Raw genomic sequence first — 57,671 nt, 5'->3', positions numbered from 1 at the left:
TAATTCCTACCGGGACACGGCCGCAGCGCAGCAAAAATGTAATGACAGGATCCTTTAATTCTCCCGTTATAATTGATGCTAAATATTGCTCCGGTGTCATGTTATCAGCTACTCTATAAAAACCTGGCATTCTACCCCCGCCTAGTAAGCGCTCTAAACCTCTCTCAATAACAACATGGTACATAGCATGCATCATCAATTTTCCTAGCCCTAGTTTACGGTACCTGGGTCGGACACTGATATCAACGATGTACAAGGTATTCCCCCTTGGATTATGGTTTCGGATGTATCCATGGTCAGTGATTTCTTCCCACGTATGGTTTTTATCGCTGGGATCAAAATCGATAATTAAGGCGGTTAACGAACCGGCTAATTCACCATCAACCTCAATACATAATGCACCTTCTGGAAACAGGTCCACATGATTGGTTAGTTGCTCTTTATTCCACCATAATTCTGATGGAAAAGGAGGTGGGAAGCACTCGGATTGAATCTTGATAAGATCGGCAAAATCCTGTTTGGTATAATTGCGAATGATAACCGGAACAGGCCGCTCTTGGTCAAAAACGTAAAATTCACTTCGATACATACTAAACCCACCCCTTCTGTTTACTTTTCCCAGTCTGTGTATAAATCAGTTCTGCGATCACGCCAGGTTGTAACAGATCCTCGTTCTCTTACTTCATATAACAAATTTAAATCCAGATCACCCGTTACAATCATGTCATTATTAATTTCACCTTCAACCAATATGCCCTTAGGAGGAAATGGAATATCATTTGGAGTAATAATGACAGCTTGACCAAAATTAGCACGCATAAAGTCAACCGTCGGCAGTGAACCCACTGTTCCTGTTAAAACCACATATACTTGATTCTCAATTGCCCGTGCATGACTGGTATAGCGAACACGATGAAACCCATGACGATCATCTGTACACGATGGACAGAAAATGACATCAGCACCCTTAGCCTTTGCCATCCGCACGATCTCTGGGAATTCAATATCATAACAAGTAAGCAGGGCGATTTTCCCTTTTTCTGTTTCAAAAATCTGAAAGGAATCCCCTGGTGCCATATTCCATTCATTGACTTCGGTCGGTGTAATATGAAGTTTGGCCTGCTCGCCAATCCTGCCATCTGGATAAAATAAATGAGCGGTATTATACAGCTTGCCATCCTTTTCAATCACATGCGTTCCAGCAATAATATGCATGTTTGTATTTTTTGCAAAATTAGAAAATAGTTCTCTATATTGTTCAGTAAATCTCGGGAGATCGTTGATGCTTAGACTTTGCCCTTGTCCATTCCCAATCGATAATAGCTGGGTAGTAAAGAACTCTGGAAAAAGGACAAACTCTGCCCCAAATTCTTCTGCAGTTTTTATGTAGTGTTCACATTGTGACGCAAACTCTTCAAAGGATTGAATCGTATGTAACTGGTATTGCACGACAGATACACGAATTTTCATTATTTTCCTCCACTCAATTGTAAAAATTTCTCATAAGGAGATTATCTAATATTTTCGTTATTATTACAATTTTTTCAAACTAAAAGCCTGCCAAATGGCAGGCTTCTAGAATTTCATCTTTATCGCTGCAGTTTTCCCTCTGCAAGCTTGATTTGTTTCTCGACTTGCTCTGGTGATGTTCCACCAAAGCTATTTCTTACACTAACCACATGCTCTGGAGCCAATACCACATAAATATCTTCCTCAAATAAAGAACTGAAGCCTTGATATTCTTCAAAGCTCAAATCGAGCAAAAATTTATTATTCTGAATCGCATATAAAACAATTTTTCCAATTACTTCATGAGCATCACGGAAAGGCAGACCTTTTCTTACCAAATAATCAGCAATATCTGTAGCATTAGAAAAATCATTGTTGATCGCCTTACGCATGATATCTTTATTAACGGTCATGGTTTCAATCATCGGTGCTAATAACATTAATGAACCTTCCAGCGTTTCAACGGTATCAAACATACCTTCCTTATCCTCTTGTAAATCCTTGTTATAAGCTAGAGGTAAGCCTTTAAGAACGGTCAGCAAGCCGATTAAATTGCCATAGGTACGGCCTGTTTTACCGCGGAGAAGCTCAGGTACATCTGGATTTTTCTTTTGCGGCATAATACTTGATCCTGTGCAGAACGAATCGTCCAGTTCAACAAACTGAAACTCCTGACTTGACCAAATGACAAGTTCTTCTGATAATCTGGAAATATGAGTCATAATAATCGAACCGATGGATAAAAATTCAAGAATAAAATCACGATCACTAACAGCATCCATACTGTTTGGATAAACCGTTTCAAACCCCAATAACTCAGCGACACGTTCACGGTTTATCGGAAAGGTTGTTCCTGCCAATGCCCCTGAACCAAGCGGGAGCCAATTGATGCGCTTCAAACTATCAATCAATCGCTCTTTATCACGTTCAAACATCCAAAAATACGCCATTAAATGATGAGCGAAGGAGACAGGCTGAGCTCTCTGCAGGTGTGTATATCCAGGTATTAAGGTTTGGACATTCTCTTTCGCTTGCTTAATTAATGCCTGTTGAACATCTTCAACTAACTTAATAAGTTCCGTCGTTTTTGTTCTTAAGTACAGATGCATGTCGGTAGCCACCTGATCATTACGGCTGCGCCCTGTATGAAGCTTCCCACCGACCGGACCAATTTTTTCAATTAATAGTTTTTCAATATTCATATGGATATCTTCGTCTTCTACTAAAAACTCAACCTCATGATTATCTACCAGGTTTTTTATCGAGAGAAGACCATCCTTAATTTTCTCGGCATCCTCTACGGGAATGATACCGCACTCTCCCAGCATTTGCACATGAGCGAGACTTCCTGCGATATCCTCCTTAGCTAGCTTTTGATCAAAAGATATTGAGGCTGTAAATTCCTCTACTAGCTTATTGGTTTCTTTTGTAAAACGGCCGCCCCATAACTTCGACATGTAATGTTCCTCCCTACCCTAATAACAGAGCCCTCGAAAAGGACTCGAGGGCAATCCGAATTATTTTAAAATAGATTCCTTTTTATTCACTTCTGAATAGACTTTCGTCGGTAAGCCCCAAATCTTAATGAATCCTACGGCTGCATTATGATCAAACGCATCGCCTTTAGAATATGTTGCAAGTTCCTCATTGTATAAGCTGAATGGAGACTTTCTGCCAACAACTGTATGATTCCCTTTATGAAGCTTGACGCGAATGGTACCTGTCACTGTCTTTTGCGTTTCATTTATAAATGCATCAAGGGCTGGCTTAATAGGAGAATACCAAAGTCCTTCATAAATGATTTTAGCCATTTGCTGTTCCACTTGGGCCTTAAATTGAGATACCTCACGAGTTAATGTTAAAAACTCTAATTCTTTATGAGCATTGATTAAAATGAGTGCAGCAGGGTTTTCATAGACTTCACGAGATTTGATCCCTACTAATCTATTTTCAATATGGTCGATACGGCCAACACCATGTTTGCCGCCAAGCGCATTTAGCGTTTCAATTAATTGTACAAGCGGAAGTTTTTCACCGTTAAGAGCAACCGGTACCCCCTGTTCAAATTCGATTTCAACATATTCTGCTGTATCAGGAGTTAATTCAACTGGATTCGTCCAATCGAAAGCTGCTTCTGGTGCCTCAGCCCATGGATCTTCCAACACGCCTGCCTCACATGCACGGCCCCAAATATTGGCATCAATTGAGAATGGATTATCTAAATCAACGGGAATTGGAATACCGTTTTCCTCTGCATATTTGATTTCTTCGTCACGAGTCATTCCCCATTCACGAACTGGTGCAACGACCTTTAGGCTTGGGTTTAAAGCTTGAATAGAAACTTCAAAACGAACCTGGTCATTTCCTTTCCCTGTGCAGCCATGGGCTACAGCAGTTGCTCCCTCTTTTTCTGCTATCTCCACTAATAATTTAGAGATTAATGGACGAGAAAGAGCAGATGATAATGGATACTTTCCTTCATATAAGCAATTAGCTTTTAAGGCTGGTAAAATATATTCCTTCGCTAATAATTCTTTCGCATCGATCATGTAGGCTTTTACTGCACCAACATTAAGTGCTTTATTTTTAATTGCTTCTAGGTCTTTTCCTTCTCCAACATCCAGACCTAATGCAATCACATCGTAACCATATTTTTCTTGAATCCACTTTACTGATACGGATGTATCTAAACCGCCTGAATAGGCTAGAACGATTTTTTCTTTTGTCATTTTATAATTCTCCTCTTACTAAGTCTGTATTTTTATCCAACTGATAGAATTATTATACAACAAGTTTCATAGAAAAAGAAACTATTATTCTAGTAAAAGTTTTAAAATTGCTTTTTGAGCATGCAGGCGGTTCTCTGCTTCATCAAAAACAACTGAATGCGGACCATCAATAACCTCTGCTGTTACTTCTTCACCACGGTGTGCAGGCAAACAATGTAAAAAGATAAAATCATCTTTTGCAAACTTGCACAGTTCATTATTTACTTGGAATCCTTTGAATGCCTTCAATCTCTTTTCTGTTTCTTCTTCCTGACCCATGCTGGTCCACACATCTGTGACTACCACATCAGCGCCTTTAATCGCTTCTTGGGGATCATTTGTAATGTTCAGTGAACATCCCGTTTGTTTCCCCACTTTGATGGCGTCCTCGGTTATTTTACCATTAGGCAAATAGCCTGGTGGACTAGCAATGCTAATATCCATGCCGACTTTCATGGCACCCTCCATTAACGAGTGGGCCATATTGTTATTACCGTCCCCGATATAACATAGCTTTAAGCCAGCTAATTTCCCTTTATGTTCTAGTATTGTTAATAGATCTGCCAACACTTGAGTTGGGTGTTGAAGATCGGTTAAGCCATTAATGACCGGTACTGTTGCATGTTCAGCTAATTCCTCCACTGAATCATGTGAAAATGTTCGAATCATTAATCCATCCACATAACGGGATAACACTTTAGCCGTATCTGATATGCTTTCTCCTCTTCCTAATTGGATATCCTTTGAACTAAGGAATATCGCATGTCCTCCGAGCTGCAACATTCCTACTTCAAATGATACTCTTGTACGGGTTGAGGATTTTTCAAAAATCATTCCTAAAACCTTACCGGCTAAATACGGATGTGGTTTGCCTTGTTTTTGGAGTTTCTTCATCTCTACCGCTTCATTTAATAGATAAAGGATTTGATCTGTACTGAAATCAGAAAGCTGTAGGAAGTCTTTTCCTTTCAGCTTCTGAACAGTTTTTTTACTAGTTTCAAATAAATTAATCGCCTCACCCATGAATAGCACCTCTCTCTTCTAACTTATAATATTCATTCACAGATCGTACCCCAAAATCGGATCGTGGACCTTTTTCAAGATCGATAATCGCCTCAATTGTATCTAAGTGTGTAAATACAGGTACCTTGTAGCGAACAGCATGCTCGCGAATCTGGAATCCAAATTTAATTTTATTTCGACCTTGATTCGGTATGTTAATAACAGCCTTCATGGACTGGTTTCGGAAAAGATCGAGGACCTCATCATCGCCCTTAATTACTTTTTCAACAGGAATTCCATTGTCTTGAAAATAGGCAGCTGTTCCTTCCGTTGCAGCAATCTTGTATTGTTTTTTTACAAGTTGTTGCATGATTGGAAGTGACGATTGCTTATCCCGATCGGCAATAGAACAAAAAAGATAATTTTCCTCAGATTGACCACCTAGGGATGGAATAGATTTTTCAAGAGCCTCTTGATAGGTTACTCCCATACCAAGTGCCTCACCTGTAGATTTCATCTCAGGCCCGAGTACATGGTCTACACCTTTAAGTTTACTAGATGAAAACACCGGTGATTTAACCGAAAAATAATCAGGTTCGTCCATTAGTCCCTTTGTTGAACATAAATCGGTAAGGGTTTCTCCTAATTGAACACGTGTTGCCCATTCAATCATCGGTATTCCTGTCACCTTGCTCATAATTGGGACCGTTCTGGATGAACGAGGATTGACTTCAAGTACATACACCTGTTCTTGATAGATGACAAATTGAATGTTCATGATTCCAATTACCGGTGCTGAGTTAGCTATTTTCCCAGCGTAATCAATTAATGTTTCTTTCACTTTTTCTGAAAGTGACACTGGCGGGAACACTGAGATACTGTCGCCAGAATGAACACCAGCTTTTTCTATATGTTCAAAAATCCCTGGTACGACGATATTTTTCCCATCACAGATGGCATCGATCTCACATTCTAGTCCAGGTATATATTTATCTACTAATAAAGGCCACATGGAGGCTTGCGAATTTTTCTCAAGCTGCGCTATATATTGGTTCAATTCCGCTTCTGAAAATATCGTAAACATCGATTGGCCGCCTATGACATAGGATGGTCTTACTAAAACTGGATATTCTAACGCAGCCGCTGCTCTTTTCAGTTCTTCGGGGTGTGTTACGGTCTGCCCTTCAATATGTGGAATATTTAAATCCTCCAACAGCTGATAGAATTCTTTCCTATCTTCTAAACGATCGACATTTTCCACGGTCGTGCCTAAGATATTTACTCCCTCTTCTTTTAATGCATGGGCTATGTTAATTGCTGTTTGCCCCCCAAACTGGATCAATACACCATCGACCTTTTCTTTATCGATGACATGAAGCACATCCTCAGCGGCGAGTGGTTCAAAATAAAGGCGGTCCGCAACAGAATAATCGGTACTAACTGTCTCAGGGTTATTATTAATAACCACTGCCTCGTATCCTTTTTTCTTAATTGCTTTTGCTGCATGTACCGAGCAGTAATCAAATTCAATTCCTTGCCCGATTCGAATCGGACCTGAACCAATAACAAGAATCTTTTTCTTGCTTGTTACCTCAACCTCGTCAAATCCATGCCAGGTAGAATAATAGTAAGGAGTGACGGCATCAAATTCTGCTGAACAAGTATCAACCATCTTATAGCCTGGTTTCCAGTTCAGTTCTTTCCATTTGCTTCTTACTTGTTTCTCTGGAATGGCATATATTTGAGATATTAGCTTATCGGCGATATTATTTCGTTTTGCCTGTTTAAGCAAGGAAACAGGCACATCACTCCAGTTATAGGACGCCAATTCCACTTCTAACGTAACGATTGAGCTAATTTTGTGTAAAAACCATGAATCAATCTCGGTGATTTGTTGAACTTTTTCAAAAGAAATTCCTCTTCTAAAGGATTCTGCAATGATGAAAAGTCTCTGGTCATTTGCTTGTTCAAGAAGTCCAATTAAGTTCTTTTCATCCATTGTTTTATTTCCCTCAAGACAAAGCCCATAAACATTCATTTCCATCGAGCGAATTGCCTTGTTTAAGGCTCCTTCAAAGGTCCGATCAATCGCCATTACTTCCCCAGTCGCCTTCATTTGCGTTCCTAAAGTTCGATCTGCTTCAGGAAATTTGTCAAAAGGGAAGCGAGGTAGTTTCACCACAATATAATCAATCGCTGGCTCAAATGAGGCAAACGTATTACCTGTTATTGGGTTCACAATCTCATCCAAATGATACCCAATCGCACATTTCGCTGCCATCCGGGCAATTGGATAACCAGTTGCTTTAGATGCAAGTGCTGATGAACGGCTCACCCGTGGATTTACTTCGATAATGTAATACTGATTCGATGCTGGATGCAGTGCAAACTGGATGTTACAGCCGCCGATAATCTTTAATTCTTTAATTACTTTTATTGAAGAATCACGAAGCATTTGATACTGGACATCTGTTAATGTTTGCGATGGAGCGACGACAATCGAGTCACCTGTATGAACGCCAACTGGGTCCATATTTTCCATATTGCAAACAATGATGCACGTATCATTGGCATCTCTCATGACCTCATATTCAACTTCTTTCCAGCCTTTAATACTTCTTTCTACTAATACTTGATGAATAGGACTAGCTGCTAAGCCTTTTTTTAGAACAGTTTCAAATTCTTCTTCATTGTAAGCAAAGCCGCCGCCATCGCCTCCAAGTGTATATGCGGGACGAATAATGACTGGATATCCAATTTCTTTAACGAAAGATACCCCTTCCTCGAAGCTGTGAATAATAGCTGATTCAGGAATGGGCTCTCCAATTTCAAGCATCAAACTACGGAATTTCTCTCTATCCTCGCCATTTTTGATGGACTCGACAGATGTTCCTAATAATTCCACATTGTATTTACTTAAAATGTTTTGTTCGTAAAGTTCAACGGTTAGATTCAAGCCAGTCTGGCCGCCTAAGGTGCCAATAATTCCGTCTGGTTTTTCTTTCTTGATGATTTTTTCAATGGTCTCCACATTAAGCGGTTCAATATATACCTTATCGGCAACTGCTTCATCCGTCATGATGGTTGCCGGGTTATTATTAATTAAAACAACTTCTATTCCTTCTTCTTTCAAGGCAATACATGCTTGTGTGCCTGCATAATCAAATTCTGCGGCCTGCCCAATGACAATGGGGCCTGATCCAATCACTAATACTTTTTTTAAGGATTTATTTAATGGCATATACTGTCTCTCCCATTGATGCTATCTGACTTACGAAATCTTTTAAGATATACTCTGTATCACTTGGCCCCGGATGGGCTTCTGGGTGAAATTGTACAGTTTGAATTGGAAAATTCTTATGCTTCAAACCTTCAATCGTACGATCATTAACGTTTCTGTAGCTGATATCAAATACTTTGCTGTCAATACTTTCATCAACTACAACATATCCATGGTTTTGAGCAGTGATTTTCACTTTTCCAGTCATTAATTCCTTTACTGGATGATTGCCGCCGCGATGTCCATAGGCTAATTTAGTTGTTTTAGCCCCATATGCAAGGGCTATTAATTGATGCCCTAGACAAATTCCGAGTGTAGGATAATTTTGGCTTACCTTTTTTATTTCAGGAAACCACTTTTTCAATTCCATCGGGTCCCCAGGGCCGTTACTCAATAGGACACCATCTGGATTTAAGGCTTGGATTTTTTCATAAGGTGTATTGTATGGAACAATGGTAACCGCACAGTTTTCATCCAGCAGGGCGTTAAGAATTGACTTTTTGTATCCAAAATCCATTAGCACCACATGCGGACCGCTGTTTTTGAAAAATTGAATTTTTTTGGTTGATACCTTCTCAACCCAAAATGAGTTAGTATCTGATTCTAAATTTTCATTATTCTTTGTTTTGCTTAAATAACCTTTAACCGTCCCGCGGCTGCGAATGGTTTTTACTAAAAGTCGAGTATCAACTCCCGCAATCCCAGGAACTCCTGCTTCTTTAAGAGTTTCAGAAAATTTATTGATGGATTGATAATGGCTTGGTGTTTCACATAAATCACCAATGATAACCCCAGACAAAGCTGGTGTGACACTTTCATTGTCCATTGCATTTATTCCATAATTTCCGATGATTGGATAACAGAATGTAATGATTTGTCCAGCGTATGATGGATCGGTGATAATCTCTTGATACCCAGTCATGCTAGTATTAAAAACCACTTCTCCGAGAGAGTCTTTTTCGGCACCAATTAATATTCCTTCAAAGACTTCGCCCGTTTCCAAAGTAAGGTATCCATTCTGCAAATTACTCACACGCCTTTCTCAATACTTTGGAAAGTTTTTTCCAATGCTTTAATAAATTCATTTATTTCTTCCGATGTAACAGTTAACGGTGGTAAAATCCTTACCACATTTGGACCGGCTGTAAGAATCAGAAGGTTGTTTTCGAGTGCTTTTTGAACAATTTCTAGAGCATTCGATTCAACAACAATTCCTTTTAACAGACCGAGTCCTCGGATGTCTTTTATCAATGAATACTGTTCCTTCAAGACATGCAGTTGTTTATCTAAGTATGTTGCCATTTCGTTTGCTTGAATTAATAGGTTCGTGTCATGTATATGTGTAACCGTTGCGACTCCAGCAGCTGTGGCTAATGGGTTCCCTCCGAAAGTACTGCCATGACTGCCTGGGTCGAAACCTTTGGCTGCTTCCTCATTAGCGATAATCGCTCCAATCGGAAAACCTGAGCCAAGACCTTTGGCAATACTAATGATGTCGGGTTCAATTCCGTATTGTTCATAAGCAAAGAGGGTACCAGTTCTTCCAATCCCTGTTTGAATTTCATCAACCATTAGGAGTATTTCTCTTTCCTTACAAATCTTCGCTAATTTTTTGACCCATTCTTGGTTTGCCGGGATGACTCCACCTTCACCTTGAACAAGTTCTAGGAGAACAGCTGCAGGCTCAATCGTATAGAGCAGCTCCAACGCTTCTTCATCATTAAATGGCAGATAACTAAACCCCGATACTAATGGAAAAAATCCCTGCTGAATTTTTTCTTGTCCTGTAGCCGATAAGGTTGCTAGGGTTCTTCCATGAAAGGATTGCTGAAAGGTGACAATTTCAGGTGCTTCTTTTCCCTTCACTTTGTGGGCATATCTTCTAGCTAATTTAATCGCTGCCTCATTAGCTTCGGCTCCACTATTACAAAAGAAAACTTGGTCACCGCAGCTTTTACCCGTAAGAAGCGCTGCCAGCTTCTCCTGATTTGGAATATTATAGAGGTTTGAACAATGCCACAAGTTTTGCAATTGCTCCTCAAGTGCAGCTTTTACAACATCTGGGACATGCCCTAGGTTACAGGTTGCTATACCGGAAGTGAAATCTAGATATTGTGCTCCCTGTTCATCCCATACATAGCTCCCTTTCCCTTTAACTAGAGTGACAGGGAAGCGGCTGTATGTTGCCATCACTGGCGAGGTCAGGGAGGTGGAATTATTGATAGACATTACGCGATCCCCTCTTCTAAGACAATTTTTGTGCCGGTCATTTTACCGTTCGTATAATCTATTAAGCTGCTTTTTTCCGATCCATTGATAATACTAACTTCAGGAATTTTGTGGACAAGGCCATCAATGGCGGCTTTTACTTTAGGTATCATTCCACCATAAATGGTCTTATTATCGATCAGTTCCTCGATGGTTGCCTTTGAAACTTTATCAAGTTTTGTCTTGGCACCATTTTTTTCAACCAAGATTCCAGGTATATCACTAATGAAGCAAAGATTTGCACCCAATGCTTTGGCAATCGCTGAAGCAGCAATATCGCCATTAATGTTATATCGCTGCCCGCCAGCATCGATGCCGACCGGAGAAATGACTGGAACATTACCTTGGGCAATGATTCCTTTGATTACTTTATGGTTCACACCAATTACTTCACCAACGAATCCTAATGTATCTGCATTTTCAGTTGGTTCAGCTTGTAATAGTGAACCATCTACACCACTAATGCCAATCGCCTGGCCCCCAACTTCGATAAGGTTACGGACAACTTGTTTGTTGACAGAGCCGCTCAATACCATTTCAACAATATCTAATACTTCGTGATTGGTTACTCTTAGACCATTCACAAAAGTGGTGTCAACGTTTAGATTTTTTAATAATGATGTAATTAGTGGACCCCCGCCATGGACGATGATGGGCGTCCATTCGCCTCCTTTATGAAGTGCGACAATATCTTCATAAAAGGACCTTGGGAGATTATCTAACACACTTCCGCCGCACTTAATGACTATATATTTCATTCTTTCGTCCCCCTCTTATGTGCGGTAGGATGCGTTGATCTTCACATAATCATAAGTTAAGTCGCATCCATAAGCTGTAGCGCTATATTCACCTTGGTTTAATTCAACACTCAATTTAACAATTTCGGATTCTAAGTATTCTTTTACTTCTTCTTCAACAAAGTGGCTTGGCAAACCATTTTCAAATACTGTGAAAGGTCCAATCGCCACTTTTACTTTGTTAGGTTCAACCGCTACACCACTGTAGCCAATAGCAGTAACTATTCTCCCCCAGTTTGGATCTGTTCCATAAATAGCAGTTTTAACAAGGTTTGAAGATATAATTGCTTTGCCGACTGCACTTGCTGCGTTTTGACTGTATGCGCCATTCACTTGAACTTCTACTAGTTTTGTAGCACCTTCACCATCTCTTGCAATTTTTTTAGCAAGTGACTCACAAACAATTTTTAATCCTTGTTTGAAAATTTGCCATTCTGGGTGATCTTTTGTTAGTTGAGAATTCTCAGCTAATCCATTCGCCATAACGAGAACCATGTCATTTGTACTTGTATCACCATCAACGGTAATCATATTGAATGTTTGATTCGTTACATCTCGAAGTGCTGCAAGCAGATCTTCTTGTGCAATGTTTGCATCTGTTGTAACAAATCCAAGCATGGTGGCCATGTTTGGATGGATCATTCCAGAACCTTTAGATGCTCCCCCAATGGAAACAGTTTTTCCATCAATTTTAAATTGAACTCCGATATGTTTGACACATGTGTCTGTTGTTAAGATCGCATTTTTAAAGTGATTTTCATCTTGATTCTCTGGATTTAAGAGTTGTTTTATTCCTGTTAACACTTTTTCCATCGGTAAAAGTTCTCCGATAACACCTGTTGAAGTAACAGCTACGAGATGGTCTTGTAATCCCAACTCGTTTGCAAAACTTTTTTGCATCGCGAATGCATCCATTAATCCTTGTTCCCCCGTACATGCATTGGCATTTCCAGAGTTCACGATAATGGCTTGAACCTTGTTTTCCTTCGCGATACTTTCTTGGGTGACTAATAATGGAGCGGCTTGAAAGATGTTGGTTGTATATACTCCTGCAGCTGTGGCAGGAACCTCTGACACGATGTATCCTAAATCAAGTCGTTTTCTTTTAATTCCACAGTGCATTCCGCCCGCTTTGTATCCCTTTGGTAAGGTTACACTACCTTCTTCTATAACAACGATTTCGTTTGTAGATGTTGCTTGTGTCAATTTAATTTCCCCCTTCAAAATTCCCTTCGTTCTCCAATTTAACAAGGTAGTATTTTCTTATGGATACATCGGAATGTCAGTGAGCCCCGTTCGCTCATCCCAGCCATTCATCAAATTCACATTCTGGATGGCCTGCCCGGCGGCCCCTTTAACCAAATTATCGATAACTGATATGATTGTAAGTCGGTTCGTTCTTTCGTCAACATGAAGACCAATATCGCAATAATTTGAACCGGATACTTCTTTTGTCGAAGGGATATTCCCTTCAGGCCGCACTCTTATAAAATGGGACTCTTGATAAAAATGTTTATATAAATCTATAACTTTTTTCGTTGAAATTTTTTCTTTAAGATTCACATACATCGTGCACATAATTCCCCTGGTCATTGGTACAAGATGTGTAGTGAATGAAATCGTTAGTGGATTTCCACTTTCATCTGAAAGTACTTGCTCTATTTCAGGAATATGTTGATGTGCACCTAGTTTATACGCTTTTAAGTTTTCATTGATTTCGGAGTAATGAGCTGGTAAGGAAAGTCCTCTTCCTGCTCCGGATACTCCCGATTTTGCATCAACGATGATTGATTTTTCATCTATTAAATTTGTTTGTAATGCTGGTATAAGGCCTAGAGTTGTGGCAGTTGGATAACAGCCAGGATTAGCTATTAAGTTAGCAGTCTTTATTTTTTCTGCATAAATTTCACTTAATCCGTAGGTTGCTTGTTGCAAATATTTATCTTCTGCTGGTGAATGCTTATACCATGATTCATATATATCACCCGACCTGAGCCGGAAATCTCCAGATAAATCAATACATTTAATTCCAGTCTCTAAAAGCTGTGGAACATACCTGCTGCTGACTCCCGAAGGTGTAGCCAAAAATACAATTTCGTTCTTTTCAGACAATCTATCAACATCAAATTTTTCAAGTGGTTGATCATTAACTTCAGATAGGTGAGGATAAATTTCACTAAAGCTAGACCCTGATTGTGAGTTGGAAACAATTGAACCAATCTCCAAAAAAGGATGTTTATTGATTAACCTCACTAATTCAATTGCTCCATAACCAGTACCACCGATAATTGCAGCCTTCAATTTATCCAACTCCTAAGTTGCTTTTATAATGAATTATTATACATATTTACATATAAATATTCAATGAAAAAATAGCTTAATTTTCTGTTTTAATTGAAAATTACCCTCTTTATTTTTGTAAACGCTTTCATTAATGGGAGTAAAATTATACATTTTTTATGCATTCTTATGTATATTAAAAAGACAGTGAACGGTTAAGTTCACTGTCCTACTAAAACTGCATTAAAAATTAGCATTTATTTTAATTGAGACATTTTCCGTCGATGTTTATATTGGTTCCATTGGAAGTGGATGAAACATCCAACACAAAAACCTAAAATGGCTACAAACGCCGCAACAGTAACAAGAATAGTGACCACGTAACCTAGGGCAGTCCAACCAAGTAAGAAACTGATAAAGCCTATTCCAAGGCACGATACGGCCAACTTCTGATTAAATTGCTGCTGCTCCCAATCTTCTGGGATATAGGACTTCGAGTCTTTTCTTAAGAATAATTTAGCAACATACATTACCGGATTAAATCCAACTAGCAACCCAAGTAAACCCGAAATTAATGGTATCAATAATAACCACTTACTACCTGACAACCAAGTTAACACAACACTTATGACAATAACCCACTGGTTTGTTCTTACAAGTGGACGAGGTATAGAACGAGTATTTTCTGTCATGACCTTTTAATCCCCACTTTTCCTATTGGCTTTATATACTTAGAGTCATACTAACCTGAATGAATTCAATTGTAAAGTAATTTTTTCTCTCAAATCTAAAAAAACACTCAACAGAGTGTTTTTTTTAGATTTATAGACTTTCATGCAGAAGATTTAATACGCTTCTTAATTCCTTAACTCCTACTTGTCCAGGGGCAGATGCTTTTTTCACTGCTCCAAAAGTTAGAGCTGACCCAAATACTTCGCCGGCCAATCGACTAATGACTCCCTTACCTGCCATAGACATCGTTATAAACGGACGATTCGCATATTGCTCCTTCATTGTATTGGTTGCATCTAGGAGAGTGAGCACATCAGCCGTACAATTGGGCATCACAGCAATTTTCGGTAAATCACCACCTAATTCTTGCGCTTTCCTTAACCGAGAGATAATTTCTTCTTTTGATGGCGTTTTATGAAAATCGTGGTTTGAAATAATCACCAGGACATTTTTGGCATGAGCCTTACCAATTAAGTCTTTTACTGTCTTTTCATCATTGAATAATTCAACATCTATGATATCAACCAGGCCAGTTTCTACAATAATCTTGTTTAATTCAAAGTAGAAAGAAGTCGAAATTTCCTTATTGCCGCCTTCCTTATGACTTCGAAAAGTAAAGAGGAGTGGTGTATTAGGAAGGATTGAGCGAATATCAATCAGTGCCTCTTTCACTTTCTCGGTATCTTCTACATACTCAAAAAAGTCGACACGCCACTCGACTAGATCTAAGTCGATATCTTTAAGAAAATTTGCTTCTTCCTTTAATTGTGCAGCGGTCTCTGCCACCAAGGGCACACAGATTTTTGGGATTCCCTCCCCAATTGTGAGGTCTCTTACAGTAACAGTTTTAGGCATTTTCTCCGCTCCTTATTGATCTTTTGAACTAGTTTAGTCCACATAAGAAATTAATTCATTTACAATTAAGTCGGCAATTTCTTCCGAAGTTTTGTAATTGGTGGAAATCCTTAAATGATGGTTCTTATAAATATCTTGTCTTTTATAATAAAGCTCTTCCATTTCTTTCATTGACTTTCCTTGTAAAACAGGGCGGCTGTCGATAATCAGCTCAATTCTATCTTTCCAGGCTTCCAATGATAGTTCGAGAAAAATCACAATACAAGAAGCTAAGCAAGTTTCTCTTATCTCTGTTTGGAGAAAGGCCCCTCCACCAACAGAAATAACTTTTTGCTTTTGTTCCGCTAGACTCACAATTAAGCTTTTTTCTCTATCTCTAAATTCAGTCTCACCAAATTCAGTAAAAATCTGGGATACCGGCATGTTATACTCTTTTTCGATTTGTTCATCAATATCAATAAATTCACGATTGAGTTTTGTAGCAACCTTCTTGCCAATCGTAGTTTTCCCAACACCCATAAACCCAATAAACACAATACTCTTGTCACTCATCTCCAAATTACTCCAGACCTCCCGTTGCTTAAAACAAATTATTAAGCATAATTATAATGCTATTTTGAGATTTTAGACAATTTTTTAGGATTAATTTATCGGTGCCTGACACCAAAAGAAAGAGACCCGCACAGGAGTCTCTATATCTATTGTTTCATTTTCGGGTCTAGGATATCCCTTAGTCCATCACCCATTAGGTTAAAGCCAAGGACTGTCAGCATAATGGCTACCCCTGGGAAGAATAATGTCCAAGGTGCCTGCGTGATATAGTTTTTGGAATCAGCAAGCATTTTTCCCCATTCAGGCGTCGGAGCCTGTGCCCCCATTCCAAGGAAACCAAGGGCTGCTGCCTCTATAATAGCGGTGGCAATCGCCAAAGTAGCTTGGACGATTACTGGTGATATACTATTTGGTAAAATATGACGAAGTAGAATTCGTGTATCCTTCATTCCTACTGCACGGGCCGCCATAATATATTCTTCCTGTTTAACACTTAATACTTTAGAGCGAACGAGTCGTCCAAAGTTTGGGATATTAATAACCGCAATTGCGATCAGTGCATTTTGTAAGGATGGTCCCAAAATTGAAACAACCGCAATCGCCAAAAGAATACTTGGAAAGGCTAGCATAATATCAAAAATGCGGGAGATAATTGCATCTACCCAGCGGCCGTAGTAACCAGCAACAATTCCAAGGGATGTCCCTGCCACAACAGACCCTAAGACGGAGAAAAAGCCCACCCACAAAGATATCCTAGCACCATAAACAATCCGAGAAAAAATATCACGTCCAAAGTCGTCGGTCCCAAACCAGTGATCACTAGAAGGAGGGAGCATTCGATCAGTTAAGACTTGAGCTTTATAGCTATATGGAGCAATAATCGGGGCAATTATTGCAATAATGATAAAAAAGACAACAATCCCTAACCCTATTAAGGCTAATCGGTTTTTATAAAATGAAATCCATGCTTCCTTCCAGGGAGGTGTCAGCTTTTCTTCAACAATTACCGTCGTTATATTTGCCGGTTTTTTTGCAAGTTCCGCCACTCTTCATTCCCCTCCTCTATTTCGTATATTTAATTCGTGGGTCAACAAATACATACAATAAATCCACGATTAAATTAATAAGAACAAAAATTGCCGCAATAATTAATATCCCTGACTGAATAACCGGATAATCACGGTAGCCGATAGCATCATATAGATATCTTCCAATTCCTGGCCAACCGAAGATGGTTTCCGTTAGAATTGCTCCTCCAAGTAAAAGGCCCGTTTGCAGCCCAATAATCGTAAGAACAGGGATGACAGCATTTTTTAAGGAGTGCTTATATACGACCCAAAACATGCTCAGTCCTTTTGCTCTCGCTGTACGGACATAATCCGACTTCATCACCTCAAGCATGGTCGCCCGTGTCATTCTTGCGATAATCGCCATTGGAATGGTGGCAAGTGCAATGCTTGGCAAGACCAAATGCTTTAGGACCGTGATAAATTGATCGGTTCTTCCTTGTATTAAAGTATCTATTAAATAGAAATTAGTAATGGCTGAAACAGGGTCTCTTACATTCTCTCTTCCCGTCGTTGGCAGCCATCCTAATTCAATGGAAAATACCCATTGTTCCATTAAACCAAGCCAAAAAATCGGCAGTGACACTCCTATCAGTGCAAGCACCATAGCAACATAATCAAACCATGATTTTGAGAACCAGGCACTGACGATCCCTGCATTGACCCCAACAACGATGGCAATCAACATAGCTACAACAGTTAGCTCTGCTGTTGCTGCTAAGTAAGGCCATATTTCTTCGTTGATTGGCCCCCTTGTCCGTAGTGACTCACCTAAATCCCCATGAAGAAGGGCATTAATATAATCTACGTATTGTATGTACCAAGGCCTGTCTAGCCCTAATTCCTTCGTTAACGTGGCAATTGATTCTGCCGTTGCTCTTTGACCAAGAATTACCTGAGCGGGATTTCCTGGAATAGCATGGATAATAGCAAATACAACAAGCGTCATCCCTATTAATACAGGTATTAATGAAAACACCCGGCGAACTGTATATGTTAACAATTTATTTCACCTCACTGTATAGCATAAGCGCCTGGCTAGACGCTGCCACTCAACCCTTTTCTTCATTAATTATGAATATGCATAGCTAACAAAAGGGGAGGCTAAAATTCCTCCCCTTTCAGCCATGATTATTTAAATTCAACTTTAGTTAATGCTTCTGATCCAGTTGGGTGCGGTAAGTAATTGGCCACATCTTTCCCTGCTGCTAACAGCGGTGTAGAGTGAACAAGTGGTACCCATGGAGCATCATCGTGGATAATCACTTGTGCTTCTTCGTAAAGTGCATTACGCTTAGCTTGATCTATTTCTGTTTGTGCTTTAATTAAGACGTCATGTAACTTGTCATTGCTGTATTGGGAATAGTTGTTACTTCCAATACTATCTTTATCAAGCAATGTGTATAAGAAGTTATCAGGGTCTCCATTATCACCTGTCCAGCCGAGCATGAACATATCAAATTCACCTTTTGCTGCTTTATCTAGGTAAGTAGCCCAGTCCACAGATTGGATTTTGGCTTTGACGTTGATTTTGCTTAGGCTCTCTTGAATAACTTCAGCCACTTTTTGTGCTTCTGGCATATAAGGACGAGCAACAGGCATTGCCCATAAGTCGATTTCAAATCCTTTTTCATATCCAGCTTCTTTCAACAATGCTTTAGCTTTCTCTAGATCATATGGATATGGCTCAACTGATTTATTGTAGCCTTCGATGGAAGGAGGCATTGGATTAACAGCCTCTAGAGCCTTCCCGCCATAAAATGCATCAATAATTGATTTTTTATCGACAGCATAGTTAATCGCTTGACGAACCAATTTGTTATCAAATGGTTTACGAGTAGTTGTTAAACCGATATAACCAACGTTCATAGAAGGACGTTCAATTACTTGGAGGTTAGCATTTCCTTTAACCGTAGCTTCATCTGAATTATTTAGTCCATCCATTACGTCAATCTCACCATTAGCAAGAGCGTTCAGACGTGCAGTATTTTCAGGAATCACACGGAAAATAACTTTGTTTAACTTAGGCAGGCCTTCTTGCCAATAGTCAGGGTTCTTTTCAAGTGTAATAGTATCGTTTTCTTTCCACTCTACAAATTTAAATGGACCCGTACCAACTGGATTTTGTCTAAACTTGTCACCGTATTTTTCAACAGCTGCAGGGCTTGCAATTCCAAACGGAGACATTGCTAGATTCTTTAAAAATGGAGCCTGTGGACGTTTTAGTACAAATTGAACCGTATTGGCATCTAGGGCTTTTACTTCTTTAATTACATGGCCCTCATCCTTTTTATAACCACCAAACATAGTGTAATAAGGATATTTATCGGCATCTCCATTCATCCAGCGATCAAAGTTAAAAACAACCGCATCTGCATTAAAATCAGTACCATCATGGAACTTAACGCCTTGACGAAGCTTGAAGGTGTAAGTTAAGCCATCAGGTGTCACTTCCCACGATTCAGCAAGACCTGGATTAATTGTGGTATCTTGATCACCATATTGGATTAATGTTTCAAAAATGTTTTCTGTTACTTTAAATGCTTCGCCTTCAGTTGTTGTAATTGGATCTAGTGATGTAGAATCTCCACCACGGCCATATACTAGAGTATCCTTTTTCGCTCCGCCACTTGTGGCAGGATCTTTCTTGCCGCCTGCTTCTTCATTCGTTTTGCTGCTGCAGCCAACTAAAAACATACTGATGGCTAGTAGAGAAATCAATAGCAGTTTAAAAGATTTCTTCTTCATAAGCTTTTTTAACCCCCTATATTTTTGTTTTCTTTATCATAAATGCAGCAAATCACTTGTTATATAAGTGACATGCGACAAAATGACCGTTCAGGTTTTGTTCCGCTGGTCTAGTATTTTTACAAATATCCATCACCTGTGAGCAGCGTGTATGAAAGGCACAGCCTGAAGGAGGATTTGCTGGACTGGGAAGTTCTCCTTCAATTAAAATAGTTTCCCTCTTAATATCTGGATCTGGTATTGGTACAGCTGAAAGTAGTGCTTTTGTATATGGATGCTTTGGATTCTCGTAAAGCTCCTCACTTTCAGCTAACTCTATTAATCTTCCTAAGTACATCACGCCTACGCGATCACTAATATGGCGTACAACTCCTAAATCATGAGCGATAAAAATGTATGTAAGCTGGAATTCTTTTTGAATATCCTTCATCAGATTGAGAACCTGGGCTTGAATGGACACATCGAGTGCTGACACAGGCTCATCTGCAATAATCAGTTTCGGTTTCGTCATTAACGCTTTTGCAATTCCAATCCGCTGACGCTGACCGCCACTGAATTGGTGGGGATATCTTTTGGCATGATAGCTGCTTAAGCCTACGACTTCAAGCATGTCTCTCACTTGCTTATTACGTTCCTCCTTTGTCCCAATTCCATGAACAATCAAAGGCTCTTCTAAAATCTGTTCGATAGAATGTCTTGGATTAAGCGATGCATAAGGATCCTGGAAAACCATTTGGATATCCCGGCGCGTTTTTCTTAATTCCGCTTTTGACATACTAGTAATCTCTTTATCTTCAAAGACAATCTTTCCGTCGCTAGCTTCAATCAAGCGCATAAGGAGCCGGCCGGTGGTAGATTTACCGCAGCCGCTTTCACCAACAATGCCCAATGTCTCTCCTTTTTTAACGTAAAAAGATACATCGTCAACCGCTTTGACCTCTCCTTGTTTCCTTCCAAACAGGCCGCCTGTAATCGGAAAGTACTTTTTTAAACCATTAACTTCAAGAAGTAATTCTGACATGGTTGTCACTCTCCTTCTCCAATGTATGTAGGAAACAGCGCACAACATGTCCGTCTTTTTCCGTTTTAAATAAATCCGGTGTTTCTTCTTGGCATTTAGTGAATGTCTCTGTGCATCTTGCCGCGAATCGACATCCCTTATGAATCGTCCCTGGAGTTGGGACTGCACCCGGAATACTATACAGCCGTTCTGTTTTCCCTCTTAAATCGGGTACAGATTTTAACAGGCCCTTCGTATAAGGATGCTGTGGATTTTTGAGAATCGTTCTAACATCACCCTGCTCCACGATTTGCCCAGCATACATGACAATGACGCGTTCACAAATTTCAGCCACAACACCTAAATCATGGGTAATGAGAATGATCGTTGTATTTGTCTTCCTATTTAAATCCTTCATCAATGCTAGGATCTGTGCTTGAATTGTCACATCGAGTGCTGTTGTTGGCTCGTCCGCAATCAATACCCTTGGATTGCAGGCCATTGCCATGGCAATCATAACCCGCTGTCTCATTCCGCCCGAAAGCTGGTGAGGATGGTCTTTAATTATTCCTTCTGCCCTTGGGATTCCAACAAGCTTTAATAATTCAATACTTCGTGCCATTGCTTCTTTTTTTGAAAGGTCTGTATGTAAGCGAATCGCTTCAATTAATTGATTGCCAATCGTAAAGAGCGGATTTAATGATGTCATGGGTTCTTGGAAAATCATTGAAATCTGATTCCCGCGGATGTTGCGCCACTCTTTTTCAGATATATTTTTCAAGTCTTTTCCTTCGAAAATAATTTCGCCATTCTCGATTTTCCCGGGTGGTGTAGGAATCAGCCCCATGGCTGTTAGTGAAGTAACACTTTTACCACTACCAGATTCACCTACAATCCCTAGTATTTCGCCATCTCTTAAATCAAAGCTGATACCATCTACAGCTGGAACGAATTTCTTCCCTGACTGAAATGACACCTTTAAGTCTTTAATTCGAAGAATAGGATCCTTTTCCACATTTACACCTTCCTGTTCATTCGTATGTGTTTATGTTTTCTTATTTATCAGAAGTATAACAATATAGTAAATTTTAAAATAATTATGACATATATAACTTTAGTGGTACGATCCATATTTGTCAATTACGTGAAAAAAGTTCAAAAGATTCCAGTTCTACAGAGCCGCGTCGATGCAATAAAGTAGATTTGGCTTTTTTTGCCAAAACTCTAAATTTAAATACTAAAATACTAAAAGATCCTAAAAATTAATAAAAAACCCTGCAAGACTATTGCTGTCTTACAGGGAATCTTAATAATATCTTTGGTACATCAATAATTACAGGGACAGTTTTTGGCAGGTAAATGTGCTTATACGTTTTCTTATACTCAACTTTTGTGCCCATAGTTTATATAGCTCCTGTTTCTTTTATAAAAATTATTTTTTCTTACCGGTATAAATATGAATGGCATCTCTTAGAAACGCTGCCGTACCGGGCTGTTCTTTATCATAATAGGCGGTAAATCTTTCATCATCCACGTACATTTGTGCAAGACCTGCATGAGCTTCCTTATTATATTCATTCCAATAGCAGCATAACCATTGTTTATGAAGATCAGCAGCTTTTTGAGCTAAATCTCCGGCAGGGTCTCCTGTTTTATAAGCCTCAGCTAGTGTTTCTGTTATCAGTTCAGCTAACTTAGTAACCTCCTCATATTGCTCTTGTGTCATATTTTGAAGTTTTGCATTGGATTTATTTACAGTATCATCCCCATACTTTTCACGAATCTCTTTTCCATATCTTTCTTCATTTTCATCCACCATTTTTTTCTTAAAGCCCTCAAACTTCTCTTTATTTGACATTTTCATTCTCCCTTCCGTTACTGCAATTGTCTTATCCACATTTGCGATTAACAATTCTAATTGTTCCTTTTTCTCAAGGAGTTTTTTTCGATGCTCTTTCAGTGCAGCTGCCCCGTCAAAAGAAGGAGCCGTTACGATTTCTTTGATGCTTTCTAAGCTAATTCCTAATTCCCTGTAGAATAAGATTTGCTGCAGGCGATCCACTTCTGCTTGCCCATAGATTCGATATCCTGATGAATTTATTCTTGCCGGCTTAAGAATCCCTATTTCATCATAATACCGTAGTGTTCTGGTGCTAACTCCTGCTAGACTCCCAAGCTTCTGTACAGTATATTCCATCCGCTTTCACCTCCTTGTAAAACTAACAATACACCTTTACGCAACGTCAAAGTCAATCATAATATCGCCTATATTTTTAGAAAAAGGTGCCTGACACCAAAGATGGACATTTGTCCATCTTTGGTGTCAGGCACCCAATTAATTTGGAGGATTTTTTCTCATTAGTATAGTTTGCACTTTTTTAACCAAAATTAAAGATAAAGGATTATCTATCACTCTAGTAGAGTGAAAAGTCCCTCTTCTCTGAATGTATTTACTATTTTAAAAAAACTTTCTTCTTCGATCTAAATTAGTTAAAATTCAGTATTATCAATGTTTACAACTTTCTTTTACTCCTTTTACTAAAAAATGTTTTTGACAATTCAAAACTTAAGAAAGTATTATAATATAATATAAAGGGAGGTAATAACATGTCAAACATCAATAGACAGAAAATTGTGGATAGTGTACCTCAAACAGGATTTTTCGGACATCCTAAAGGACTATCTACCCTTTTCTTTACTGAATTCTGGGAGCGATTCTCGTACTATGGAATGAGAGCCATCCTTGTTTTCTATATGTATTACGAAGTCTCTAAAGGCGGATTGGGCATTGATCAAAATCTTGCACTTTCGATCATGTCCATATACGGATCACTTGTTTATATGTCCGGAATCATTGGCGGCTGGCTGGCTGACCGGATCTTCGGTTCTTCGAAAGCCGTGTTCTACGGTGGAGTCTTAATTATGTTTGGACATATAGCGCTTGCTGTTCCTGGCAGTGTTGCTATGTTCTTTGTATCCATGGTATTGATTGTCCTAGGTACTGGGATGCTTAAGCCGAATGTTTCTTCCGCTGTAGGTGAATTATATAGCGAAAAAGACGAACGTCGTGATGCAGGATTTACTATTTACTACATGAGTATTAACCTAGGCGCATTCATATCTCCATTAATCGTTGGGTCGATAAGCAACTTCCACATCGGTTTTTCGATTGCAGCAGTAGGTATGTTCTTAGGGTTAGTCGTGTTTAGTGTAACAAAGAAAAAAAATCTTGGCCTTGCTGGAACGATGGTGGCGAATCCACTGGCTCCTGCAGAAAAGAAAAAGGTTTTCACCATTATTGGACTAGCAGTAATTATTCTTGCTGTTCTATGTGCCGTATTAATTCCAAACGGTCTTTTAACTTTTGCTAGCTTTATTAATATTGTCACTTTCCTTGGAATCTTAATCCCAACGATTTATTTCGTTGTCATGTATCGCAGTCCTAAAACTACTACAGTTGAACGTTCAAGAATTATTGCCTATATTCCGTTATTTATTGCAGCGGTTATGTTCTGGGCCATTCAAGAACAAGGCTCAACCATCCTTGCCAATTATGCGGATAAGCGGACTCAATTAGACTGGATGGGAATTAAGATTTCACCAGCATGGTTCCAATCTTTAAACCCATTATTCATTATCATCTTTGCACCAGTGTTTGCTTGGATCTGGGTTAAATTAGGTAAGCGTCAGCCATCGATTCCACAAAAGTTCTCATTATCATTATTATTTGCTGGTTTGTCATTCCTAGTTATTCTTATCCCGGCTTATTTGGGAGGTACGGATTCTTTAGTAAGTCCACTATGGCTTGTTCTTAGTTATTTAATCGTTGTATTTGGTGAGTTATGTTTATCACCAGTAGGACTATCTGCAACAACTAAATTAGCACCTGCAGCATTCTCAGCACAAACAATGAGCTTATGGTTCCTAGCAAGTGCTGCTGCACAAGCATTGAATGCACAAGTTGTTAAATTCTACACCCCTGAAACAGAAATGACCTACTTTGGTGTGATTGGCGGAGCGTCCATCGCCCTAGGTATTATCCTATTAATGTTATCACCTAAGATTCAAGGTTTCATGAAAGGGATCAAGTAATAATAAAAAAGGTGCCAAACGGCACCTTTTTTATTTGTGATAAGATATATAGTGATAGGAGGTTATTGTATGTACTTAAAGGATAAAGTAAAACACCTTCCTTCTACCCCTGGTGTGTATTTAATGAAGGACTCCAATGGACAAATTATTTATGTGGGTAAGGCAAAAAATCTTAAAAATCGCGTGCGCTCATACTTCCAAAATTCAAAGGCCCATACACAAAAAATCATCAAGCTGAAAGCCAGCTTAAAGGATTTCGACTATATCCTTACTGATACAGAATTTGAAGCCTTTATGCTCGAATGTGAATTAATAAGGGAAATGAAGCCTATTTTTAATCGGATGATGAAAAATCCTCAATCCTATATCTACATCAGAATTGACAGGGATGGAGAGTACCAAAGAATAGAAATTTGTAAAGACGCAGATAAGCCCGATAGTCTTTATTTTGGCCCATATAAAAGCAAAAATTCAGTAGAAAAGGCGCTACTAGGGATGAAAGACTTCTATAAGGTGAACTGCAGCAGCCCTTCTAACAAGAATACTCCATGTTTAAACTATTCCTTAGGTTTATGTCTCGGGATGTGTATGGGAGGGGCAGCACTCATTGAGTACAATGAAAGAATGAACAAAATTATTGCTTTACTACAAGGTTTTGATACAAGTCTACTTAGCATTATGGAGCAAAAAATGATCGAAGCCTCTGAAAAATTTGATTTCGAAGCGGCGGGAAAGTATAGAGATACCTTGAATGCCATCCACTCACTTCTTAATAAAGAAAAAGTCATTGAATTTACGGGAAGTAATAAAAAGATTGCTGTTATTGCCCCATTAACAGACAGGACTTATAAACTATTCCTGATTCAGAAAAACAAAATTCTTTTCTCAGAAAAGTTTAACTGGTCCGATCCAGAATCTGTTCATAAAACCATTAAGAACAGTATATTAACTATTTTTAAAGCAACAGCAAATAATTCTTTTAATAAACTTAGCCGAGATGAAATTGATGCCGCTCAGATTATCTATAGCTATTTAAAAGGAAGCAACTGTACTTATATTATTATTTCAGAACATTTGCTTAAGCCCTCATATACCTCTAAATTAGATGGTCAAATATACAAGTTAATGCAAACCTATATGGTTAATCGATAGATTAAAAATCGCTCATTTGGGTTATGTTCATGAATGTAAGGAAGAATAATTTCTTTATTTAATTCAAACATGGTGTTATTTTCTAAATAATAAATATAATCCTCTGATGGATAATATAAAATAATTTCAACATCCCGTTTCTCCATTTCAACCGAAACTAAGATATTATTAATGATTTTCATAAAAATTTGAATGGAAAAAGGATTAAAAAAATAAAAACGATTATCTAAGGAATCAATTTGATACTCTTCCGCAAGACAACAATGAAAAAAAATATCATCATTAATAGAGTGAGTCATTTTTTGATATTTTTTTCGATTTTCAATTGCTTCCTGATAAAAATCCCTATTCATTTCAATTCCAATAACTGTTGCATGAAAATGATAATGGATAAAGAAGTTTAATCGTCCTTTGCCACACCCAAAGTCAATGATTCGGTCCTTGCGGCTTACTTGATAGTGTGTAAATAATTCTTCTAGCGCACTATAAGGAGTGGGCTCATAACGATGGTAATGAAATGACTTATGAAATCCCTTTTGGTCCCCTCCCGTTTTTATCCCCATCAATTTATCATAATAAAATTCTTTCATCTGATACTCCTATTCAGGCAAGGTCATCCCCCACTTTTACGTGAGGGATTTCTTTTTACGCTACCTTTATTGCTTTCCCAAACGGAACTCTTGGCAATATAGAACCAGGTACAAGCCAAATCATTTCATAGCTAACATCTTCAATATCTTCAGAAATAAAGCCAGTTACATCCGTAATGTAAAACAGTGTATCAATATTCTCTTCTTTTGCCCACTCAAGTACCAAAGTATATGAAGATTTCCCATGTGTATGGTATTTAATTGTATCACTTTTAATGGGGGTGGTACTTCTAATTTTAAAATCTGCTTGGACTAATATGGTATCCGGTTTAACTTGTTCAAACAGTTTTACTATGTTATTGATTAAAATGCTTGGGGCTTCATTCGTAGAAGTGTCAACAGCCAGTGCTACCTTTTTATCCTGACGCTGTTGAATCATTGATAGTATCGTTTTGTGCCATTTCAACACAACCAACTCCTTTGGAATGAATAAGTGAACCATCTTATTTTGGTTTAATAACAAGGTGGTTATGATTGGATAATAGCGGTAATCAGTAAGAAGGTGCAGGATAAGAAAATGGCCTTCTTGGTCTGCCCTAAATGTGCTTATACTTATTTATTCCTTGTTTTCATTTAGCTCATCAATCAGCTGCTTGGTTCGTTTTGCATTTCCTTCTGCGAAATTCTCGAGACGTTCCTTTAGCTCATCATCATCATGAATTCGCTCTGCGGTTATTAGATAGGTCCGCATTAAATCTTCTTCTGTTTCAATTGCCTCAACAAGAACGTCTTTTAGTACTTCCTTTTCTTCATTCTTACCATTTAACATATTAAACCCCATTTGAAAAACCTCCTTTTCACCTTTATCGTTCTCCTTTCTATTTCGAGATATCCAACTGATAAATAATAACTTAAACTTGCCACACACAATTAAATCGTGTAAGATTAAATCGTAGGCGACATATTTTCAAACAAATGAATCCTAATATTAAGGGGGAAGCTAAATGACAACAGTTTATGACTTTAATGTAAAAATGACAAATGGTAAGGAAAAATCAATAATGGATTATGAGGGTAAACCATTACTGATTGTGAATACTGCTAGCAAATGTGGTTTGACACCCCAATTCAAAGGACTTCAGGAATTATATGAAAAATATAAAGAGGATGGTTTGGAGATTTTAGGCTTTCCATGTGACCAATTCAACAATCAAGAATTCGCCGACATTGAAGAAACCACCCAGTTTTGTCAACTAAATTACGGTGTAACGTTTCCAATATTTGCGAAAATTGATGTTAATGGCGCTAATGCCGATCCGCTATTTACTTATTTAAAAAGCCAGAAGCCGGGTACACTTACTAAAAATATTAAATGGAATTTCACAAAATTTTTAGTCGATCCTAATGGTCAGGTAATTGAGCGCTATGCCCCTACGACTGAACCAAGCAAGATTGAGAAAGATATTAAAAAATTATTGTCATAATTATTTAAAGTAAGGTGATCAGCATGGAAGACTTCATGGTATTAAAAAACCAACTTTGCTTTGCTGTATACGAAACAGCAAGTGAATTCAATAAATTATATTCTAGTGCACTTCAGCCCTATAGCTTAACCTACCCTCAATACTTGGTTCTATTAGCATTATGGGAAAATGATGGTGTTTCGGTCAAAGACATAGGAGAAAAATTGAGTCTAGGGACTGGAACATTGACTCCAATGCTTACAAGAATGGAGGCAAATGGTTGGCTTCGAAAAGAACGTTCAACAGTAGATGAACGAAGGGTCTTTATTTACTTAGAAAAGAAAGCTTATGAAAAAAAGCAAGCTATAACAAATACAATCAGTGACAAAATACAATCCTGTCATATTGAACTCGAGGAATATAAACAATTGATGGAACGGCTGAATCAATTGCATAGTAAGTTGAAAATCGAGAACATTGCGAGTAATTAAAACCACATACAAAAAACAACACTCAATTTTAAAGTGTTGTTTTTTGTACTATTTCATCTGATTGAAGATATTTTCCGAAGGGATGTTCTTTCCCCTCCATCAAAAACTCAATTCTATTAATCTCTTTTTAGTGGGCCTAGAGTTTTACACTAAGACTGTTTTTGGCTTGTTTTTTGCAATTTCTGCTGCCACTTCAACAATCATATCCTCTTGACCGCCAACCACTTTACGCTTACCTAATTCTATTAAAATATCACGTGAATCAACACCAAATTTTGCTGCAGCCCGTTTTGCATGGAGCGCAAAGCTTGAGTATACACCCGCATATCCTAGAGTTAGGCTGTCCTTTGTAATTTCCTGTGGCACTTGTAAAATTGGAGCCACAATATCCTCGGCCAAGTCCATCATTTTATATAAATCTACTCCAGTTTTGATTCCCATCCGTTCACAAACTGCAACTAGTACTTCTGTTTGTGTATTTCCTGCACCAGCTCCTAAGCAGCGTACACTGCCGTCAATCCGGGTAGCACCCTCTTCAATGGCTGCAAGAGTGTTAGCCATCGCAAGAGATAGATTGTTATGACCATGGAAACCAACATTCACGCCAATTGATTGTTTAAGAGCACGAATACGTTCCCTGACTTGGTCAGGAAGTAAGTAACCCGCAGAGTCAACCACATAAACAGTATCTGCTCCATAGCTTTCCATAAGTTTTGCTTGTTCTACTAATTTCGCAACTGGCGCCATATGGTTCATCATTAAGAATCCAACTGTTTCCATTCCTAATTCTTTTGCATAGGCAATATGTTGTGGTGCTACATCGGCTTCTGTAACATGTGTTGCAATCCGTGCCATTTTAGCTCCTAAATTTGCGGCTTCTTTTAATTCATGCAGTGTACCGATTCCTGGCAAAAGAAGAACAGCAATTTTGGATTTATCTGCAACAGATACTGCAGCTTCGATTAATTCCATTTCGTTTGTACGAGAACGTCCATATTGTAACGAAGATCCTGCTAGTCCGTCACCATGTGATACTTCAATAAAAGGGACGTTTGCATCATTCAATGCTTTGGCAATATTAAGTACTTGATCAACTGTATATTGATGATTGATGGCATGGCTTCCATCGCGTAAGGCTACCTCTGTGATAAGAATATCTCTTTCATTTGTCATTATTATTTCCCCTTTCTACAGCTCAAACTGTTTCTTTCGTTAATAGTTTTTTAGCAAATGCTTCAGCAATTTTAACGCCTGCTGATGTCATGATATCTAAATTTCCTGCATATACAGGCAAGTAATCACCAGCACCTTCAACCTCTAGGAATATGGTAACCTTATTTCCCTCAAAAATAGGTTCCGTGCGAAGGCGATAACCAGGAACAAATGCTTGAACTACTTTTTCCATGTCAGCAATAGATTTTCTAATTGCCTCTTCATCCATTTTCCCTTCTTCTACAAGAGTGTAAACTGTATCACGCATCATAATTGGCGGTTCTGCAGGATTTAAAATCATGATTGCCTTCCCTTTTTTGGCACCGCCAACTTCTGCAATTGCACGAGAAGTTGTTTCTGTAAATTCATCGATATTGGCACGTGTTCCAGGGCCAGCACTCAAGCTAGCAATTGTCGCGACAATCTCTGCGTATTCTACAGGAGCCACGCGGTTTACTGCGTGAACCATTGGAATAGTGGCCTGACCGCCACAAGTAATCAAATTGATATTATCTTTATCTAAATGTTCATCAGTATTAACAGCAGCACATACATATGGACCAACTGCAGCAGGAGTCATATCAATGACTTTTATACCAGCCTCTTTTAATACCTTTGCATTGTAGAGATGCGCTTTGGCAGATGTGGCATCAAATACGATGTCAGCTTTTAAAGTTGGATCTGCAAGGAATCCATCAATTCCTGTATCAACCCCTGCATAACCTAATTCCCTTGCACGGCGTAAACCGTCTGATTGCGGGTCAATTCCAATTACTGCTGTTAACTCTAAAAATTCCGAGCGTCCCAGTTTAATCATTAAATCTGTACCAATGTTTCCTGAGCCAAGTACGGCAACTTTTACTTTTGACAAATTAATTCTCCTCCTAAAAAATATTGTATAAATTATTTCTATCTAGGTTTCTATAAGATGCTTTTACCTTGATAACCTAAACGATTTGAGATCTCAGCTGCAGCCCTTCTAATTCCAGCTATTACTTGTGGCAGCTTATGTTCATCAAGTCTCATTTTAGGTGCAGCACAGCTAATTGAAGCGATTACATTACCTTGATGATTAAAAATTGGAGCTGCAATACATTTCAACCCTAACTCAATTTCCTCATCATCAACCGCATAACCTTGCTCACGAATGGTATGTAACTGCTCTTTAATCTCATCGATATTTGTCATTGTGTGTTTCGTAAATGATTCCAAAGTGATTGATGATAAGATTCTATTTACCTCATTTTCGTTTAAATGAGCAAGGATTGACTTCCCTACCCCAGTACTATGGAAGGGAGCTCTTTTTCCAATTTGCGAATAAATAGTAAGGGCACTTTGTCCTTCTAACTTTTCAATGTAAATAATTTCATCTCGTTGTAAGGAAACTAAGTGAACGGTTTCATTTAGTTCATCGACTAACTCTCTAATTATTGGCTTTGCAACTTTCGCAATATCAAGATTTTTCCCGACAAAATTGCCAAGCTCAAATAGTTTGAGCCCCGGCTTATACTTTGAATCTTCAAGATTTTGTTGAAGATAACCTCTATGTTCTAAGGTCTTGATGATTCCGTGAACTGTACTTTTTGATAAATTTAAATGCTCACTAATCTCTTTGATACTTAGTTCTGGTTTAGTTACCAAAAATAATTCAATGATATCAGCAGCTCTTTCAACAGATTGAATTAAGCGTTCTGACACGTCCACCCTCCCCTCGTTCGACATTATCGAATGTCGTTCGTATTTATTAAGGATAATTTAATAGTAACTCTCGTTCATTATTCTGTCAATCTTTTAAATATTTAGTTAAAGGGTTTCATTTACCTTTGACATATTAAAAAAAGAGCCTGATTTCTAATAGAAATCAGGCTTTTTTACAGAATATCAAATTGTTTAAAACCAGTGGTATCCGAGATATAATCTAATGTTTTGTGATTGAAATAATGGCACTCAGCATTATCAATGATAAAATGGAGCCCATCCTTAGTAATTTCTGTATCATTAGACTGAATTGTTTCTTCCAATGTCACTTTTACTTTCATAAAACAACTTTTTCGCATTTGCAAGCGTATCAATTGATTTGAGCCAGCTACCGTTATTCTATCTTGTAGTTCGGCTTTTGCATTTTCAGTTAATCTAAACACGAAACCACCCCTGTCTTCCTTAAATACGGATGCACAAAAATAATGCTGCCCGTATAAAGGATAGCATTATCTTGTACTTCTAGTAAATTACCCGATTCATTAAGTACCACAATATGTTCGGTAAGGTTGGTTTGATTGCGCAGGGAGTTTACAGTATTCATCTTGTTCAGATGAATGCTCGTATGGGGTTGAAAGGACATCTAGCAGCTTCTCCATTACACTGTAGTCTTCTTGATCCACGGCAGCATCGAGTGCAGCTTCCACCCGGTGATTACGTGGTATTACTGCAGGATTGCTGTTACGCATTAACTGATGAGAATCAGCAATTGATTCCTGCTGTCTGCCAAGTCGTGCCTGCCATTGCTGAATCCACTCTTTAAATTCTGGTCTCTCCACCAAGAGCGTCTCATCCGGTCTTTCAATGGTTAAGGCTCTGAACGTGTTAGTATAATCTGCCTTATGCTTCTCCATTATTCTGAGGAGGTTTTCCACAATGGCTGCGTCCTCATCCTCTACATTAAATATCCCTAATTTTGCTCTCATCCCAGAAAGCCAATTGCTTTGATACAACTCCATATATTTTGAAATTTCATCCTGTGCTAGTTTGACAGCCTGTTCCTGATTATCATGCAGGAGCGGCAAAAGCGTTTCTGCAAATCGGGCGAGATTCCAACCGGCAATATACGGCTGATTGCCATAAGCATAGCGGCCTTGAGTATCAATGGAACTAAATACTGTTGCTGGGTCATACGTATCCATAAAGGCACAAGGCCCATAATCGATGGTTTCACCACTAATCGTCATGTTATCGGTATTCATGACACCATGGATGAAGCCTGCTAGCTGCCATTTAGCAACTAACGCTGCCTGTTGTTTAATCACCGCCTGGAGCAAGGCAAGATATCGATTCTCATCCGTTTCAACATCTGGATAGTGCCGATTCAGTGCATAATCAGCAAGCGCCCGAAGTTCTTCGACCGTTCCCCATTTCGCAGCAAATTGAAAAGTACCGACGCGAAGATGACTGGAGGCTATACGTGTCAAAACGGCACCAGGTAAGGTACTTTCGCGGTATACTGGCTCTCCTGTTGTCACAACTGCTAGACTACGGGTAGTTGGTATCCCAAGCGCATGCATGCTTTCGCTGATAATGTATTCGCGCAGCATCGGTCCGAGTGCCGCTCGACCATCTCCTCCGCGGGAGTACGGTGTCCTTCCTGGACCCTTGAGTTGAATATCAATTCGTTCCCCTTTTGGAGTTATTTGTTCTCCAAGCAAAATAGCCCGGCCATCGCCTAATTTCGTAAAATGCCCAAATTGATGTCCTGCATATGCTTGGGCAAGAGGCATTGCTCCGTCTGATATCTGGTTGCCCGCAAACATGGCAACGCCAGCTTCGCTTTCCAGTGCCAGCGCATTCAAACCTAAGTCAGCTGCCAGTGGACGGTTTAGTATAATCAACTCCGGTGATCGCACTGGTGTTGGTTCAGTCCTGGTAAAAAATATGTCAGGAAGCCGGGAATAACTGTTATCAAAGTTCCAGCCAATATCTACTTTTTCTGTTGCCATCGTATCCCCCTTTCATGTTTCTATTTATGTAATTTAAGATACCCTATATTTTAATGCCAATCCTTTTAAGAAATTCCGAGCGAATTTATCACCGCACTCTTTATAATTTTTATGTCCTTCTTTTCTTAATAAGGCTCCGAGTTCACCTTTTGTTACTGTTATTCCTGCATTTTCGAATATTTCGAGAAGATCATCAGTCGTTAATGCCAGCGCTATTTTAACTTTCTTCAGAAGAAGATTATTTACATTTGCGCTTTTCTTAATTGTCGGTTCGGGGGTATCCGGTTGTCCTGGTTTAGGCTCTTGTTTTCCTCTTTTATAAATGATTAGACCGTTTAAAAATGAATCAAACATACTGTTATTACATTTTATTTGATCGTCATATTCAGCCTCATCGTCTGATTTTGTGAGAACCTTTATCACCTCAGGAACGCTTACTTCCACACCGCCAAGTTTAAATATTTCTGCCATCTCTTTATTTTTTAACTCTAGTGCATATCTCAATCGAATCAGTATATCATTATTATCCATCTAAAATCCTCCTTTAAAGTTCTGTGTTCATATTCAAACAGTCATTTTCCAACTTGATAATGCCAGCCAGTTCTCTCGCTCCTCATAATCGGGTAGTATTTTACCAACAAGGCGCCAAAAGGACCGATCATGATTAAGATGGACCATATGGCACATTTCGTGAACAACTACATAATCAATTACCTGCTGTGGTGCCATCGCCAACTTCCAATTGAAGGTTAACTGCTTCCTTGAATCACAGGTCCCCCAATTGCTGTTATTATCTGAGATACGGATAGACCGTGGTTTGGTATTAAAATGTTTTTGATAAGAACGAATACTCCGCTCTACTAACTTTTTACATTCTTGATAATAAAATCGTTTTAAAGCTTGTTTTATTTTTGCATCCTCTAGTTGTTTAACATATATTTTTAACATATCCTCTTCAAACACTACATAGTCTTGTATGGTATTTATATCTTGAGTGATCTTAATTGGATATTCTTTTCCCAAATAAAGAAAGATTTCACCATGATCATAAATCTTTACTTTTTGCCCCAGAAGCCTATCCTTCATTTCCTTGGATTTTTGCTGGATCCAATCCCATTTTTCCTCTATCAATTGAAGTACTCGTTCATCAGTTGTTCCTCTAGGGGCCTGGACTTGAACATTGCCATATACATCTATAATAATGCCCAACGATTCACGTTTTGTATAAACTAACTCAAAACTCATGTTCTGACCTAAATAATTATGTATCATTTAATCACCTGCATTATGACAATAGGTAAATTCAACAGCAAAAAAATAAGAGTAGCAATAAAATTCCTACTCTAACCTTGAATTAGTGTATGCCAGATCGAGAGATTTGTCCATGAGAAGCCTCAATTCCAAGGAGAATTTAATTATTTATTTATTTTGTGTAAAATTACCCTTCAAGTATGGGACATTTTTCTTTTTTTAATGCAAAATCTCATCAATGGGCGAATTTTTAAGTCTAATGAGCGAATCTTGGGTTTTAATGAGCGAATTTTGACCTTTCTTGGGCGAATCTAGTGTTTCAATGGGCGAATTTATGAAGTAAAAATCTTTAAGAAAAACTCGATAATATAAGAACATAAATAAAGAAAGGCAGATGAATCCGCCTTTCTTCACTTGTTATTCAATTCATTCCATTGCTTAACTAGACGTTTCGGTGCTGCACGTAAATAGGCTTCTTGAATTAGATCGGTCAATTCGTCCCAATTTTCCTCAGCCGGATTCTGAATGGATACCCAGCCGTGTTGTCCGATATATGGGGTTTTGTAGTAATGCTCTTTCTGTAACAATAATTCTTGAGTTTCTCGATCTGACTTGAACGACAACCCGAAACCTTTTTTATTTTCACCTGAAATCACGAAGGATTTTCCATTGATTTTAAAAGTATTGTGACCAAATCCGTCGATGTGTTCAACAGCTTCTGGCAGTGAAAGACAGATTTTGCGCACAGTTTCAATAGTGTCAGCCGTATCTAGTGATTTCATCATTTTTATTCACCTATCACCAATCTATTTTGCATTTGCATCTGGTTGATGAATTCCGAATATATTTCCTTCAGTATCAATGTAGTATCCTTGCCACGCCATTCCAGGCAGAGCATATTTAGGCAAGGCAACTTTGCCGCCATTTTCAATAATTTTCGCTTCCGTGGAATCGTAGTTTTCCACTCCCATTGTGCATGCAAATCCATTTAGAGGTTGGTTTGGTACTGGTGGAGCGCTTTGACGCTGCATCAATGCACCATTGATTCCAGGCTCATCTTCATTGCCAGTCACAGCTCCAAAGTAAGGCATTCCTGCATAATCACTCCAATCCTGAAATGACCATCCGAATACCTCTCCGTAAAACTTCTTGGCCCGTACCATATCATCCACATGAATTTCGAAATGAACTAATCTCCCCATAATTACCTCCTAAGAGTCTTATATAACCTCTCTATTATAGGACAAGGTTGGAAAAATATTCAATTAATTGAAAAAACTTTTTCTTAGCTTGTGATTATAACACTACTTCTTTCTCCGAACTTAAGGCAGCTTCCTTTTTTCTAGAAAATAAATTGGCAAGTGCATCTGGAAGAGCCATCAAGGCTGGCACAAAAATAGGAAGCAGTATAAAGCAAAGGATAACTAGTCCTGAAATAACAGCTATGGCCAGCTCAGATAAAAGTACGATCCCAGCAGGCATTAGTGTAGCAAAGGTACCGCCAAGAATGATAACTGCTGCTATAATGACACCGCCTATTTGCCTGGAAGCCAGCACGATAGCCTCCTTGGCCGCCATATCAGGGTATTCCTTAAATCGCATCATTAAGAATATACTATAGTCTACTCCCAGAGCTACAATAATAATAAAGGAGAAGAATGGCACAAAGGATGAAATACCTTCAAGTCCCTGCAAATCTATGAAAATATAATTTATGATGAACATGGCTGCATAGTAAGCCCCGACTAGCGATGCCGTAATAAAAACGGGCGTCCAGAAAGATCTTATAACAAAGAATAGGACAAGCAATACTCCGATAATGACAATCGTTGTTGTTTTGTTTAAATCTCTAGTCAAAACATTATTCATATCGTTTGTGGTTGCACTTGGCCCGGATGTTCCACTCTTAGCATCTGAGAGAACAGTGCCTTTTAGTCCATCAGCAACCGTTTGATTAATTTGTTCAACAGTCTTTAAAGCCTTCTCAGAATATGGATCATCATTTAAAACAACCATAAACTTAGTAATTTTTCTATCTTTGGACATGAACGTATCAAATGATTTTTTAAAGTCCTTGTTTGTCAAAGCTTCCTTTGGAATAAAAAAGGTTTTATTTGTATTAAGCTGTGTTAAGTACCCATTTGTTTGCCCCAGACCATCCGAAATTTGCTCTAAACCGTTGTTGACATCTGACAGCTTTTCTCCAAAAACACTGAATCCGTTAAGTCCGTCTGCCAACTGCTGCTGCCCTGATTTCATCTGGCCCAGTCCATCAGTGACACTGTTCATATTCTTTACGATTGTACCAATCCCTGAAGACGCTTGATCAAGTCCAGATTCAAGTTTTTTCAGTCCATCTGCCATTTGCGATAAACCGCTGCTTATGGCCGTTAGATTTTTATTGGCTTTTCCAAAACCAGCCGTAACGGCATTATAATTAGCATTTAATGTTTGAATTCCCTCAGGTGTAATTTGACCTAATGAAGATGATAATTGATTGATTGTTTGCTTCAATGCTACATAATTAGCATCGTTTTGAGAACCTGCATAACTGCTGCCCAAGGCCGTTACCATGGATTCCATTTGCGACAGAGCACTTTTCATCCCAAGAAGAGCCTGTGCTGCATCTTGATAGTGATCACCCATCTCTTTATATCCAGCCTGCATCTTCCCATAATTTTCAGCGAGCAGTGCAACACCACCGCTCATCTTGGAGAGATTCGTTTCAATGGCAGCAATTCCGTTCGTGATCGTTTTCGAGTTCCTTGACCCATCATTTATCCCCGCTTGAATTTGCTTTAATCCATTGGTTAAGGCATTCATACCATCTTCAAGCTTTGCCGTACCATCCACCATTTGCCCCACTTTGGAAAAGTCCGCTGACCCGAATCCATCTTGTGCTTGTTTTAATCCATCATGGATTTGGTCTACACCATCTTGAGTTTGGGATAAGCCATCCGTAACAGACACCATTTGACTGTCCACGTAAAAATCGTTTATTGGCTTACCTTGAGGCTGTGTTATGGAAGAAACCTGCTTCACTCCCTTAATACTCTTCAATCTTTCCGTTATATTATCAATGACTGAAAGTGATTCATTGTTATCAAGTGCTTTGCCAGTATCAATGACTACAGTTGCAGGCATAGCCTGACCTTTACCAAAATGTTCCGCAACCAAATTAATAGCTTTTGATGAAGGATACTTATTTCCAAGTTCCCCTATGGTATCAAAGTTAAGCTTTTCCTGATGTAAAAATATCATTGGTCCTAACATTAATAGTATGATTACCGTGGATATTATCGGATGCTTTACAGCAAAGGAAGATGTTTTTCCCCAGAACTTGTTTTCCTTATGACCATTTACACTTTTGGATGGCCAGAATAGCTTTTTACCTAGGACCTTCATAACAAATGGTGTTAGGGTCAATATTTCAAGCAATAATATGGTTACCCCGATGACAACCACTACACCAGATCGATAGATTGGAGATTCTGCAAAAATGAGAGCAAGGAACGCAATAAATACAGTCAGTATGCTGTACGCAATAGTTTTACCTGCTGTTTTATATGTGTTTACGATTGATTCATCTATAGTGTGGCCATGGGATAGTTCTTCCTTAAATCGATTAAAAAGAAGAATGTTATAATCCGTACCAATCCCAAATAGGATAAGGACCAGGAGCATTTGGGTAAGACTAGTTATTGGAAATCCTGCTTTATCAATTAATTGAGCTGCAATTCCCATGGAACAAAGATAGGAAAAAGCTACAGCCACTAAGGAGATTAAAGGTGTAACAACTGACCTGAATGCCAGGATAAGGACGACCAAAATAAAGATAACTGTTAATGCAGCACTTTTTTCGACACCTGCTTGAGAAGCCTTCAGATAATCATTATTAATAAAGTCTTCACCGCTCAGATAGTATTACCGGTACTTTATCCAGTTTACTTTCAAACTGTTTTTCGATATCATCAATTTCTCGTCCTTTTTTATCAAGCTTAAAACTCACCATGAGTGTAGTTCCATCTTTAGATACTAATGAACTTTTTGCTTCGGGGATACTGAAGGGATCCATGATATCTGCAATTCCAAGCTCTTGGCTGCTATTGGTAATGGATGTTACAGCCTCACCAATTTTCTTCATTTCATTATCTGATATTTTATTTTTATCATAAAAAACGATAAGGTTATTAACCCCTTCTGTTGTATCCATCTTTTTCAAGATAGTATCTGCCATTACTGAAGGGCTGTCACCGCTTGTTCCTTGCTGCCCCTTTTGCCGCAGTATGGCATTGATGTCTGGTTGAATGACTGTAAGCACGATTGTCGCAATCAGCCAAATTGAAAATATTGCCCAGCGGCCTTTAATAATCTTTCTCACCTTGAATCCTCCATCATTCTATTTAGTTTTTTCAGGAAAGTACAAAACATCAAAGAATTTATGATTATCCATTCCTTCAGCCTCCATTTTTTCCTTCACAGCTGATACCAATAATTCCATGCCTTTTTCAACCATTTTCTGTTCATCAGGGTTTAACAGACTTAATACATCTACCAATGACTTATTTGCGATTTCCGAAATGTTCTCATTAATCCCATTTGATAATTCGTTCGAAAGTGAAATTTCCACTGAACGTTTATCTTTAGGGTTAGGAGTTTTCACTAGAAATCCTTTGGAAGTAAGTCGATCAACAATATCTGAAACCGTACTTTGGGTCATCTTAAGATTTTGAGAAAGATGTTTAATACTGATTTTTTTATGGGCAAACACTTCTCCAATTACCCTTGCTTGGGGAATTGTGACCCCCCGTTCTTCGGAATGTTTTTGCAGACTTTTCATTATATAACTTTGCAATAAATCAATAGATTCACGAATAAAATCGGCATTATCATCCATACACTAACCACCTTATAAAAAAATAGCACACGATACATCCCATAAGATACATCGTGTACTATTTATCGTAGATTCATATATCAAATTTGTCAACGGTAAGGTGTTCTTGCCCAAAACAACATAAAAAAAGCTTGCTAATTTTCTTGTTTCACTGATGTCCCAATTTTTTATAATTATTTCCATATAGAAATAACTCATATCTTGCCTCCAAGTTCGGTTGTATAATATACTTTTACCCATTGTTTACCCCCAAGTAATATAATTCCATACCTTTATTTCATTAGAAGGGGACAGATTCAATTTAGCCCCAAAGATAGAATCACATTATTCACAAGAATAACAATCAAGATAGAAAAAACAGCTAAAGTCTAGTAAAATATCCACATGTGATATTAGATAAGGGGTTAGAAAAATGAGCGTATTAAACGTAAAAAATTTAAGTCACGGTTTCGGTGATCGTGCGATTTTTAATGATGTGTCTTTTCGACTTTTAAAAGGAGAGCACGTTGGACTAGTTGGGGCAAATGGTGAGGGTAAGTCTACTTTCATGAATATTGTTACTGGAAAGTTGCAACCCGACGAGGGAAAAGTTGAGTGGTCACGAAAAGTTCGTGTTGGTTATTTGGATCAGCATGCCGTACTTCAAAAAGGTACAACGATGCGTGATGCTTTGAGTACTGCTTTTCAATATCTTTTTGATGCTGAAGCAGAGATCAACGAACTTTATGCAAAAATGGGTGATGAAGGTGCTGATATCGATGCATTACTTGCAGAGGTTGGAGAGCTCCAAGAAACTTTAGATAGTAATGATTTCTATCAAATTAATTCAAAAGTTGAGGAAGTTGCCCGTGGTCTAGGATTAGATGATGTTGGACTCGATCGAGATGTTGATGATCTTAGCGGTGGGCAGCGTACGAAGGTTTTGCTAGCTAAGCTTTTGCTAGAAAAGCCTGAAATCCTATTACTAGACGAGCCTACGAACTATTTGGATGAACAGCATATCGAATGGTTGAAGCGTTATTTACAGGAATATGAGAATGCATTTATCTTGATTTCACATGATATTCCATTCTTGAACAATGTGGTTAACTTGATCTATCACATGGAAAACCAAGAGTTGAATCGCTATGTTGGTGACTATGATAACTTCTTAAAAATTCATGAAATGAAGAAGCAACAGCTAGAGTCTGCTTACAAGCGCCAACAACAAGAAATTGCTGATTTAAAGGATTTCGTTGCTCGTAACAAGGCAAGTGTTGCCACTCGTAATATGGCGATGTCTCGTCAGAAGAAGCTCGACAAAATGGAAGTTATTGAATTGGGGAGAGAGAAGCCGAAACCAGAGTTTAACTTCAAAGAAGCTCGTGCAGCTAGTCGTTATATTTTCACAGCTGAAGATCTTGTTATTGGTTACAATGAACCACTTTCTCGCCCTCTGAATTTGAAAATGGAACGCGGACAAAAAATTGCCTTCGTGGGTGCAAACGGTATTGGTAAGTCTACTCTTTTAAAAAGTATTCTTGGGTTGATTGATCCGCTGGAGGGTAAAGTGGAACGTGGTGAGTATCAACACATCGGCTACTTCGAGCAGGAAGTTAAACAGTCCAACTACAACACCTGTATTGAAGAGATTTGGAGCGAGTTCCCAAGTATGAATCAGGCTGAAGTCCGTGCTGCTCTTGCAAAATGTGGATTAACGACGAAACATATTGAAAGTAAAGTCGAAGTCCTTTCCGGTGGCGAAAAAGCCAAAGTTCGATTGTGTAAAATTATTAACACAGAAACGAATCTATTAATTCTAGACGAACCTACCAATCACTTGGATGTGGACGCAAAAGAAGAATTGAAGCGTGCTTTAAAGGCATATCGCGGAAGTATCTTGATGGTATCCCACGAACCAGATTTCTATCGTGAAATTGCGACCGATATTTGGAATTGTGAGGATTGGACTACAAAAGTGTTTTAAATAAAGCTTAAGGGGCACCCAATGAATAAAAATTCACTTGGGTGCCCCTTTTTATTGCTTTTTGTTCTGTTACCTAAAGATGTCCGAATAAAATTGATGTGCAGCGGCAAACACCATTCCGACTGACGTTGTGACAAAAATACATAAAAACCGATAAAAAATAGAAGCCTAACAGTTAAAGTACATTTCTGTAAAACTCATTGGTTATTTGCATGAATTAGATTTTAAATCCTTTAAGAAAATTCTAGAATGTTTCCTCCTATACTTGGAACAATACCATTGTAGTAAAAAGGAGGGTAATTAGAAATGGATAATCAAAAATTAGCCGATCATGAGTCATTGGATCTACATGAAGTTATTAATTTTAAAACCCTTTGCTTAGCGAAATCAAAACTAATGCAAGGATTGGTATTTGATGATGATTTGAGAGCATTAATGCAAAAAGATGTTGAACAATCAATGCAAGCACTTGGAGAATTACAGGCAATTTATCAACGTGCACCTTTTGAAGCTCCTGTTCCTCAAAACCGGCCAACACCAATAATAAATTGAAAGGAAGGCTATTTCATTGAACAATGACTATTTAGACCCTATAAACTCGTTACACGTACCAGAGCTAGCAGATACCACATTTGCGATGGATTTCCTTCTTCGTGCCAAAGAAGGTGTGCGCAATATTGCTGTAGCATTAACGGAGTCCGCATCACCTGATGTTAGAACCCTCTTACGAAACCAGTTAATGCAAGGGATTGCCATGCACCAAGAAATTACAGAATTAATGATTAGTAAAAAATGGTTCCATCCATACGAATTAAGTGAACAATATCAATTAGACCAACTCTCTGCCAACAATACTTTGATGATTGGCAAAATGAATCTATTTCCTGTTGAGACCAATAGAAAAGGTATGTTTGACCGGACACCTGATGAACACTAACACTGGAGGCTGTAACCAATGAAGGCGGTAACGTATCAAGGTATTAAAAATGTTGTAGTCAAAGAAGTGCCAGATCCAAAGATTGAAAAACCAGATGACATGATTATTAAAGTAACGAGTACAGCTATATGTGGGTCTGATTTACATTTAATTCATGGCATGATTCCTAACCTCCAAGAAAATTATGTTATTGGCCATGAACCAATGGGAATCGTCGAGGAAGTTGGTCCAGGTGTGACTAAGTTAAAAAAGGGAGATCGAGTCATTATCCCCTTTAATATAGCATGCGGTGAATGCATTTACTGTAAAAACCATTTGGAAAGCCAATGTGATAATTCAAATGATAATGGTGATATGGGTGCCTATTTCGGATATTCTGGTACGACGGGTGGCTATCCAGGTGGGCAAGCTGAATATTTAAGAGTGCCATTTGCCAACTTTACTCATTTCAAAATTCCAGAGACATGCGAAGAACCAGATGAAAAGTTAGCAGTTATTGCCGATGCGATGACTACTGGTTTTTGGAGTGTTGACAATGCAGGCGTAAAGGATGGAGATACAGTTATTGTTCTTGGCTGTGGTCCGGTTGGTCTTTTTGCTCAAAAATTCTGTTGGTTAAAAGGAGCAAAGCGAGTCATTGCCGTTGATTATGTCAATTATCGCCTGCAGCACGCAAAGCGCACCAACAAAGTAGAAATTGTTAACTTTGAGGACCATGAGAATGTAGGAAGTTACCTGAAGGAAATCACCAAAGGCGGCGCTGATGTTGTCATTGATGCAGTTGGTATGGACGGTAAAATGACTGATATGGAGTTCCTTGCAAGCGGAATGAAGCTTCAAGGTGGAGCATTAAGTGCGTTTATCATGGCTTCACAAGCAGTGCGGAAAGGCGGGACAATCCAAGTTACTGGTGTTTACGGCGGCAGATATAATGGTTTCCCTCTTGGAGATATTATGCAGCGAAATATCAATATCCGCTCCGGTCAAGCACCTGTCATCCACTATATGCCATATATGTTTGAATTAGTTACGACCGGAAAAATTGATCCAGGAGATGTGGTAAGTCATGTACTTCCACTTAGTGAAGCAAAGCGTGGCTATGAGATTTTTGACACAAAAATGGATGATTGTATAAAAGTCGTGTTGAAACCTTGAGGAAGGAGATATTAAAAATGAACTACGCCTTACATGAAGTTCTTGAGGTCCATGAGATGGCTGCATTTAAGACCACTTGTTTAACTAAATCCAAAACGATGAAAGCGTTAGTTACAGATCCGCTATTAAAAGATATTATGCAGCAAGACATTGATGTATCTACGAGACAATTACAAGAATATGCTTCTATCCTTTCCAACGCTAAGCAGTAAATTAGGAGATGAATGAACATGAATCCAATCATTGAAACTTTAACGGGGATGGACGGATTATCGGATCAAGTCGTTGCTATGGACCTACTCATTTCAGCTAAAAGTGGAATTAGAAATTATGCCATGGCAGCTACGGAGTCAGGAACACCGGAAATTAAAGAAGTGCTCACTCGCCATTTAGTAGAAGCTCTTGATATGCATGAACAAATATCCGCATATATGGTAGAAAAAGGATGGTACCATGCTTGGGATACAAACGAACAAATCAGGTTGGATTTAAGTAATATCGATACAGCATTAAACTTACCTACATTATAAAAATTTCCAGGAACAGTTTAATACCAAATAAACTGTTCCTATTAAACCATTTTGAGTTCACAAAATTCTAAGTCTTTTGCATTATTGAATTACTAACTTATTAATTAGCTTCTCTTTCGCCAGCCAAGCTCCTCCAATGACCCCTGCGTTATTGCCTAGTGTGGCAATAACAATCTCGACACCATGTGCAACTCTCGGAAAAGCGAATTGTATAAATTCCTCTTTCAGAGGTCTCAGCAATGTATCACCAGCTTTTGAGACTCCGCCTCCAATAACGATTTTTTCAGGATTTAAGCCATTTGCTAAATTAGCAAGGGCCAATCCTAAATGGCAGGCAACCTCACCTATGACTCTGTTGGCGAGTTCATCCCCTCCATTTGCAGCATCAAAAACACACTTGGCAGTCAGAGCCTGTCCATCATAAAAATTTCGTAATATACTAATCTCGTTGGTAGAAGCTAATTTCTCCATTGCCAAACGTACAACTCCTGTTGCTGATGCTACCGTTTCCAGACATCCTGATTTCCCACAATTACATAGGGCTCCGTTTTTCGGTACAGAAGTCATATGGCCAATTTCACCACCGGATCCATTTACCCCATGTACAACCTCACCATTAACGATAATTCCGCCACCAACACCTGTTCCTAAAGTAACACAAATTAAGTTTTTAGCCCCTTTGCCCGCACCTTTCCACATTTCACCGATTGCCGCTATATTTGCATCGTTGTCGACAACAACCGGCAGAGAGGTTTCCCTCTCAAGAATGGTTTGTAAAAGGAATCGATCCCAGCCTAGGTTTACCGCCACTTCAACAGAACCATCCTCCGAATTCACAGGACCCGGCGCACCGATTCCGATTCCGACTAATTGATTTTTTGTTTGATTTAATTCTTCTAACTTTTGATCAATCGATCTTGCAATCGATTCAGGTATGTGTTTGCCCTTATTACTTAGATCAGTATCGATCTCCCAGCTATAAATGATGTCACCCTGCAAACTGATAAAAGCCAATTTGATCGTGGTCCCGCCTATATCAACACCAACTATCCATCTTTCTTCCATAACCATTCACTCATTTCCTTCATGTTTTCCCACTCCGAAAAGCGCCATTTTTACAAAAGAGGCTCCTCGATTGAGAAGCCTCTTGTTAAGGTTGAGAATTGTCTAGCTCCAACGCCCAGTGACTAATGGGAGCTTCGACCTATCTCATTATTTTACAGCCGCAGCTGTTTTTTCAAGATTAACCCATTGACATTTTTCAGCAGATTCAAGAATCGCATCTGCGATTAATTCAATCTGGTAGCCATCATTGAAGTTAGGTGAGAATTCAGTACCCTCACTAATTGCTTTAAAGAAATCATATGTTTCAATGATCTTTGTTTCACCATAACCAATTCCTAGAGCAGGGATTGGCCATAATCCTTCACCGTATGGAGTAGCTGGTCCTGAGTAAACAGTTCTGAAGCCTTTTGCATCACTTGGATCATCAGCAAAGCAAACTTGAAGCTCATCACGGCGCTCATAGTTAAAGTATAGAGAACCCTTTTCACCATGAATTTCAAAAGTTAGGAAGTTGTTGCGGCCATGTGCATTACGAGTTGCTTCAATTGTTCCAATTGCACCATTATCGAATTTGACCATGGTGATAAATTCATCGTCTACATCAACAGCTGCTTTTGGGACATCGTTGCCTCCAGCTTTCACTGTACCTAACTTGTCGATGCCGCCAGTTTGAATTGGTCTTTCAGGAATCCATGTTTTTGTAATGGCATTTACATCTGTAATTTCGCCCACAAGGTAACGAGCATAATCAACCACGTGTGTACCGATATCACCTAGAGCACCTGATCCAGCGATTTTCTTTTGGAAGCGCCATGATAATGGAGAATTCGGATCAGCAGACCAGTCTTGTAAGTATGTTCCACGGAAGCTTAGAACTTTACCAATTCTTCCTTCTTCAATATATTTTTTCGCAAGAGCAACAGCTGGTGTTCTTCTGTAATTGAAAGCAACTGCGTGTTTTACACCTGCAGCTTTTACTGCTTCTAACATTTCCTTCGCTTGTTCAGCGCCTAATGCTAATGGCTTTTCACAAATAATATGCTTGCCTGCTTTTGCTGCTGCAATCGCGATTTCGGCATGAGTATTGTTTGGAGTAACAATGTCGATGACATCGATTTCTGGGTTGTTAACAACATCTCTCCAGTCAGTCGCATAGTTGTCAAAGCCTAATCTTGCTGCCGCATCTTTAGCCAATCCTTCGTTTACGTCCACTACTGTATGGCGATGAGGAATTGCTGGTGCTGGCCAGAAAAACATTGGCATTCCTGCATATGCAAGTGAATGCGCTTTACCCATAAATCCTCCGCCGATCATACCTACGTTTAATTTTTTCATCTTAGTATCCTCCCACTATTTCCTTCTTATTTTTAAAAAGTTTGATATTCCTAATGGATGAAACGTTTATGCTTGATTTACTTTATCAAATTGCTTTAAATAACTGCGGCTGATTTTAGCCCCTTGCTTTGGATCTGGGTAGCTGTCTAACTCAACCGTAATCCAGCCATCATAGTTTGCCTCTTCTAATGCTTTAACCATTTCATCAAATTTTTGATGCCCTTCACCTAATGGTAAAAAATCTCCATTGGCATAATCTTTGAGGTGCACATACTTGATACGATCCACATATTTTCTGATGACAGCCACAGGATCTCCACCGCCTGCTTCGATATGAGCTGTGTCTGGGCAAAGATTAATTGTTGTTAATGGCATTAATTTATCTAGTTGTTCAGGAGCCTGAACATTGGTTCCTAAATGAGGATGATAACTTGCAACAAGATTATATTTTTCAGCAATTTCTACTACTTTATTAAGCGCATTACCAAGAGCGGTATAATCACTTTCAAGAATCCCGTTTGCACGTACTGCTCCGCCGCCGATCACAAGATGCTCCGCACCTACTTCTGATGCGAATGCCGCTACACTTTCGATTTTTATTAATTCTTCTTCTAAAATATCAGGAAAAATAAAGTTCCCGCCTGTATAAACACCAACCAAAGTTAAAGAATGCTCGTTCATCAATTTTAAAAACTCATCTTTTTTATCTTTGTATTCCATCAAATTGCCATCGAAGATTTCAAAGCCATCATAGCCAGCTTCCGCAATGTCCTTTAATGCTTCTTCTGTTGATCCGTAAGCAAGGTAGTAAGAATCCTTAACTGAAGTAACACCCGCTGGATGACCAACTACGCCGCCCCAAGTATTTGTTTGATAACCTAATTTCATTTGATTACCTCCATATCTTTTGGAATTTAGTGTGCCATATTTCATCCTATAAAAACCGAAACAACTCACCTTTAATTATAGTAATCGATTACATTTTCTTTTTAAAAATTTATCTAAACTTTCAATAATATTAAGATTAAATCCATTATTTACGGTTTTTCAAATGTAATCCATTACATTTTTACATGCAGATGAAGTGCTGTTTTTTAAAAGGAAGTAGTAAATCATCTCTATTTATTTCTAGTCAATACTATCATCAGACAAGAATAATAGATGTTGTATCGCTTACATGAATTATTGTAATCGATTACACCTGGATTTGCAACCTATAATTTTAGATTGTCACAATTTGTTCACCATAAGCTTAGGAGGAAAGGAAATCGTAAAAGTTGTTCCCTTTACAACCTTCAATTGGTTACGAATTTAGTAAGCGATACCTACCGCCAGCTTTTCAAGATGTTGACGATGATCCATAGTTAAAGCGTTTGTCTAATATTAACTTTTCGCTGAAGCCTCAAATAATTCTGCATGGATGGGTTCAGCAACTATGGGTTCAACAGCTTTTATGAATCTTTTAAAGTGAGAGGTTTCCTCATGAAGTTGAATCGCTTCTTCATCCTTCCATTTCTCAACAAAGATAAAGCTGTTCGCCTCTTCTGGATTTTCATAATATTGATAACTACTATTTCCTGACTCACTTTGAGACGGTTTTGTTACAAGCCTTGCCTCTTCCAAAAATATTTCACGATAAGCTGCATTTACCTTTATGTTTGCATGAATGATAATCATGGTACATCCCCCTTAATTGTTGATGGTATTTCTCAAACTAACCTGCGTGTTTTTCTAATACAATTTCGTTTTTATTATTTTCTTCGGAAGGAAGCTTCATAAACTTCATTAGATAAGCACCCAGGAAATACGTACCTGCGAAAATCCAAATAACCCCTTTGGCACCGATAAGTCCAATAAATAACCCAACGATTGCCGGTGCGATAAAGTAGGACATTCCAGCACCAAAGCTTACAATCGCCATCGCCGATCCTTTTTTCTCAGGAGCAAGAGATGCTACTAGAGCTGAAAGTGGCACGAAACCACAAAGAACAATTCCCATTAAAACACCTGCAATATTTAAAGCCAAGAAACTGCTGCCAAATACTTCAGGTGTGTAAAGCAAGACGAGTAACATAACGCCCATACCGAAGCTGCCAAGCCATTGAATCGTTTTTTGCCAGCCTAACCATTTATCACTGATGTAAGGAATGATTAGGTTAAAGATAATATTTGCAAACCACATCGTTCCCCACATTTGTAAAAACTGTTCAGTTGTGAATCCGTAATTGGACTTCAAGTACATTGGGAAAAAGATTGGCAGGGAACCGATCCCTGTTGAATTGATAATCCGAACCACGCCGCCGATCGCCACTTTCGGCTGTTCGACACAAATGGTAAATCCACTCATTAAGCTCTTTAGCTTTTCCTTTGGATCTCCCTTTTGTTCCTTTTTTACATCACCTTTTACTACCATAAGACCAACAATTCCTCCGACTAACACCCAAGCTACAGCACTCCACAATAACCCGATATATCCGATCTTCGGAAGCATGTAAGCAGGGAAATAACTTCCTACAACATAAAGTCCGCCGCTCCACGCTGCCCAGAACAAGCCTACAGCTGTTGCCAGAATCCGCTCTGGACTGCGATAAGTAACCCACACTAAGAAAGAGTAACAGAATAAAGGATAACCTAAACCACGAATCCCATAAGTCGGGAGCATAATAGCGTAATTGTTTAACTTTAAACCATATTCAATGAATAGTACCTGACCGATTAACCAAGTAACAAGACCGATAACCATTACCTTCCTAGGTCCCCACATCTCGGTGAGTACACCAGAAAAATAAGATGCGATAGCCAAGATGGCTCCATAAACTGCAAAAAGAGTGGCTGATTGTTGAACGGTCAATCCCTTTTCAATCAGATAGGGAGACAACCATGCGTGCTCGAGACCGTCACCGGCCATAAAAATTAACGTTGCAACAAATCCCCAAACGACTCCCATTGGAAGTCCGCCTAAGGTACGTTCTTGACCTACAAGCGTTTTCATTTTTAACACCTCTATTTTTATTAATTGGGTGCGGGGGACGGTTCACATGCTTCGGAAGCATGTGAACCGTCCCTGTGCTTCCTTAAGCCCACCACATTTCCGATACTTGCTCTTTAAACAACGTTCCTTTTAACAGTGTGATGGCTTTCATTAAGCCTTCATCGATAGACGCCAACATATCTTCATGTTCAATGGAAACCACGTAATCATACCCTACTGCACGAAGTGTACTGATCATATCTTTCCACATTTTTTCGTTATGGCCATAGCCAACTGAACGGAAGGTCCATGAGCGATCCAATACTTGACTGTAATGCTTCGTATCGAGAACACCATTCACCTTGATATTAGCCTGGTCTAAATAGGTATCTTTTGCATGGAAATGGAAGATCGCATTTTCACGACCAAGTTTTTTAATGGCCTCAACTGGGTCAATTCCTTGCCACACCAAATGACTTGGGTCAAAGTTAGCTCCGATGTTCGGTCCTGCATGTTCTCTTAGTTTTAGTAGTGTTTCCGGATTATAGACAACAAATCCCGGATGCATTTCGAAAGCAATTTGATGAATCCCGTGCATTTCAGCGAATTTCGCTTCTTCTTTCCAGTACGGAATAACGATATCATTCCATTGCCATTCTAAGACTTCTGCATATTCAGGAGGCCAAGAGCAGGTCACCCAATTTGGAAACTTGGCACCCGGATGATCCCCTGGACATCCAGCAAAACCATTGATAACTGGTACCTCTAACTGTTCAGCCAGTAAAACCGTTTTTCTCCATACATCATGCGCCTCTTTGGCAGCCTTTACATTAGGATGTAGAGGGTTGCCATGGCAGCTTAGTCCGCTGATGGTTAGTCCCCTGCTTTCAATCGCCCGTCGGAACGATTTGATTTTATCTGGATTCCCTAACAAGTCATCGGGATTACAATGACTATTCCCTGGATAGTTACCGGTTCCTAACTCAACGGCCTCTACTCCTATTTGGGCTAATTTATCTAACATGGCTTCGAAAGGAAGATTATGATATAGAACTGTAAACACACCTAGTTTCACACTAAAACCTCCTTATTCGCCTGAACCTTCACCCATTTTTGCTGTTCATGGCTTTCTAAAATGGCATCAGTAATAGCCATCGAAATATGACCGTCTTCGAATGTAGCAAAATTAGCTTGATCCTTTAAAAGATCTTTACCATCACGAATGAACGTATAATAATTTAACATCATATTTTTCAGTGCATCTGGCCAGCCTTCGTTATGACCTCCTGGATGATGAATCGCTGATCTTGCTTCAGGTGCGAACAGTGCCGGATCGGCAAGAAGGATCTCATTCGGCTTATCCCTGTGCCCCATCCATAATTTTTCTGGCTCTTCTTGATTCCAGTAAGCAGAGCTCTTGCTGCCATCGATTTCAAAGCTTAAACGATTTTTTCGGCCTGCACTTACTTGTGAAACAGTGAAGACTCCTCTTGATCCATCTTCAAAACGAACTAGTACGGATGCATAGTCTTCTGTATTAATTGAAACATCCTCATATTCTACATCATCAGTACTTTGTGTACTGAAAGTGGCCACACTTCCAATTGCTTTCTTTCTAACTGGAATGACCGTTGCTAAATCAGCAAATACTTCTACAATCTTTTTACCGGTAACAAATTGAACGGTGTCACACCAATGAGACCCGATATCTGCTACTGCGCGAGATTTTCCGCCGACTTCCGGTGCTAAACGCCAGTTAAAATCCGTTTCATATAGTAACCAATCCTGCAAATAGCTTCCGTGAACCAAATTCACTTTCCCAAGGTCACCGTTAGCAATTTTAGCTCGCAGGTTTTGCACACTCGCATGCTGTCTGTAATTAAAGTTCACACCATGTACAACACCCTGTTTTTGAGCCAATACCAACAATTCCGCTGATTCTTCACTATTCATCGCAAGCGGTTTCTCTGAGATCACATGTTTACCTGCTAAAATAATTTCTTTATTAATCGCAAAGTGCACATGGTTTGGGGTACAATTATGAACTACCTGAATTTCGCTGTCACGCAGCATTTCAAGGTAATCTCCGTATGCTTTCGGAATTCCAAGTTCAGCTGCCTTTCTTTCCGCTTGTTCTTGACTCGTCTCGGCTAATGCTACGACTTCCACAAATCCAAGTCTTCTGATTGCTTCAATATGTGTCGGGCCAATGAAACCTGTCCCGATGATTCCTACTTTTATTTTTTCCATTTGTTTTCCGTCCTCCAATCGAACTTTTCGATTCACCCAAGAATGGGAAGAAGAATTTGGTGTAATCGATTACACAACCTTGCAAAAAAATATGTGTTTTGTCCTATAAATAAATAATTTACCTATGTTTCAAACCTCTACAAATGTAATGGATTACATTTTTATCGAAAAAAATTTGATTTCATTTATACTTTTAAATTAAGAAATAACCTTTCAGAATAAAATACCTTTTCACTTAGCACCAAAATATTTTACTCTTTTTTTCGACACCTTAATTGTAATCGATTACAGTATAGAATTCAATATTTTTTTTAAAACTTCCTTGATTCTTTTTTTATCAAAATGATTAAAACTGTTCTGGAACCAATGGAATCGCTGGTCCCCTAATAATGATAAATAGGGAGTGAACCATTATTAAGTTCACTCCCCTTTTGTTTTTAATTATTTTAATTCTAACAGAAATAGCTAAACTACTCTTCAACGGTAAGTTCTTTGCAAGATTCACGGACAATGAGCTTATCAGGAAGAATAAATTGATCTTTCTCTATTTCTTCATCTTTAATTAATTTTAACAGTAAACGCATCGCTTTTTGCCCCATATCAAACGTTGGTTGTGCCACGGTTGTTAGAGCAGGTTCAAAAATCGATGCAAATTGAATATCATCAAAGCCAACAACAGATAAATCTTCTGGAACTCTTAAACCTTTAGATTTAGCGGCTTTAATGGCACCCATAGCCATTTCATCATTACCGGCAAAAAGGGCTGTAGGAGGATTCTCTAGTGATAAAAATTTCATCATTAAATTAAAACCACTTTCAAAAGAGAATTCGCCTTCCTGTACCAAACTTGTATCCACAGACAGGCCATGTTGCGCCATTGCTTGATGAAACCCCCTGCATCGATCTCGTCCAACGACAATATTCAAGGGTCCGGAAATATGTCCAATTCTCTTGTGGTTTAAGCTAATTAGATATTCAGTTGCCTTTCTTGCACTGCTAACATTATCAATGGAGACCGTAGGCAGCTTGGAACCCTCATAGTATTCACACGCCAATACTACAGGGTAATCCCGGGATAAATCTTCTAATATTTTTTGATCGGTCCTTGCCGTTAATAATATCAACCCATCTGCTTTTTTCTGACCTAATATTGTTAAAAAACTAGTTTCGCTTTCGACATCGTTTCGCGCATCTCCTAGAAGTACTTGATATCCGTTTTCGATGGCAACGGATTCAATTCCGCGCAGCACCGCAGAAAAGAAAGTATTGGTTATATCAGGAACCACCACAAGAATTGTCTTGGTTTCAGATCTTCTTAATTGTCTTGCCAGCATATTAGGCTGGTAATTTAATTCTTTTATGGCTTCTAAAACTTTCTCAGCTGTTTCCTTTTTTACAGTCCCTGCATTACTTATGACTCGGGATACTGTGGCCGTTGAAACATTTGCCATTTTTGCAACATCCGCAATTCTGACCATATATTGCTTTCCCCTTCAGTGTTCGTTTACATTTATTGTAATCGATTACATTGAGAATTACAATAATTTTCGTAATTCAGCCATAAAACGGTATCATTTAAAAAAATTTTAAAATGCGGTAGATTACAATCACTAAATTTCTTCTCTTTTCTTATTCTTTGGGTTAAGTATAAGTATAGTATTTGCTTTCCTAATTGATCTCCTGTTGATTTTTGTAATTAATATTTAATATCGCCAATGGGGTCCATGAACCATGGTAAGGCTTTAACAAGACAATTCCAACCATTGGTGCAATTCCACCAAAAAAGACAAGTCCAGTTTAATAGCCAAGGGTAATTCCTTTTTTTCATCAATTTTCTAAACCGATATTACATTTACACCTTCACAACTAACTTAGACTTTAACTATTTTTAAAATTTAAACTTTTTTATTAAAATCATAGATATCAACCATACTGGAGCTAAAATAGAGTTACATTAAAAAAACTGACCCAATTATGGTCGTTCTACGACCTATTGAATCAGCGTTTTTAATATAAAGGATTGCATTCCCCAAAAGATGGTGGAAAAATTACCGTAAAATCGAGTACCGAAGTTCTTCTAGCTCTAATATTTCTGTTTGATAAATACTTGTTTCAGTATCAGAAGATGTTTTTTTACTTCCAATTATACACTTCACTACTTCTTCAACATTCCCGTAAAAAGAAAGTTGAATCATTGTTAGTTGCAAGCCAGTAAGATCTCTATCAATAATTTGCAATACTTCTGGATTTTTGGTGATTAGAAAAACTTTATCCATGGTAACAAGTAAAGCGATTTTTTCATATTGCAAATTAAAAGGTGATTCGTAAAGGAGCTCACAAGTTAGCCATGAAATGTTATCCTGACTTTGTAATAGCACGGCGTCATATTTTCGTTCTATTAAATACTCTCTTAGAATGACTAGCTTTAATTTTATATAATGTAGTATTTTTGAAATTGGCACCACCATTTCCAAGTTCCTCACCCCTACTTCTGTCTTTATTTTATTTATCACAAAGCTTACTAGTAACCCTATTTACGTATATTGCGCGTCGTTTCCTCATAAAAAATGGATTTTGCATGCTTGTTTGTAAGGCTTATTTTTTTCCAACCGATGTTAGTCAACAAAGCACTTAATAAGATAAGAAAAATTCCAAATTTTTGACTTCGGCCTAAACTTTCATGAAACAGCAAATAACTAAACAACACGGTTATGATTGGCTCAAAAATGCTTAGCAGTGCTGCTTTTGAACTTCCAATACGTTCTATTCCCTTCGCAAAAGTAAGGATTGCTAAGAAAGTGGAAAAGAACGAAATCCCTAATACAGATAACCAGCCTGAAGCGTGAAAATTAAGATTGACATCTTGTCTAAACATGGAAAATATAAATATTGATATGGATGCAAAGGATGTCACAAAAGCCGAACTAATATACACATTAATCTCACCTTGGATTTTTTCTGTTAGAATGATATAAACTGAATATAAAACGGCGCATCCTACACTTGACATCAAACCTATTATATTAATCTGATTAAATTCTGCACCGAGAACGAAATAAAGCCCTAATAAGGAAAATATAATTGAAACACTATGGGATTTCTCAAATAATTGCTTGGAGAACATACTATTTAAGATCATTACAAATAATGGATACAAATAATATGCTGTAGAAGCTAAGGAGACAGGCAATAAGGAAAATGATGTGAATAACAGAATAGCCATCAGAGCATAGCCTCCCGTTCCCATCATAAATAAAATGGAAATTTGTTTGAATCGCAATTGAAATGGAATTTTTTTAAACAGTATCAAAGACCAAAATAATACTGCTGCAAAGAAAAATCTAAAAAATAATAGAGTACCTATGGTAATATTAGCTGCATAAGCATATTTTGCTAGAATACCCATTATTCCGAAACAAGACGCAGACAATAAGACTAGTAAAAAGCCGAAAATATAATACATTGATTTTCACCTATTTTGATTCTTTCCTTATAATGCTATCCGTATAAAATGCAATATTTTTTATTTTAACTTAATGCATATTATTTATTAATTTTTGCATAGTTATGATCTCCTCATCTATTTTACGAGTCATAACTAAAACATCCGGGTCAGATAAAGGTTTTTCTTTAGAAATATTTAAGAGTTCCTTCCGATATTTTTCTATTCTATATTTTATATCGAGTATCTTTTTGAAAATCATTTATTTAACTCCCTTCTAAGTCATAGCCTCCTGTAATCGATTACTATTCTTTTTAACCATACTAAAAAAATTTGACACAGATTACTCACCATTACTAAATGGTTTAAGTGTACTTTTAATGAATAATCTGTGTCAGTATATTTTGGGGAATTATTCTAAGCTCTTGACCAGATTACTCAACATATAAGAAACGATTGAACGTATGAAGCGGCTCCAACCCATTCTTACGAACCACTACTTGATCCTCTGTCCGAACACCACCGATTCCTGGTACAATTAGGGATAATTCATAGGCAAAGGTTTGTCCTTCTTCTAAAACATTCGCGCAGCCAGGTCCGATTTCAGGAATATCCTCTTCAGGGTCCATACCTGTTGCATGGGCACCAGTTCTACCTTCACTCACTTCTACTAAATATTCATCTACTCCATGCTTTCTGAACGCTTCCCGAATCACCCGGTCAGCCTCAATTCCTGTCATACCAGCATAAATTTTTGGTAAACACTCTTCATATCCAAGGGAACATGCTTCCATCAAGCGCTTTGCTTCATCTGATACATTGCCGTAACAAATGGTACGGGCATTGTCGGAAGCATAATCATTTACACGAATACCATAGTCCATCATGACTAGTTCTCCGCGGCGGATTGATCTCGTAGTTGGACGCTTAAATAGTACATCTGTATGCTCTCCCGCCTGGATCATGATGTCATATGCAATCGCGTGTCCACCATTTGCAAACATAGCGGCGTAAACCAAAGATGTTGCTTCCAATTCCGTGATGCCTTCGCTGTCTCGTAATAGATCCATCAACATTTGAATACCGGCATTACTTACACGTGCCGCCCGCTTCATGGATGCAATTTCTGCTTCATTTTTCACTGACTTTAATTGCTCAATAATTGTAGAACGCTGAACATCTGCATCACCGAATGCATTATTAATTGGGAACCAGAATTCTAAATCCATATACGTATAGCCACTAATACCAATTTTCTTTGGTTTGTCTTTCGCCGCACGTTCTTTTAGGAATGGTGCCCATTCAGAACGAATTTCCCGGATATCGCCTCCCATAACACTCATGGCTGAACTACCATGTGCAGAAGGAATTTCACTGCTTGGAAGGAAGAAAACAGGGTCACGGTCAGGCACCAAGTATATTAACATTGGTTGAGGATAAACCCCGTCAATTGTACGGTAATTAACCAGCCAGCGGATATTGGACATGCGGTAACAATCCCCGAATACGATTAAAGCATCCAGACCTTCATCGACTATCTTTTGTTTCGCAATTTCAACGCGGGCTTTGTACTCTTCATTCGTGATCGTTTCACCAGGTCCCTGGAACTCTCCATAACGGATTAACTTTTCAAACCTGTCAGGCAGCCATTTTAACGCTTTTTCTGAAATCATATTCTTTATTCCCCTCTCAAAAAGTGATTTTTTTATTTTATTGCTTCAACTATTTCATTATTAATCTATTAAATAGAGGCCCATGCAGGCTTCTCTTCTTAGCTAGCCTGTCAATCATGACCGTAAATCAACTTTCAGCCTGCATGGAATTTATTCAATTACTCAACATATAAGAAACGATTGAAAGTATGAAGAGGTTCCAACCCGTTCTTACGAACGACCACTTGATCCTCTGTCCGAACCCCGCCGATTCCTGGAACAATGAGGGACAATTCATAGGCAAAAGTTTGTCCTTCTTCCAGCACATTCGCGCAGCCAGGTCCGATTTCAGGAATATCTTCTTCAGGGTCCATACCTGTCGCATGGGCACCAGTTCTACCTTCACTCACTTCTACTAAATATTCATCTACCTCGTACTTTCTGAACGCTTCACGAATCACCCGGTCAGCCTCAATCCCTGTCATACCGGCATGAATTTTTTGTAAGCACTCTTCATATCCAAGAGAACATGCTTCCATCAAGCGCTTTGCTTCATCTGATACATTGCCGTAACAAATGGTACGGGCATTGTCGGAAGCATAATCATTTACACGAATACCATAGTCCATCATGACTAGTTCTCCGCGGCGGA

58 protein-coding genes (1 of these 58 running past the window's edge) are annotated in these 57,671 nt (G+C 38.6%); 10 read left to right on the top strand and 48 right to left on the bottom strand.

Annotated features, from left to right (window positions below):
* The 20 genes from ACE198_RS20280 to ACE198_RS20185 all read right to left on the bottom strand — a co-directional run.
* On the bottom strand, positions 1-589 hold the 5' portion of the coding sequence (locus tag ACE198_RS20280) for a GNAT family N-acetyltransferase (RefSeq protein WP_251459059.1). Its footprint begins 74 nt before the window's first position; the window shows 589 of its 663 coding nt (coding positions 1-589); its start codon is at positions 587-589; its stop codon lies beyond the left edge, outside the window.
* Between the two features lie 20 nt (positions 590-609).
* Positions 610-1,470 carry a carbon-nitrogen hydrolase family protein gene (locus ACE198_RS20275; RefSeq protein ID WP_375376834.1) on the bottom strand — a complete coding sequence of 287 codons (861 nt, stop codon included), beginning with the start codon at positions 1,468-1,470 and terminating at the stop codon, positions 610-612.
* A 119-nt stretch (positions 1,471-1,589) separates the two neighbouring features.
* Positions 1,590-2,966: an argininosuccinate lyase gene (gene argH / locus ACE198_RS20270; protein WP_251459063.1), complete on the bottom strand. Its 1,377-nt coding sequence runs from the start codon at positions 2,964-2,966 to the stop codon at positions 1,590-1,592.
* A 60-nt stretch (positions 2,967-3,026) separates the two neighbouring features.
* Complete coding sequence (locus ACE198_RS20265) at positions 3,027-4,238, bottom strand: argininosuccinate synthase (protein WP_098576249.1); 1,212 nt, start codon at positions 4,236-4,238, stop codon at positions 3,027-3,029.
* An 84-nt stretch (positions 4,239-4,322) separates the two neighbouring features.
* Positions 4,323-5,300 (bottom strand): ornithine carbamoyltransferase, encoded by a 978-nt coding sequence (gene argF / locus ACE198_RS20260; protein WP_251459067.1) that lies wholly within the window; start codon positions 5,298-5,300, stop codon positions 4,323-4,325.
* Positions 5,293-8,520, bottom strand: coding sequence for a carbamoyl-phosphate synthase (glutamine-hydrolyzing) large subunit (gene carB, locus ACE198_RS20255; protein ID WP_375376833.1), 3,228 nt, complete (start codon positions 8,518-8,520; stop codon positions 5,293-5,295). The genes argF and carB overlap by 8 nt, the downstream gene beginning before the upstream one ends.
* Positions 8,507-9,583 (bottom strand): carbamoyl phosphate synthase small subunit, encoded by a 1,077-nt coding sequence (locus ACE198_RS20250; protein WP_375376841.1) that lies wholly within the window; start codon positions 9,581-9,583, stop codon positions 8,507-8,509. The genes carB and ACE198_RS20250 overlap by 14 nt, the downstream gene beginning before the upstream one ends.
* A gap of 5 nt (positions 9,584-9,588) precedes the next feature.
* Positions 9,589-10,788: an acetylornithine transaminase gene (locus ACE198_RS20245; RefSeq protein ID WP_375376832.1), complete on the bottom strand. Its 1,200-nt coding sequence runs from the start codon at positions 10,786-10,788 to the stop codon at positions 9,589-9,591.
* The gene (gene argB, locus ACE198_RS20240; RefSeq protein ID WP_251459093.1) at positions 10,788-11,585 is read right to left on the bottom strand and encodes an acetylglutamate kinase; all 798 of its coding nucleotides are present in this window, start codon (positions 11,583-11,585) and stop codon (positions 10,788-10,790) included. The genes ACE198_RS20245 and argB overlap by 1 nt, the downstream gene beginning before the upstream one ends.
* 15 nt (positions 11,586-11,600) lie before the next feature.
* A complete protein-coding gene (argJ, locus tag ACE198_RS20235) occupies positions 11,601-12,830 on the bottom strand; it encodes a bifunctional ornithine acetyltransferase/N-acetylglutamate synthase (protein WP_251459095.1) in 1,230 nt (409 codons plus the stop codon).
* 57 nt (positions 12,831-12,887) lie between these two features.
* On the bottom strand, positions 12,888-13,925 hold the full coding sequence (gene argC / locus ACE198_RS20230; RefSeq protein WP_251459097.1) for an N-acetyl-gamma-glutamyl-phosphate reductase: 1,038 nt from the start codon (positions 13,923-13,925) through the stop codon (positions 12,888-12,890).
* 236 nt (positions 13,926-14,161) lie between these two features.
* Positions 14,162-14,596, bottom strand: a complete 435-nt coding sequence (locus tag ACE198_RS20225) for a DUF4395 domain-containing protein (RefSeq protein WP_251459099.1) — start codon at positions 14,594-14,596, stop codon at positions 14,162-14,164.
* 130 nt (positions 14,597-14,726) lie between these two features.
* Positions 14,727-15,491: a type I 3-dehydroquinate dehydratase gene (gene aroD / locus ACE198_RS20220; RefSeq protein ID WP_251459101.1), complete on the bottom strand. Its 765-nt coding sequence runs from the start codon at positions 15,489-15,491 to the stop codon at positions 14,727-14,729.
* A 33-nt stretch (positions 15,492-15,524) separates the two neighbouring features.
* On the bottom strand, positions 15,525-16,043 hold the full coding sequence (locus ACE198_RS20215) for a shikimate kinase (protein WP_251459103.1): 519 nt from the start codon (positions 16,041-16,043) through the stop codon (positions 15,525-15,527).
* Between the two features lie 146 nt (positions 16,044-16,189).
* Entirely contained in the window at positions 16,190-17,089 is a 900-nt protein-coding gene (nikC, locus tag ACE198_RS20210) for a nickel transporter permease (RefSeq protein WP_251459105.1), read from the bottom strand.
* A gap of 16 nt (positions 17,090-17,105) precedes the next feature.
* A complete protein-coding gene (locus ACE198_RS20205; protein WP_098576260.1) occupies positions 17,106-18,113 on the bottom strand; it encodes an ABC transporter permease in 1,008 nt (335 codons plus the stop codon).
* 128 nt (positions 18,114-18,241) lie between these two features.
* On the bottom strand, positions 18,242-19,858 hold the full coding sequence (locus tag ACE198_RS20200; RefSeq protein ID WP_251459107.1) for an ABC transporter substrate-binding protein: 1,617 nt from the start codon (positions 19,856-19,858) through the stop codon (positions 18,242-18,244).
* Between the two features lie 52 nt (positions 19,859-19,910).
* Positions 19,911-20,879: an ABC transporter ATP-binding protein gene (locus ACE198_RS20195; protein ID WP_251459109.1), complete on the bottom strand. Its 969-nt coding sequence runs from the start codon at positions 20,877-20,879 to the stop codon at positions 19,911-19,913.
* Positions 20,860-21,873, bottom strand: a complete 1,014-nt coding sequence (locus tag ACE198_RS20190; protein ID WP_098576263.1) for an ABC transporter ATP-binding protein — start codon at positions 21,871-21,873, stop codon at positions 20,860-20,862. The genes ACE198_RS20195 and ACE198_RS20190 overlap by 20 nt, the downstream gene beginning before the upstream one ends.
* 417 nt (positions 21,874-22,290) lie before the next feature.
* Positions 22,291-23,055 (bottom strand): MerR family transcriptional regulator, encoded by a 765-nt coding sequence (locus tag ACE198_RS20185; protein ID WP_375376831.1) that lies wholly within the window; start codon positions 23,053-23,055, stop codon positions 22,291-22,293.
* A 410-nt stretch (positions 23,056-23,465) separates the two neighbouring features.
* Here ACE198_RS20185 and ACE198_RS20180 point away from each other — a divergent pair, with 410 nt between their 5' ends.
* Positions 23,466-24,950, top strand: coding sequence for a peptide MFS transporter (locus tag ACE198_RS20180; protein WP_375376830.1), 1,485 nt, complete (start codon positions 23,466-23,468; stop codon positions 24,948-24,950).
* A 69-nt stretch (positions 24,951-25,019) separates the two neighbouring features.
* Positions 25,020-26,102: a GIY-YIG nuclease family protein gene (locus ACE198_RS20175; RefSeq protein WP_375376829.1), complete on the top strand. Its 1,083-nt coding sequence runs from the start codon at positions 25,020-25,022 to the stop codon at positions 26,100-26,102.
* On the opposite strand, the gene ACE198_RS20170 is transcribed toward ACE198_RS20175, so the two are convergent.
* The 3 genes from ACE198_RS20170 to ACE198_RS20160 all read right to left on the bottom strand — a co-directional run bounded on the left by ACE198_RS20170 (position 26,084) and on the right by ACE198_RS20160 (position 27,533).
* A complete protein-coding gene (locus ACE198_RS20170) occupies positions 26,084-26,692 on the bottom strand; it encodes a methyltransferase (RefSeq protein ID WP_098576266.1) in 609 nt (202 codons plus the stop codon). The genes ACE198_RS20175 and ACE198_RS20170 overlap by 19 nt on opposite strands.
* 55 nt (positions 26,693-26,747) lie before the next feature.
* Positions 26,748-27,158: a VWA-like domain-containing protein gene (locus tag ACE198_RS20165; RefSeq protein WP_098576267.1), complete on the bottom strand. Its 411-nt coding sequence runs from the start codon at positions 27,156-27,158 to the stop codon at positions 26,748-26,750.
* Positions 27,159-27,308: 150 nt separating this feature from the next.
* On the bottom strand, positions 27,309-27,533 hold the full coding sequence (locus ACE198_RS20160; RefSeq protein ID WP_098576268.1) for a hypothetical protein: 225 nt from the start codon (positions 27,531-27,533) through the stop codon (positions 27,309-27,311).
* Positions 27,534-27,696: 163 nt separating this feature from the next.
* Here ACE198_RS20160 and ACE198_RS20155 point away from each other — a divergent pair, with 163 nt between their 5' ends.
* Positions 27,697-28,176 carry a glutathione peroxidase gene (locus ACE198_RS20155; RefSeq protein ID WP_251459119.1) on the top strand — a complete coding sequence of 160 codons (480 nt, stop codon included), beginning with the start codon at positions 27,697-27,699 and terminating at the stop codon, positions 28,174-28,176.
* Between the two features lie 23 nt (positions 28,177-28,199).
* A complete protein-coding gene (locus tag ACE198_RS20150; protein WP_375376828.1) occupies positions 28,200-28,646 on the top strand; it encodes a MarR family winged helix-turn-helix transcriptional regulator in 447 nt (148 codons plus the stop codon).
* Positions 28,647-28,790: 144 nt separating this feature from the next.
* On the opposite strand, the gene dmpG is transcribed toward ACE198_RS20150, so the two are convergent.
* The 12 genes from dmpG to ACE198_RS20090 form a co-directional block, all read right to left on the bottom strand.
* Positions 28,791-29,819, bottom strand: coding sequence for a 4-hydroxy-2-oxovalerate aldolase (dmpG, locus tag ACE198_RS20145; RefSeq protein WP_375376827.1), 1,029 nt, complete (start codon positions 29,817-29,819; stop codon positions 28,791-28,793).
* 22 nt (positions 29,820-29,841) lie between these two features.
* Entirely contained in the window at positions 29,842-30,729 is an 888-nt protein-coding gene (locus ACE198_RS20140) for an acetaldehyde dehydrogenase (acetylating) (RefSeq protein ID WP_251459123.1), read from the bottom strand.
* 50 nt (positions 30,730-30,779) lie between these two features.
* Positions 30,780-31,556 carry an IclR family transcriptional regulator gene (locus ACE198_RS20135; protein WP_375376826.1) on the bottom strand — a complete coding sequence of 259 codons (777 nt, stop codon included), beginning with the start codon at positions 31,554-31,556 and terminating at the stop codon, positions 30,780-30,782.
* 173 nt (positions 31,557-31,729) lie between these two features.
* Positions 31,730-31,999: an iron-sulfur cluster biosynthesis family protein gene (locus ACE198_RS20130; protein ID WP_251459127.1), complete on the bottom strand. Its 270-nt coding sequence runs from the start codon at positions 31,997-31,999 to the stop codon at positions 31,730-31,732.
* Between the two features lie 99 nt (positions 32,000-32,098).
* Positions 32,099-33,568: a protein adenylyltransferase SelO gene (locus ACE198_RS20125; RefSeq protein WP_375376825.1), complete on the bottom strand. Its 1,470-nt coding sequence runs from the start codon at positions 33,566-33,568 to the stop codon at positions 32,099-32,101.
* A 33-nt stretch (positions 33,569-33,601) separates the two neighbouring features.
* Positions 33,602-34,099: a YehS family protein gene (locus tag ACE198_RS20120; protein ID WP_375376824.1), complete on the bottom strand. Its 498-nt coding sequence runs from the start codon at positions 34,097-34,099 to the stop codon at positions 33,602-33,604.
* Between the two features lie 33 nt (positions 34,100-34,132).
* Positions 34,133-34,840 (bottom strand): M48 family metallopeptidase, encoded by a 708-nt coding sequence (locus ACE198_RS20115; protein ID WP_375376823.1) that lies wholly within the window; start codon positions 34,838-34,840, stop codon positions 34,133-34,135.
* 389 nt (positions 34,841-35,229) lie between these two features.
* A complete protein-coding gene (locus ACE198_RS20110) occupies positions 35,230-35,604 on the bottom strand; it encodes an MmcQ/YjbR family DNA-binding protein (RefSeq protein WP_375376822.1) in 375 nt (124 codons plus the stop codon).
* A gap of 21 nt (positions 35,605-35,625) precedes the next feature.
* Entirely contained in the window at positions 35,626-36,021 is a 396-nt protein-coding gene (locus ACE198_RS20105; RefSeq protein ID WP_375376821.1) for a VOC family protein, read from the bottom strand.
* A 94-nt stretch (positions 36,022-36,115) separates the two neighbouring features.
* Positions 36,116-38,704 (bottom strand): MMPL family transporter, encoded by a 2,589-nt coding sequence (locus tag ACE198_RS20100; RefSeq protein ID WP_375376840.1) that lies wholly within the window; start codon positions 38,702-38,704, stop codon positions 36,116-36,118.
* Positions 38,705-38,726: 22 nt separating this feature from the next.
* Positions 38,727-39,200, bottom strand: a complete 474-nt coding sequence (locus ACE198_RS20095) for an MMPL family transporter (protein ID WP_375376820.1) — start codon at positions 39,198-39,200, stop codon at positions 38,727-38,729.
* An 18-nt stretch (positions 39,201-39,218) separates the two neighbouring features.
* The gene (locus tag ACE198_RS20090) at positions 39,219-39,716 is read right to left on the bottom strand and encodes a MarR family winged helix-turn-helix transcriptional regulator (protein WP_375376819.1); all 498 of its coding nucleotides are present in this window, start codon (positions 39,714-39,716) and stop codon (positions 39,219-39,221) included.
* Between the two features lie 412 nt (positions 39,717-40,128).
* Here ACE198_RS20090 and ACE198_RS20085 point away from each other — a divergent pair, with 412 nt between their 5' ends.
* The 6 genes from ACE198_RS20085 to ACE198_RS20060 all read left to right on the top strand — a co-directional run bounded on the left by ACE198_RS20085 (position 40,129) and on the right by ACE198_RS20060 (position 44,304).
* Complete coding sequence (locus ACE198_RS20085; RefSeq protein ID WP_251459149.1) at positions 40,129-41,682, top strand: ABC-F family ATP-binding cassette domain-containing protein; 1,554 nt, start codon at positions 40,129-40,131, stop codon at positions 41,680-41,682.
* A gap of 306 nt (positions 41,683-41,988) precedes the next feature.
* Positions 41,989-42,234 carry a spore gernimation protein GerQ gene (locus ACE198_RS20080; protein ID WP_251459151.1) on the top strand — a complete coding sequence of 82 codons (246 nt, stop codon included), beginning with the start codon at positions 41,989-41,991 and terminating at the stop codon, positions 42,232-42,234.
* Between the two features lie 16 nt (positions 42,235-42,250).
* The gene (locus tag ACE198_RS20075; protein WP_098576282.1) at positions 42,251-42,619 is read left to right on the top strand and encodes a spore coat protein; all 369 of its coding nucleotides are present in this window, start codon (positions 42,251-42,253) and stop codon (positions 42,617-42,619) included.
* A gap of 18 nt (positions 42,620-42,637) precedes the next feature.
* A complete protein-coding gene (locus ACE198_RS20070; RefSeq protein WP_251459153.1) occupies positions 42,638-43,774 on the top strand; it encodes a zinc-dependent alcohol dehydrogenase in 1,137 nt (378 codons plus the stop codon).
* Positions 43,775-43,791: 17 nt separating this feature from the next.
* A complete protein-coding gene (locus ACE198_RS20065; RefSeq protein ID WP_026576189.1) occupies positions 43,792-43,986 on the top strand; it encodes a hypothetical protein in 195 nt (64 codons plus the stop codon).
* Between the two features lie 18 nt (positions 43,987-44,004).
* Entirely contained in the window at positions 44,005-44,304 is a 300-nt protein-coding gene (locus ACE198_RS20060) for a spore coat protein (protein ID WP_098576284.1), read from the top strand.
* Between the two features lie 81 nt (positions 44,305-44,385).
* Here ACE198_RS20060 and ACE198_RS20055 read toward each other — a convergent pair whose 3' ends face one another.
* From ACE198_RS20055 to ACE198_RS19995, 13 genes are all read right to left on the bottom strand, one after another.
* Entirely contained in the window at positions 44,386-45,369 is a 984-nt protein-coding gene (locus tag ACE198_RS20055; RefSeq protein WP_375376818.1) for an ROK family glucokinase, read from the bottom strand.
* 147 nt (positions 45,370-45,516) lie between these two features.
* Positions 45,517-46,704 (bottom strand): levoglucosan dehydrogenase, encoded by a 1,188-nt coding sequence (locus ACE198_RS20050; protein ID WP_375376817.1) that lies wholly within the window; start codon positions 46,702-46,704, stop codon positions 45,517-45,519.
* A gap of 66 nt (positions 46,705-46,770) precedes the next feature.
* On the bottom strand, positions 46,771-47,592 hold the full coding sequence (locus ACE198_RS20045; protein WP_251459157.1) for a sugar phosphate isomerase/epimerase family protein: 822 nt from the start codon (positions 47,590-47,592) through the stop codon (positions 46,771-46,773).
* A gap of 495 nt (positions 47,593-48,087) precedes the next feature.
* A complete protein-coding gene (locus tag ACE198_RS20040; protein ID WP_375376816.1) occupies positions 48,088-48,381 on the bottom strand; it encodes a putative quinol monooxygenase in 294 nt (97 codons plus the stop codon).
* 37 nt (positions 48,382-48,418) lie between these two features.
* Positions 48,419-49,696 carry an MFS transporter gene (locus tag ACE198_RS20035; RefSeq protein ID WP_375376815.1) on the bottom strand — a complete coding sequence of 426 codons (1,278 nt, stop codon included), beginning with the start codon at positions 49,694-49,696 and terminating at the stop codon, positions 48,419-48,421.
* 82 nt (positions 49,697-49,778) lie between these two features.
* On the bottom strand, positions 49,779-50,750 hold the full coding sequence (locus ACE198_RS20030; RefSeq protein WP_375376814.1) for a sugar phosphate isomerase/epimerase family protein: 972 nt from the start codon (positions 50,748-50,750) through the stop codon (positions 49,779-49,781).
* The gene (locus ACE198_RS20025) at positions 50,747-51,925 is read right to left on the bottom strand and encodes a Gfo/Idh/MocA family protein (RefSeq protein WP_251459162.1); all 1,179 of its coding nucleotides are present in this window, start codon (positions 51,923-51,925) and stop codon (positions 50,747-50,749) included. Before ACE198_RS20025 ends, ACE198_RS20030 begins: the two co-directional genes overlap by 4 nt.
* A gap of 470 nt (positions 51,926-52,395) precedes the next feature.
* Complete coding sequence (locus tag ACE198_RS20020; protein WP_098576291.1) at positions 52,396-53,403, bottom strand: LacI family DNA-binding transcriptional regulator; 1,008 nt, start codon at positions 53,401-53,403, stop codon at positions 52,396-52,398.
* A gap of 570 nt (positions 53,404-53,973) precedes the next feature.
* Positions 53,974-54,399 (bottom strand): hypothetical protein, encoded by a 426-nt coding sequence (locus ACE198_RS20015; RefSeq protein ID WP_375376813.1) that lies wholly within the window; start codon positions 54,397-54,399, stop codon positions 53,974-53,976.
* Positions 54,400-54,455: 56 nt separating this feature from the next.
* Positions 54,456-55,388: a DMT family transporter gene (locus ACE198_RS20010; RefSeq protein WP_375376812.1), complete on the bottom strand. Its 933-nt coding sequence runs from the start codon at positions 55,386-55,388 to the stop codon at positions 54,456-54,458.
* A 70-nt stretch (positions 55,389-55,458) separates the two neighbouring features.
* Complete coding sequence (locus ACE198_RS20005) at positions 55,459-55,629, bottom strand: Spo0E family sporulation regulatory protein-aspartic acid phosphatase (protein ID WP_098576294.1); 171 nt, start codon at positions 55,627-55,629, stop codon at positions 55,459-55,461.
* A gap of 172 nt (positions 55,630-55,801) precedes the next feature.
* Positions 55,802-57,040 carry a M24 family metallopeptidase gene (locus tag ACE198_RS20000; RefSeq protein ID WP_375376811.1) on the bottom strand — a complete coding sequence of 413 codons (1,239 nt, stop codon included), beginning with the start codon at positions 57,038-57,040 and terminating at the stop codon, positions 55,802-55,804.
* Between the two features lie 158 nt (positions 57,041-57,198).
* Positions 57,199-57,671, bottom strand: a 473-nt coding sequence (locus ACE198_RS19995; RefSeq protein WP_375376810.1) for a M24 family metallopeptidase, incomplete at its 5' end; no start/stop codon positions are given.

The organism is Neobacillus sp. KR4-4 (assembly GCF_042136325.1).
In the GTDB taxonomy this organism is placed as follows: Bacteria; Bacillota; Bacilli; order Bacillales; family Cytobacillaceae; genus Neobacillus.
The sequence above is the reverse complement of the archived record's forward strand: the minus strand, read 5'-3'. Positions and strand labels throughout refer to the sequence as shown.

Bases quoted from the DNA above. Each gene is read 5' to 3' on its own strand.
- ACE198_RS20265 (WP_098576249.1), bottom strand. From the start codon at position 4,238: ATGACAAAAGAAAAAATCGTTCTAGCCTATTCAGGCGGTTTAGATACA.
- carB (WP_375376833.1), bottom strand. From the start codon at position 8,520: ATGCCATTAAATAAATCCTTAAAAAAAGTATTAGTGATTGGATCAGGC.
- ACE198_RS20000 (WP_375376811.1), bottom strand. From the start codon at position 57,040: ATGATTTCAGAAAAAGCGTTAAAATGGCTGCCTGACAGGTTTGAAAAG.
- ACE198_RS20020 (WP_098576291.1), bottom strand. From the start codon at position 53,403: ATGGTCAGAATTGCGGATGTTGCAAAAATGGCAAATGTTTCAACGGCC.
- ACE198_RS20005 (WP_098576294.1), bottom strand. From the start codon at position 55,629: ATGATTTTCAAAAAGATACTCGATATAAAATATAGAATAGAAAAATAT.
- ACE198_RS20025 (WP_251459162.1), bottom strand. From the start codon at position 51,925: ATGGAAAAAATAAAAGTAGGAATCATCGGGACAGGTTTCATTGGCCCG.
- ACE198_RS20065 (WP_026576189.1), top strand. From the start codon at position 43,792: ATGAACTACGCCTTACATGAAGTTCTTGAGGTCCATGAGATGGCTGCA.
- ACE198_RS20115 (WP_375376823.1), bottom strand. From the start codon at position 34,840: ATGATACATAATTATTTAGGTCAGAACATGAGTTTTGAGTTAGTTTAT.
- ACE198_RS20105 (WP_375376821.1), bottom strand. From the start codon at position 36,021: ATGGGGAGATTAGTTCATTTCGAAATTCATGTGGATGATATGGTACGG.
- ACE198_RS20055 (WP_375376818.1), bottom strand. From the start codon at position 45,369: ATGGAAGAAAGATGGATAGTTGGTGTTGATATAGGCGGGACCACGATC.
- ACE198_RS20245 (WP_375376832.1), bottom strand. From the start codon at position 10,788: ATGTCTATCAATAATTCCACCTCCCTGACCTCGCCAGTGATGGCAACA.
- ACE198_RS20060 (WP_098576284.1), top strand. From the start codon at position 44,005: ATGAATCCAATCATTGAAACTTTAACGGGGATGGACGGATTATCGGAT.
- ACE198_RS20170 (WP_098576266.1), bottom strand. From the start codon at position 26,692: ATGAAAGAATTTTATTATGATAAATTGATGGGGATAAAAACGGGAGGG.
- ACE198_RS20150 (WP_375376828.1), top strand. From the start codon at position 28,200: ATGGAAGACTTCATGGTATTAAAAAACCAACTTTGCTTTGCTGTATAC.
- ACE198_RS20045 (WP_251459157.1), bottom strand. From the start codon at position 47,592: ATGAAATTAGGTTATCAAACAAATACTTGGGGCGGCGTAGTTGGTCAT.
- argF (WP_251459067.1), bottom strand. From the start codon at position 5,300: ATGGGTGAGGCGATTAATTTATTTGAAACTAGTAAAAAAACTGTTCAG.
- ACE198_RS20200 (WP_251459107.1), bottom strand. From the start codon at position 19,858: ATGAAGAAGAAATCTTTTAAACTGCTATTGATTTCTCTACTAGCCATC.
- ACE198_RS20275 (WP_375376834.1), bottom strand. From the start codon at position 1,470: ATGAAAATTCGTGTATCTGTCGTGCAATACCAGTTACATACGATTCAA.
- ACE198_RS20080 (WP_251459151.1), top strand. From the start codon at position 41,989: ATGGATAATCAAAAATTAGCCGATCATGAGTCATTGGATCTACATGAA.
- ACE198_RS20120 (WP_375376824.1), bottom strand. From the start codon at position 34,099: ATGGATAATAATGATATACTGATTCGATTGAGATATGCACTAGAGTTA.
- ACE198_RS20090 (WP_375376819.1), bottom strand. From the start codon at position 39,716: ATGGATGATAATGCCGATTTTATTCGTGAATCTATTGATTTATTGCAA.
- argH (WP_251459063.1), bottom strand. From the start codon at position 2,966: ATGTCGAAGTTATGGGGCGGCCGTTTTACAAAAGAAACCAATAAGCTA.
- ACE198_RS20225 (WP_251459099.1), bottom strand. From the start codon at position 14,596: ATGACAGAAAATACTCGTTCTATACCTCGTCCACTTGTAAGAACAAAC.
- ACE198_RS20070 (WP_251459153.1), top strand. From the start codon at position 42,638: ATGAAGGCGGTAACGTATCAAGGTATTAAAAATGTTGTAGTCAAAGAA.
- ACE198_RS20155 (WP_251459119.1), top strand. From the start codon at position 27,697: ATGACAACAGTTTATGACTTTAATGTAAAAATGACAAATGGTAAGGAA.
- ACE198_RS20040 (WP_375376816.1), bottom strand. From the start codon at position 48,381: ATGATTATCATTCATGCAAACATAAAGGTAAATGCAGCTTATCGTGAA.
- ACE198_RS20160 (WP_098576268.1), bottom strand. From the start codon at position 27,533: ATGGGGTTTAATATGTTAAATGGTAAGAATGAAGAAAAGGAAGTACTA.
- ACE198_RS20035 (WP_375376815.1), bottom strand. From the start codon at position 49,696: ATGAAAACGCTTGTAGGTCAAGAACGTACCTTAGGCGGACTTCCAATG.
- dmpG (WP_375376827.1), bottom strand. From the start codon at position 29,819: ATGACAAATGAAAGAGATATTCTTATCACAGAGGTAGCCTTACGCGAT.
- ACE198_RS20175 (WP_375376829.1), top strand. From the start codon at position 25,020: ATGTACTTAAAGGATAAAGTAAAACACCTTCCTTCTACCCCTGGTGTG.
- aroD (WP_251459101.1), bottom strand. From the start codon at position 15,491: ATGCCTAAAACTGTTACTGTAAGAGACCTCACAATTGGGGAGGGAATC.
- ACE198_RS20195 (WP_251459109.1), bottom strand. From the start codon at position 20,879: ATGTCAGAATTACTTCTTGAAGTTAATGGTTTAAAAAAGTACTTTCCG.
- ACE198_RS20010 (WP_375376812.1), bottom strand. From the start codon at position 55,388: ATGTATTATATTTTCGGCTTTTTACTAGTCTTATTGTCTGCGTCTTGT.
- ACE198_RS20110 (WP_375376822.1), bottom strand. From the start codon at position 35,604: ATGATGAAATCACTAGATACGGCTGACACTATTGAAACTGTGCGCAAA.
- ACE198_RS20215 (WP_251459103.1), bottom strand. From the start codon at position 16,043: ATGAGTGACAAGAGTATTGTGTTTATTGGGTTTATGGGTGTTGGGAAA.
- argB (WP_251459093.1), bottom strand. From the start codon at position 11,585: ATGAAATATATAGTCATTAAGTGCGGCGGAAGTGTGTTAGATAATCTC.
- ACE198_RS20180 (WP_375376830.1), top strand. From the start codon at position 23,466: ATGTCAAACATCAATAGACAGAAAATTGTGGATAGTGTACCTCAAACA.
- ACE198_RS20125 (WP_375376825.1), bottom strand. From the start codon at position 33,568: ATGGCAACAGAAAAAGTAGATATTGGCTGGAACTTTGATAACAGTTAT.
- ACE198_RS20185 (WP_375376831.1), bottom strand. From the start codon at position 23,055: ATGGAATATACTGTACAGAAGCTTGGGAGTCTAGCAGGAGTTAGCACC.
- ACE198_RS20050 (WP_375376817.1), bottom strand. From the start codon at position 46,704: ATGAAAAAATTAAACGTAGGTATGATCGGCGGAGGATTTATGGGTAAA.
- ACE198_RS20085 (WP_251459149.1), top strand. From the start codon at position 40,129: ATGAGCGTATTAAACGTAAAAAATTTAAGTCACGGTTTCGGTGATCGT.